The 57,485-nt window shown below is 59.5% G+C and carries 55 protein-coding genes (1 of these 55 running past the window's edge); 11 read left to right on the forward strand and 44 right to left on the reverse strand.

The genetic code is table 11. The features are described from left to right. Together PUT78_RS13080 and PUT78_RS13085 are read left to right on the forward strand one after the other, a co-directional pair. On the forward strand, positions 1–306 hold a 306-nt coding region (locus PUT78_RS13080), incomplete at its 5' end, for an FGGY-family carbohydrate kinase (RefSeq protein WP_274352716.1). Between the two features lie 75 nt (positions 307–381). Continuing rightward, the gene (locus PUT78_RS13085) at positions 382–969 is read left to right on the forward strand and encodes a VOC family protein (RefSeq protein ID WP_274352717.1); all 588 of its coding nucleotides are present in this window, start codon (positions 382–384) and stop codon (positions 967–969) included. A 316-nt stretch (positions 970–1,285) separates the two neighbouring features. Here PUT78_RS13085 and PUT78_RS13090 read toward each other — a convergent pair whose 3' ends face one another. The 16 genes from PUT78_RS13090 to PUT78_RS13165 all read right to left on the reverse strand — a co-directional run bounded on the left by PUT78_RS13090 (position 1,286) and on the right by PUT78_RS13165 (position 18,451). After that, positions 1,286–1,798 carry a GNAT family N-acetyltransferase gene (locus PUT78_RS13090; protein WP_274352718.1) on the reverse strand — a complete coding sequence of 171 codons (513 nt, stop codon included), beginning with the start codon at positions 1,796–1,798 and terminating at the stop codon, positions 1,286–1,288. A gap of 5 nt (positions 1,799–1,803) precedes the next feature. Next, a complete protein-coding gene (locus tag PUT78_RS13095) occupies positions 1,804–3,267 on the reverse strand; it encodes an aldehyde dehydrogenase (protein WP_274352719.1) in 1,464 nt (487 codons plus the stop codon). 46 nt (positions 3,268–3,313) lie between these two features. Next, entirely contained in the window at positions 3,314–4,210 is an 897-nt protein-coding gene (locus PUT78_RS13100) for a methylenetetrahydrofolate reductase (RefSeq protein WP_274352720.1), read from the reverse strand. A 107-nt stretch (positions 4,211–4,317) separates the two neighbouring features. Next, positions 4,318–5,070: a GntR family transcriptional regulator gene (locus PUT78_RS13105; RefSeq protein WP_274352721.1), complete on the reverse strand. Its 753-nt coding sequence runs from the start codon at positions 5,068–5,070 to the stop codon at positions 4,318–4,320. A gap of 26 nt (positions 5,071–5,096) precedes the next feature. Beyond that, entirely contained in the window at positions 5,097–6,641 is a 1,545-nt protein-coding gene (locus PUT78_RS13110) for a flotillin domain-containing protein (RefSeq protein ID WP_274352722.1), read from the reverse strand. 33 nt (positions 6,642–6,674) lie between these two features. Then, positions 6,675–7,466, reverse strand: coding sequence for a Rossmann-fold NAD(P)-binding domain-containing protein (locus tag PUT78_RS13115; protein WP_274352723.1), 792 nt, complete (start codon positions 7,464–7,466; stop codon positions 6,675–6,677). A 1-nt stretch (position 7,467) separates the two neighbouring features. Beyond that, the gene (locus tag PUT78_RS13120) at positions 7,468–8,940 is read right to left on the reverse strand and encodes an aldehyde dehydrogenase family protein (RefSeq protein WP_274352724.1); all 1,473 of its coding nucleotides are present in this window, start codon (positions 8,938–8,940) and stop codon (positions 7,468–7,470) included. Position 8,941: 1 nt separating this feature from the next. After that, positions 8,942–10,141 (reverse strand): ABC transporter ATP-binding protein, encoded by a 1,200-nt coding sequence (locus tag PUT78_RS13125; RefSeq protein ID WP_274352725.1) that lies wholly within the window; start codon positions 10,139–10,141, stop codon positions 8,942–8,944. After that, entirely contained in the window at positions 10,134–10,868 is a 735-nt protein-coding gene (locus tag PUT78_RS13130) for an ABC transporter ATP-binding protein (RefSeq protein ID WP_274352726.1), read from the reverse strand. Before PUT78_RS13130 ends, PUT78_RS13125 begins: the two co-directional genes overlap by 8 nt. Beyond that, positions 10,869–11,795: a branched-chain amino acid ABC transporter permease gene (locus PUT78_RS13135; RefSeq protein ID WP_274352727.1), complete on the reverse strand. Its 927-nt coding sequence runs from the start codon at positions 11,793–11,795 to the stop codon at positions 10,869–10,871. Next, positions 11,792–12,661: a branched-chain amino acid ABC transporter permease gene (locus PUT78_RS13140; RefSeq protein ID WP_274352728.1), complete on the reverse strand. Its 870-nt coding sequence runs from the start codon at positions 12,659–12,661 to the stop codon at positions 11,792–11,794. The genes PUT78_RS13135 and PUT78_RS13140 overlap by 4 nt, the downstream gene beginning before the upstream one ends. A gap of 80 nt (positions 12,662–12,741) precedes the next feature. After that, complete coding sequence (locus PUT78_RS13145; RefSeq protein ID WP_274352729.1) at positions 12,742–13,950, reverse strand: amino acid ABC transporter substrate-binding protein; 1,209 nt, start codon at positions 13,948–13,950, stop codon at positions 12,742–12,744. Positions 13,951–14,173: 223 nt separating this feature from the next. Next, positions 14,174–15,484, reverse strand: coding sequence for a TRAP transporter large permease (locus PUT78_RS13150; RefSeq protein ID WP_274352730.1), 1,311 nt, complete (start codon positions 15,482–15,484; stop codon positions 14,174–14,176). Beyond that, positions 15,481–15,987 carry a TRAP transporter small permease gene (locus PUT78_RS13155; RefSeq protein WP_274352731.1) on the reverse strand — a complete coding sequence of 169 codons (507 nt, stop codon included), beginning with the start codon at positions 15,985–15,987 and terminating at the stop codon, positions 15,481–15,483. Before PUT78_RS13155 ends, PUT78_RS13150 begins: the two co-directional genes overlap by 4 nt. Positions 15,988–15,998: 11 nt before the next feature. Continuing rightward, positions 15,999–17,039, reverse strand: a complete 1,041-nt coding sequence (locus PUT78_RS13160) for a TRAP transporter substrate-binding protein (protein ID WP_274352732.1) — start codon at positions 17,037–17,039, stop codon at positions 15,999–16,001. Between the two features lie 128 nt (positions 17,040–17,167). After that, entirely contained in the window at positions 17,168–18,451 is a 1,284-nt protein-coding gene (locus PUT78_RS13165) for a LysR family transcriptional regulator (protein ID WP_274352733.1), read from the reverse strand. A 186-nt stretch (positions 18,452–18,637) separates the two neighbouring features. Here PUT78_RS13165 and PUT78_RS13170 point away from each other — a divergent pair, with 186 nt between their 5' ends. From PUT78_RS13170 to PUT78_RS13180, 3 genes are all read left to right on the forward strand, one after another. Continuing rightward, complete coding sequence (locus PUT78_RS13170; RefSeq protein WP_274352734.1) at positions 18,638–19,414, forward strand: sulfite exporter TauE/SafE family protein; 777 nt, start codon at positions 18,638–18,640, stop codon at positions 19,412–19,414. Positions 19,415–19,440: 26 nt separating this feature from the next. Continuing rightward, the gene (locus tag PUT78_RS13175) at positions 19,441–20,370 is read left to right on the forward strand and encodes an AEC family transporter (protein WP_274352735.1); all 930 of its coding nucleotides are present in this window, start codon (positions 19,441–19,443) and stop codon (positions 20,368–20,370) included. Positions 20,371–20,438: 68 nt separating this feature from the next. Next, on the forward strand, positions 20,439–22,139 hold the full coding sequence (locus PUT78_RS13180; RefSeq protein WP_274352736.1) for a thiamine pyrophosphate-requiring protein: 1,701 nt from the start codon (positions 20,439–20,441) through the stop codon (positions 22,137–22,139). Positions 22,140–22,429: 290 nt separating this feature from the next. Here PUT78_RS13180 and PUT78_RS13185 read toward each other — a convergent pair whose 3' ends face one another. The 7 genes from PUT78_RS13185 to dapA form a co-directional block, all read right to left on the reverse strand. Beyond that, positions 22,430–22,750 carry a YciI family protein gene (locus PUT78_RS13185; RefSeq protein WP_274352737.1) on the reverse strand — a complete coding sequence of 107 codons (321 nt, stop codon included), beginning with the start codon at positions 22,748–22,750 and terminating at the stop codon, positions 22,430–22,432. Next, positions 22,750–23,592, reverse strand: a complete 843-nt coding sequence (locus PUT78_RS13190; protein ID WP_274352738.1) for a class III extradiol dioxygenase family protein — start codon at positions 23,590–23,592, stop codon at positions 22,750–22,752. The genes PUT78_RS13185 and PUT78_RS13190 overlap by 1 nt, the downstream gene beginning before the upstream one ends. Continuing rightward, the gene (locus PUT78_RS13195) at positions 23,585–23,935 is read right to left on the reverse strand and encodes an extradiol ring-cleavage dioxygenase (protein ID WP_274352739.1); all 351 of its coding nucleotides are present in this window, start codon (positions 23,933–23,935) and stop codon (positions 23,585–23,587) included. Before PUT78_RS13195 ends, PUT78_RS13190 begins: the two co-directional genes overlap by 8 nt. Before the next feature lie 12 nt (positions 23,936–23,947). After that, complete coding sequence (locus PUT78_RS13200) at positions 23,948–24,649, reverse strand: alpha/beta fold hydrolase (RefSeq protein ID WP_274352740.1); 702 nt, start codon at positions 24,647–24,649, stop codon at positions 23,948–23,950. 63 nt (positions 24,650–24,712) lie between these two features. After that, entirely contained in the window at positions 24,713–26,119 is a 1,407-nt protein-coding gene (gene ligM / locus PUT78_RS13205; RefSeq protein ID WP_274352741.1) for a vanillate/3-O-methylgallate O-demethylase, read from the reverse strand. Positions 26,120–26,234: 115 nt separating this feature from the next. Further along, positions 26,235–26,966, reverse strand: coding sequence for a GntR family transcriptional regulator (locus PUT78_RS13210; RefSeq protein ID WP_274352742.1), 732 nt, complete (start codon positions 26,964–26,966; stop codon positions 26,235–26,237). Positions 26,967–27,135: 169 nt separating this feature from the next. After that, complete coding sequence (gene dapA, locus PUT78_RS13215) at positions 27,136–28,014, reverse strand: 4-hydroxy-tetrahydrodipicolinate synthase (RefSeq protein WP_274352743.1); 879 nt, start codon at positions 28,012–28,014, stop codon at positions 27,136–27,138. Positions 28,015–28,144: 130 nt separating this feature from the next. Here dapA and PUT78_RS13220 point away from each other — a divergent pair, with 130 nt between their 5' ends. Further along, on the forward strand, positions 28,145–30,130 hold the full coding sequence (locus PUT78_RS13220) for a lytic transglycosylase domain-containing protein (protein ID WP_274352744.1): 1,986 nt from the start codon (positions 28,145–28,147) through the stop codon (positions 30,128–30,130). Between the two features lie 5 nt (positions 30,131–30,135). Here the strand turns inward: PUT78_RS13220 and PUT78_RS13225 are convergent, their stop codons facing one another. The 8 genes from PUT78_RS13225 to mutM all read right to left on the reverse strand — a co-directional run bounded on the left by PUT78_RS13225 (position 30,136) and on the right by mutM (position 37,570). After that, positions 30,136–30,756: a LysE family translocator gene (locus PUT78_RS13225; protein ID WP_274352745.1), complete on the reverse strand. Its 621-nt coding sequence runs from the start codon at positions 30,754–30,756 to the stop codon at positions 30,136–30,138. Continuing rightward, a complete protein-coding gene (locus PUT78_RS13230; RefSeq protein WP_274352820.1) occupies positions 30,753–31,184 on the reverse strand; it encodes a VOC family protein in 432 nt (143 codons plus the stop codon). The genes PUT78_RS13225 and PUT78_RS13230 overlap by 4 nt, the downstream gene beginning before the upstream one ends. 2 nt (positions 31,185–31,186) lie before the next feature. Further along, on the reverse strand, positions 31,187–32,278 hold the full coding sequence (gene recF, locus PUT78_RS13235; RefSeq protein WP_274352821.1) for a DNA replication/repair protein RecF: 1,092 nt from the start codon (positions 32,276–32,278) through the stop codon (positions 31,187–31,189). Positions 32,279–32,368: 90 nt separating this feature from the next. Next, entirely contained in the window at positions 32,369–33,487 is a 1,119-nt protein-coding gene (gene dnaN, locus PUT78_RS13240) for a DNA polymerase III subunit beta (protein ID WP_274352746.1), read from the reverse strand. Positions 33,488–33,590: 103 nt separating this feature from the next. Continuing rightward, a complete protein-coding gene (dnaA, locus tag PUT78_RS13245; protein ID WP_274352822.1) occupies positions 33,591–34,931 on the reverse strand; it encodes a chromosomal replication initiator protein DnaA in 1,341 nt (446 codons plus the stop codon). A 521-nt stretch (positions 34,932–35,452) separates the two neighbouring features. Next, positions 35,453–35,719, reverse strand: coding sequence for a 30S ribosomal protein S20 (gene rpsT, locus PUT78_RS13250; protein WP_274352747.1), 267 nt, complete (start codon positions 35,717–35,719; stop codon positions 35,453–35,455). 147 nt (positions 35,720–35,866) lie between these two features. Then, on the reverse strand, positions 35,867–36,643 hold the full coding sequence (locus tag PUT78_RS13255; protein ID WP_274352748.1) for an enoyl-CoA hydratase: 777 nt from the start codon (positions 36,641–36,643) through the stop codon (positions 35,867–35,869). Positions 36,644–36,706: 63 nt separating this feature from the next. Continuing rightward, positions 36,707–37,570, reverse strand: a complete 864-nt coding sequence (gene mutM, locus PUT78_RS13260; protein ID WP_274352823.1) for a bifunctional DNA-formamidopyrimidine glycosylase/DNA-(apurinic or apyrimidinic site) lyase — start codon at positions 37,568–37,570, stop codon at positions 36,707–36,709. A gap of 105 nt (positions 37,571–37,675) precedes the next feature. Between mutM and ubiE the strand changes: the two genes are divergently transcribed. Both ubiE and ubiB read left to right on the forward strand, forming a co-directional pair. Continuing rightward, on the forward strand, positions 37,676–38,428 hold the full coding sequence (gene ubiE, locus PUT78_RS13265; RefSeq protein WP_274352749.1) for a bifunctional demethylmenaquinone methyltransferase/2-methoxy-6-polyprenyl-1,4-benzoquinol methylase UbiE: 753 nt from the start codon (positions 37,676–37,678) through the stop codon (positions 38,426–38,428). A gap of 2 nt (positions 38,429–38,430) precedes the next feature. Further along, a complete protein-coding gene (gene ubiB / locus PUT78_RS13270; protein WP_274352750.1) occupies positions 38,431–39,960 on the forward strand; it encodes a 2-polyprenylphenol 6-hydroxylase in 1,530 nt (509 codons plus the stop codon). 14 nt (positions 39,961–39,974) lie between these two features. On the opposite strand, the gene PUT78_RS13275 is transcribed toward ubiB, so the two are convergent. Then, positions 39,975–40,652 (reverse strand): thiamine diphosphokinase, encoded by a 678-nt coding sequence (locus PUT78_RS13275; RefSeq protein WP_274352751.1) that lies wholly within the window; start codon positions 40,650–40,652, stop codon positions 39,975–39,977. 137 nt (positions 40,653–40,789) lie between these two features. Between PUT78_RS13275 and PUT78_RS13280 the strand changes: the two genes are divergently transcribed. Continuing rightward, entirely contained in the window at positions 40,790–43,003 is a 2,214-nt protein-coding gene (locus PUT78_RS13280; RefSeq protein ID WP_274352752.1) for a hypothetical protein, read from the forward strand. Between the two features lie 82 nt (positions 43,004–43,085). Here the strand turns inward: PUT78_RS13280 and PUT78_RS13285 are convergent, their stop codons facing one another. Both PUT78_RS13285 and PUT78_RS13290 read right to left on the reverse strand, forming a co-directional pair. Then, positions 43,086–43,310 (reverse strand): DUF2842 domain-containing protein, encoded by a 225-nt coding sequence (locus PUT78_RS13285; RefSeq protein WP_274352753.1) that lies wholly within the window; start codon positions 43,308–43,310, stop codon positions 43,086–43,088. Beyond that, positions 43,310–44,602, reverse strand: coding sequence for an adenylosuccinate synthase (locus tag PUT78_RS13290; protein ID WP_274352754.1), 1,293 nt, complete (start codon positions 44,600–44,602; stop codon positions 43,310–43,312). Before PUT78_RS13290 ends, PUT78_RS13285 begins: the two co-directional genes overlap by 1 nt. Positions 44,603–44,769: 167 nt before the next feature. Between PUT78_RS13290 and secG the strand changes: the two genes are divergently transcribed. Both secG and PUT78_RS13300 read left to right on the forward strand, forming a co-directional pair. After that, positions 44,770–45,129 carry a preprotein translocase subunit SecG gene (gene secG / locus PUT78_RS13295; protein ID WP_274352824.1) on the forward strand — a complete coding sequence of 120 codons (360 nt, stop codon included), beginning with the start codon at positions 44,770–44,772 and terminating at the stop codon, positions 45,127–45,129. Positions 45,130–45,294: 165 nt separating this feature from the next. Then, a complete protein-coding gene (locus PUT78_RS13300) occupies positions 45,295–46,938 on the forward strand; it encodes a CTP synthase (protein WP_274352755.1) in 1,644 nt (547 codons plus the stop codon). A gap of 78 nt (positions 46,939–47,016) precedes the next feature. On the opposite strand, the gene PUT78_RS13305 is transcribed toward PUT78_RS13300, so the two are convergent. The 10 genes from PUT78_RS13305 to PUT78_RS13350 form a co-directional block, all read right to left on the reverse strand. Next, a complete protein-coding gene (locus PUT78_RS13305) occupies positions 47,017–49,869 on the reverse strand; it encodes a histidine kinase N-terminal 7TM domain-containing protein (RefSeq protein WP_337994685.1) in 2,853 nt (950 codons plus the stop codon). 301 nt (positions 49,870–50,170) lie between these two features. Further along, complete coding sequence (locus tag PUT78_RS13310; RefSeq protein WP_274352757.1) at positions 50,171–50,599, reverse strand: hypothetical protein; 429 nt, start codon at positions 50,597–50,599, stop codon at positions 50,171–50,173. 194 nt (positions 50,600–50,793) lie between these two features. Next, entirely contained in the window at positions 50,794–52,068 is a 1,275-nt protein-coding gene (eno, locus tag PUT78_RS13315) for a phosphopyruvate hydratase (protein ID WP_274352758.1), read from the reverse strand. A 61-nt stretch (positions 52,069–52,129) separates the two neighbouring features. Then, positions 52,130–52,993 carry a DMT family transporter gene (locus PUT78_RS13320; RefSeq protein ID WP_274352759.1) on the reverse strand — a complete coding sequence of 288 codons (864 nt, stop codon included), beginning with the start codon at positions 52,991–52,993 and terminating at the stop codon, positions 52,130–52,132. Positions 52,994–53,120: 127 nt separating this feature from the next. Then, positions 53,121–53,909, reverse strand: a complete 789-nt coding sequence (locus PUT78_RS13325) for a cytochrome c1 (RefSeq protein WP_274352760.1) — start codon at positions 53,907–53,909, stop codon at positions 53,121–53,123. Between the two features lie 23 nt (positions 53,910–53,932). After that, positions 53,933–55,282 (reverse strand): cytochrome b, encoded by a 1,350-nt coding sequence (locus PUT78_RS13330; RefSeq protein WP_274352761.1) that lies wholly within the window; start codon positions 55,280–55,282, stop codon positions 53,933–53,935. 15 nt (positions 55,283–55,297) lie between these two features. Next, on the reverse strand, positions 55,298–55,861 hold the full coding sequence (gene petA / locus PUT78_RS13335) for a ubiquinol-cytochrome c reductase iron-sulfur subunit (protein ID WP_274352762.1): 564 nt from the start codon (positions 55,859–55,861) through the stop codon (positions 55,298–55,300). Positions 55,862–56,081: 220 nt separating this feature from the next. After that, positions 56,082–56,690, reverse strand: coding sequence for a glutathione S-transferase (locus tag PUT78_RS13340; protein ID WP_274352825.1), 609 nt, complete (start codon positions 56,688–56,690; stop codon positions 56,082–56,084). A gap of 5 nt (positions 56,691–56,695) precedes the next feature. Next, a complete protein-coding gene (locus PUT78_RS13345; RefSeq protein WP_274352763.1) occupies positions 56,696–56,980 on the reverse strand; it encodes a hypothetical protein in 285 nt (94 codons plus the stop codon). 281 nt (positions 56,981–57,261) lie between these two features. After that, positions 57,262–57,485, reverse strand: partial view of an NADPH-dependent 2,4-dienoyl-CoA reductase gene (locus PUT78_RS13350; protein ID WP_274352764.1) — the end only. The gene runs 1,795 nt beyond the window's last position; the window shows 224 of its 2,019 coding nt (coding positions 1,796–2,019); the start codon falls outside the window, past its right edge — the gene reads right to left on this strand; the stop codon is at positions 57,262–57,264.

Raw genomic sequence — 57,485 nt, forward strand, 5'->3', positions numbered from 1 at the left:
GACTGGTTGCGCGAGGGCGCGCAGCCGGTTCTGCGCGTGGATGGCGGCATGGCTGCGAATGACTATGCGATGCAGTTTCTGTCGGACATCATCGGCGCGCCTGTCGATCGCCCGGAGGTGCTGGAAACCACCGCACTTGGTGCAGCGTGGCTGGCAGGCATGCGCGCGGGTGTCTGGCCGGACATGGATGAATTCGCCAGAGGCTGGGCCGTGGAACGCCAGTTCACCCCCCAGATGGAAACCGCCCCGCGCAAGGCACGATACGACCGATGGAAACGCGCCGTCAGCGCAGTGCTGGGCGTCTAGCAGAACGCGAACGCGTGACAGCGCAACATATTCTGCTAGGTTTATGCTCTGGCAAGGAGGATGACAGTAAACCCCATGCGAAAATTGCAATCCCAGGGTGTTCACCACATTACCATCATCGGCGCTGACAGGCAGACATCGATTGATTTCTGGGAAGGTGTGCTGGGCATGCCTTTCGTGTTTGACCAGCCCAATCTTGATAACCAGGAAGAGGGGCATTTGTATTTTGATCCCGGTGACGGGCGTCTGATCACGATTTTTACCAATGAATCCCGCAAACCCGACCCGTCGCGCACGCCGGTGGATATCGGGTGTGTGCATCATCTGGCCTTTGCCGTGTCCAGAGCCACGTTCAGTCAGGCCGTTGCGCGGCTGGATGAGCGCGGCATAGCCCATAGTGGCGTCAAGGATCGCGGGTTCATGGATTCCATTTATTTCACGGATCCGCTGGGGCTGTTGATCGAACTGGCCAGCTACCGGTTTGAACCGCCTCATGGTTTTACCCATGCTCAGGTGTTGCTGGAAGCGCATAAGATCAGGGTGGCGCGTGACGAATATAATATTGCTGAAATCCATCTGGCGGATGCGATTGAAAATCTGACGATGCGGGCGCGGGAGTCGCTGTCGCAGGATCGCGAGCCGAAAGATCCCTATAGCCGTTAAACCGGCATCAGATCAGCGTGAACCAGCCTGCTGACGGTTGGTTCTGGCCTGAAGGGGAGATTCGTGCCCGGATATAGCCCGCGCTGTTGGCGGGCCGGGGTCTGCCGGTCCGGCGTCGGAGGAGTTCACTTTATGCAGGCTCCATATTCCGGCGTTCAAGGGCTGAATCACCACCAGCAAAACCGGCAGGCCGCGGGACGGCCCGCCGATAGCGCGGCGGCCTGCGGCCTTTGCTCCGCGCTTCTGGCACTCTCCAATGTCCCCTTCAGGCCAGAACCAATCGCAGGTTTCGCGCTTTGGCGACATTGATGTGAATTCAGCTTGCCGGATGCCGCCAGATGTCCAGCGGGCCGAAATGCGGGTGCGGATGCGCTCCTTCCAGCGTGCAGCCCAGCCGCTGCGCGAGCGCCGCAGAGCGCTGGTTTTCCGGCGCAATCAGGCTCACGGCGGTTTTCCAACCCAGATCTGCATAGACATGCGTGCGGGTGGCAAGGGCGGCCTCATAGGCGAAACCATTCCCTTCGGCGTGGCCATCCCATAGCTGCCACGCAATTTCGGGTTCGGGCCAGCCTTCGGGAAAGAACGGACCCGCCGCGCCAATGACTGCGCCAGTGTCCCGCCGGACAATGGCAAACACCCCATAGCCGCGCATTACCCAGTGGCCAAGTGTCACGCAAAAGCGGTTCCAGGCCAGAATTCTGTCGGGTTGACCGCCGGTGAACTGCGCGCGTTCTGACATGAAATAAGCGGCGAAGACGGGAAAATCCTGCGCACAGGGCGCGCGCAGGATCAGGCGTTCGGTTTGCAGTTGCGGGGTAGCTGTCAGCATTGGCGCTAGCCTGCCATATGCACTGTTTTAACTTCCAGGTAGTTTTCCAGCCCTTCTGGCCCGCCTTCGCGGCCCATGCCGGATTCGCGGTATCCGCCGAACGGGTGCTTGGGGTCCACGATCAGCCCGTTGATGGTCAGCCCGCCTGTGCGCATACGCTGAGCGAAGGCAAAGCCGCGTTCAGGGTCCGCCGAATAGACCGCGCCATTCAATCCATAGGGGGTGGCATTGGCCTTGCGGGCGGCGTCATCTTCGTCTGAATAGCCGATGACGGACACGACAGGGCCGAAGATTTCTTCCTGGGCGATGGCCATGTCGGGTGTCACATCGGTAAACACCGTAGGTTCCACGAAATACCCTTTGTCAAACCCGCGCGGACGGCCACCACCACAGGCAAGCTGCGCCCCGCCTGCGCGCCCGGCGGCAATATACCCTTCGACCCGTTCGCGTTGCCGAGCCATGGCCAGCGGTCCCATCTGGGTTGCAGGGTCGGCGGGGTCGCCCAGTTTCAGCGCCTGAACCGCGGGCAGGAACATGTCCAGAAATTCAGTTTTGCGGGCCTCTGGCACCAGAAGGCGGGTCAGGGAAAAGCAGACCTGCCCGGTGATCGGCATGGAATAGACCATCAGACTGGGTAGTGCTTTGGCGAAATCGGCATCGGGCAGCAGGACGGCCGCTGATTTGCCGCCAAGTTCCAGCGACACCCGCGCCAGCCGGTCTGAACAGACCCGCATGATATGCTTGCCCACAGCAGTTGACCCGGTGAAGGCGACCTTTTCGACATCGCGGTGGCGGATCAGGTGGTCGCCCGCTTCGCGCCCGGCGGGCACAAGGTTGAACACACCACGCGGCAAGCCTGCCTGCTCAATGCATTCGGCCAGAATATAGGCTTCGAGCGGGGTTTCGGGGGATGGTTTGGCCACCATTGTGCAGCCCGCCGCTAGCCCTGCCGCGATCTTGTAGGACAGCAGCACCATGGGTGCGTTCCAAGGCGAAATGGCGGCACATACGCCCACAGGTTCGCGCAGCACGCGCACTTCGCCGCCATCATCACGGCGGCGGTGGTCGATGAAAGGATAGGTTTCAATCAGCTCCGCGTAATGGTTGAACAGTGTGGCGTTCTGGGGCACCAGTTTGCGCGTCAGGCTGATGGGCGCACCAACCTGCGTTGTCCATGCCCATGCAATTTCATCCAGCCGCGCGGTAATCAGGCTGCCCACACGGCGCAGATATGCGGCGCGTTCCCGTGCCGGCATGCGCGGCCATGGCCCATCATCAAAGGCGCGACGCGCGGCGGCCACGGCGCGGTCCATATCTGCGGCAGCCCCTTCCGGGTAGCTGAACAGCTTTTCTTCTGTCATGGGCGAGATGACATCAAGCCTGCGGTCGCTTTGCGGGGCGGTCCATTCGCCATCAATGAAAAAGCTGTCGGGCGCTTTCAGAATCCGTCCCTTGTCGAGTTTCACCATCTGTCGCTCCCCTGATGCATCAACTGCCGGGCAATATGCGCGGTGGTTACCCCACGACGCGGCGCAACCGTCCGGCGTTTTGTTGCTGCGCCCATTCCGCGCAAGCCTTGATGCCCCCCAGCGGGAAGAAATGCACCTGATCGGGTGTATTTGCTGGCTGGCTGGCATGCGCGTCGCGCAATTCCTGCAGCATCTGGTCGGGGGTATAGGGCACCAGCAGCTTGCTCAGGTCGCGTGCGCGCTTTTTCAGCACGTTCAGCGACGGGCCGACACCGCAGGCAATGGCGAATTTGATCAGGGTCTGCAATTTCGCGGGTCCGGCAAGTCCCACATGAACGGGCAGGGTGATGTCTTGCGCACGCAGACGCGCAATCCAGTCAAAGACCGGCTGCCCTTCGAATGCGAACTGGGTGATTATGGCCATGTCCACGCCCGTATCACGCGCGTATTGTGTCTTCCAGCGCAGGGCCGCGTCAGTTTGTGTATTCCCACCATCGGCGTCAATGTCGCGGTTGCCTTCTGGGTGGCCCGCAACATGCAAGCGTGTGAAGCCCGCATCCTGAAATGCTCCGGTTTGCAGCAAATCGATTGAGGATTCGAACGCGCCCGCAGGTTTCGGTATGCCGCCTGCCAGAACCAGCGCCTGATCAACCCCCGCTTCCGAACGGTAACGGTCGATCCAGTCTTTCAGCGTTGCCAGATCCGGGATGCTGCGCGCGGGAAAATGCGGCATGACGGCAAAACCTTCGCCATGCAGGCGGCGGGCGGTGTCGACCATCTCTTCAATGGGGGTGCCGTCAATATGCGCGATATAGACGCGTGTTCCGGCGGGCAGAAGTGCGCGGAAATCGGGCACTTTGGCGGCTGTGCGCGGCATCACCTCGATCGACCAACCGTTCAGAAGATCGCCTGCCATATCCATCATGTGATCAGTATTCGCCATCGTTTCCTCCCCAGAATACGTCCGTCGTGAATACATACATGCACGATTAATAGCAATAAAAAATGTGTTTTCACTAAAATAATAGGCTTAATGTATACATGAAGCAACTATCCGACGACCAGCCCCAAGGCCGCAAGCGGGGGCGCCTGACCGATATCTGTAACGAATATCTGCTGAATATTGGCCCGTGCGGCGCCTGTATGTTCGCGCGCCAGCGCTTCGGCGCGTGCGCCCTGACGTGCGGCGATCGCGTCAATCATCGCATGGTGTTGCGCATGCGCGGGCGCAAGGGTGGATACAAGAGCCTCTATCTGCGTCTTGTAGGGCAGGAAGGCCGAAGGCGCGGCAAAGGGCAGACGAACCACACGCGCGATTTCTTCTTCCAGCACCTTGCTGCCCGCCAATCTGGCCAGCATGTAGTGAAATTCGTCATTCAACTGCGAATAGCGTTCAAGATCGGCATCTTCCGGATTGGCCCCGAAACAGGAATCCAGTTGCGCAAGAATGCACCGGATTCCGGCCATTTTTTCAGAGCAGACGCCCCGCTCTGCTGCCAGCCGTGCGGCAGTCCCTTCCAGAACGCCGCGCAATTCGATCATGTCCAGCACATCGGCGACCGCAAAACTGCGTACGACAAAACCACCCGCGCGGGTGCGAACCAGCAACCCTTCTTCCGCCAGCCGTGACAAGGCTTCGCGCACCGGCGTCCGCGAAATGTCAAGTTCTTCGGCAAGGGACACTTCATACAGCCGCGTTCCGCCCGGATACTCCCCGTTCAGGATACGCTGGCGCAGGGCGATCTGCGCGCGCAGGGCGTGGGTACGCGCACCTTGCCTGTTTGATTCTGTTCCATCCATCATGGCCCCCTTTCCGGCTGGTTGCGGAATTATTCCTTATGGTCATGCTGACGGCGGCGGGTGTTATCATAGCGGATGTCATCATGGACCCGTTCCAGCAGGCGGCTCAGGCCCGGTGCGTGGACCGTCTGTTCCAGAACCGATTCCAGCGCCTGCAGGATGGCCCCGCGCGATCCTTCGACCGTCCCTACCTGTGTGACATTGATATTGCCGATCTTCTCGGCGGGTTTGACCATTTCGGCGACGATCTTCGGCATGGCTTCCAGTCGCGCCATTTCGGCTTGATGCGCCAGTGATTCCGGTGATCTGCCGTTTTCCGCCTTGATATGCGCTTCCAGTGCAGTGGTTTCGGCCTGGCGCTGTTTCAGATGGGCCTGCGCGTGCAGGTCTGCGGTTTCCAGCTTATCCGCAGCCATCTTGCGAGTGCTGGCGGCAGCAATTTCGCTGCGGCGCGCTGCGGCTTCGGCATCGGCCTCTGCAGCGATCAGCGACAGCGCGCGGCGGCGCAGGGCTTCGGCCTCGGCGCGGGCGGTTTCCACGGATTCCTGTGCGCGCACCGCTTCGGCGCGGGCCAGGTCGGCTTCGGCCATGGCGCGGCTTTCTTCCTGACTTTTGTTGGCGACCATCACCGCGCGGTCCTGTTCGGCGATTTCAAGCGCGCGGGCACGGGTGATCTCAGCTTCCCGGATGGCTTGTTCGCGGGCAATGTCTGCGGCGCGAATGCCTTGTTCCATGTGAATGCGTGCTTCGGCCGCAGCGCGTTCGGCATCCGCCTTGGCGCGGGCGACTTCCGCGATCTGGGCCGACATCAGTGCTTCGACCTGCTGGGCCTGCGCAATCTCGGCGCGGCGTTCTTCCAGTTCGATGTCAAGTTGCAGACGCGCGGCTTCCATCGCGGCGCGGCGGACACTGACGCGCGTCTCCCCCTCAATCTCGGCGCGGTCGCGTTTGGACTGGGCAATCACCTGCGACAGCTTGCGCAGCCCTTCAGCGTTGAAGGCGTTGTTTTCATCCAGCGCGGCAAAGGGGGTCTGGTCCAGTGCGGTCAGGGCAACCGCGTCCAGTTGCAGCCCATAGCGGGTGACATGCGGGGCAATGGCATCGCGTATGGCGCTGGCAAATTCCGCACGCCCTTCATGCAGGTCATCCATGCTGGACCGCGCGGCCACCGCGCGCATGGCGTCAATGAACATCCCTTCGACAAGGGCGCGCAATTCTTCGGGCTGGAAACTGCGGCGACCAAGGGCCTGCGCGGCCCGGGCCACGGCGGCGTCTTCGGGGGGGACGGACAGATAGAATTCCGCGCCCACATCGATGCGCAGCCTGTCGCGTGTGATCAGGGCATGGTCACCGGCGCGCTGCACATCCAGCCGGATGGATTGCATGTTGACGCGCGCCACTTCGTGAAACCACGGCAGCGACAACACGCCCCCTTCGATTACAACGCGCCGCCCGCCGATGCCGGTACGCACCAGGCTGACGGCGTTGCTGGCGCGTTCATAGAAGGCAGCGGCCAGCGCGATCAGCGCGGCCAGTACCACGATCAGTACGATGATCCAGAAAATAGTTGTCATCCTCTTGGTCCTCTCTCGCCAGCGTTGCTTTTGTCAAAGCCCGTCCAGGCTGGTGATTATCCGGGCTGAAAGCCCCCCGTCTGCGGCCAGATTGGCCCCTGTCAGCCCCAGCGACAGGTCTGACAGTAAAAACAGCGCTGCGCGCGCGGCAGTATCGGTGCCGGATGCGGCATCCTGACCGCTGGCCGCCACAATATCCGGCGGCAGGCGCCCGTCATGGCTGGCCGGTGTCAGTGCATTGATGCGGATGCTGCGATCCGCCCGGTTGTGGCATTGTGCCATGACCCATGCCAGCATGGCCCAGCCCGCAGTGCGGGTGGCGCGGTCCGGTTCGGCCAGAAGCCCCCAGCGCGCAACAAACCCGCCCAGATCATCCCAGCGCAGCGCCGCTGCCGCGCGGGTTTCGCCAAGCCGGGCCTGCCATGTGCCATGCATGGGCGTGGCGCAGGCCAGAATTGCCGCGCCATGCGCAAGTTTCGGGGCCAAAGCCTGTGTCAGATGGCGCGGGGCCAGAAGACTGCGCGCCAGTGTCAGTTCCGGCCCGCCTGTTCCGGGGTCCGGCAGAAGCGCCAGCCCGTCAATACCATCAGGCAAGGCATGAGCTGCCGCATCAAGCGCTGCGGGATCGTTCAGATCCGTGTGGTAAAGCGCACTTACCCCGTCGAACAGTTTGCGGTCATCCACGCCCAGCACTTCGGCCCCTGCAGCTTCCGCATAGAGCGCCACAGCCCGTCCCAGCCCGCTGCCGGAGCCAAGCACCACCACCCGCTTGCCTGCAAGCAGCAGGGGTGGGACGCTGGCAAGGGGGAGTGATGCGGCGGTCATATCAGAAGACCGGCGGGAAGGGACGGCCGCCACGGTCCAGCGTGATCCAGCGCGTTTCGGTGAATGTTTCCACCGCCCAGCGCCCGCCATGCCGCCCAAGCCCCGATGCCTTGGACCCGCCAAAAGGCACATGCGGTTCGTCATTCACGGATGAACAGTTCACATGGCACATGCCGGTTTCCAGACGTTGCGCCATGGCCAGCGCGCGGGCTTCGTCGCTGGACATGATACCCGCCGACAGCCCGTATTCAGTGTCATTATTAAGGGCGATGGCGTCGTCATCGGTGCGGAACGGAATAACCGGCACAACCGGCCCGAAGGTTTCATCCTGATAGATCAGCATGTCGGGGGTCACGCCCGTCAGGATGGTCGGTTCGACAAAACGGCCATTGATCCCACCGCCGACAACCACCTGCGCGCCCTTGGCGATGGCATCGTCAAGCTGCGCCTTGACGCGCGCCACCTGCCGGTCGTTGATCAGCGGACCGATTACATTGGCCTTGTCGGCAGTATCGCCCACTTTCAGTTTCGCGGCACGTGCGGCGAATTTTTCCAGAAATTCCGGAAAAATGCTTTCCTGCACCAGCACTTTTTCAACGCTCATGCAGATCTGGCCCTGATGCATGAAACTGCCGAAATTCGCGGCCTGCGTGGCGCGTTCCATATCGGCATCTTCCAGAACGATCAGACTGTCCTTGCCACCCAGTTCGACGCAGCATTTCTTCAGATGCGCGCCGGATTTGGCGGCGATGGCGCGGCCCACTGGCGTTGATCCGGTGAAGGACACGCCTTTGACCAGTGGATTTTCAATCATCTCATCGCCCATGTCGGCGACTGTATCGCGCGAACAGGTGATGACATTGAAAACGCCTGCCGGAATGCCCGCTTCTTCCAACACCTCTGCGAAGAAGATGCCGCCAAGATAGGGCGTATCCTCTGATGGTTTCAGGACAATCGTGTTGCCGGAAGCCAGCGCAAAGGCAAAGCCGCGCGCGGTCAGGATGCCGGGGAAGTTCCATGGGCTGATAACCGAAATAACCCCCATCGGAAACCTGACGGCGGTGGACATCTTGCCATATTCGCTGGGCATGACATCGCCCTGCGCATTATAGCAGGTCGCAGCGGCGGACCGGAACACTTCGGGGATGTAATGTGCCTCAAACGCGCCCTTGCCATACCATCCACCGCCTTCGGCCTGAATGGCGGCGATGAAATCAGCGGTGCGGCGTTCAAATACATCGGCAATGCGGTTCATAAGTTTCGCGCGTTCGCTGAACTTGGCGGCAGCCCAATCAGGAAAGGCCTTATGCGCCGCCTCAATTGCGGCGCGGGCGTCGGCGCGGGTGCCGTCGGGCGCTTCCGCCCACAGGCTGCCGTCATTGGGGTTCAGGTCCGCGAAATTGCGCGCGGCCTTGACCCATTGTCCGCCAATATACATGCCGCGCAGGGTTTTGGGGTGTTTTGCATCAAGCATCTTATCTCTCCGTGCGGTCGAATTGGGTTGATCCGGGGCGGCGGCGGTAAATTTCCACCTTGCCGCCCGGTGTGGGGGCCACCTGTGCGGGTTGGTTTGCCGCAGGGCGCGCGTCCTCCGGGGTTGTGCGCGGCTTCATGGTGCTCAGGCGCGACGCGGGGCGCAGGGCGGGCATGGTTAACGGGGTGTCTGTGGCAGGCATGTGCGCGGCGCGCGCGGCGTCTTCCATTTCGGCCAGCAATTTGCGCAGCGGGTCGGGGGTGGCCCGGTCGTGTCTGGTCCGGGCCGGGGTGGTAGTGGTGTGCGCAGTCGTCGGGCGCATGTCACGCGCAGGCAGCGATTGCTGGGCGGCGCGCGATACCAGCGCGGTAATGTCCAGCCCCGACACCTGCGATGCAGATTGTGTGGTTGCCGTTTTTTGCCGGACGGTAACCGCAGGGGGTGTCACAGATGCGGCGGGTTTTGCCGTTTGCGCGGGTGTGGATTTTGCCCCGCCCCCGCCCAGATAGGCCGCCTGAACCGCAGGGTCGCTGCGCAGCACATCTGCGCGTTCCTCGCGCAGGATTTCACCGTTTTCCAGCAAATAGCCACGGTCGGCAATCCCAAGGCTAAGGCGGGCATTTTGTTCCACCAGCAAAATGCCAAGCCCCGCTTCGCGCACAGCCTTCAGGTTCTGGAACAATTCCCTGGACAACAGTGGCGACAACCCAAGCGAGGGTTCGTCCAGCATCAGGATTGTCGGGTTCGACATCATCGCGCGGCCGATGGCGACCATCTGCTGTTCACCCCCCGACATGGTGCGCACAGTTTGCCCCGCGCGCTCGGCCAGTTTGGGGAACAGCCCGATCAGACGGTCATAATTGGCTTGCGCATCTTCGCGGGCGCGTTCCGGGTTCGCGCCCAGCATCAGGTTTTCGCGCACGCTTAGGTCTGCGAACACGCCGCGCCCTTCGGGCACCAGCGCCACGCCGCGTTCCACCACTTTATGCGGCGGAAGGCCCAGAAGCCCCTCGCCATTCATGGACATGGCACCGGTGACGCGGCCTTCGCAAATTCCGGCGATGGATTTCAGAACCGTGGATTTTCCCGCGCCATTGGCGCCCAGAATGACAACAATTTCACCCGGTTTCGTATACAGGCTGACGCCGTCCAACGCGCGGTGTTTGCCATAGGTGACGCTTAGTCCATGGAGTTCAAGCATCTTCATCAGCCCCCAGATAGGCGCGGATGACTTCCGCATCTGACAAGACATCTGCGGGCGTGCCCTCGGCAATCTTGCAGCCAGATGACATGACCACGCAGCGGTCGCACAGGCTGCGGATGGCATCCATCACATGTTCGACCAGAATGACCGTGCGCCCGTCTTCGCGCAGCGACCGGATCAGGTCGATCCCGGTTTGCAATTCGGTCGGGTTCAGCCCTGCCAGCCATTCATCCAGCAACAGCACTTCCGGTTCACAAGCCAGCGCGCGCGCAAGCTCCACCCGTTTGGTGTTGATATAAGTCAGCGACGATACCGGCACATTCATGACGCCCCCAAGGCCCACACGGTCCAGCAGGGTTTGTGCGTAGCGTTCTGCCTCTCCTTTCCAGCGGCGGCGGTGGCCGAAGGCGGCGCCCGCCACGACATTTTCAATGACCGTCAGTTCCGGCAGCAGGCGCACCAGCTGAAATGTGCGCGCGACACCCATTTGTGCGATGCGGTGCGCGGGTTTTCCCGCCACATCCTGCCCGTTTAGCCGGATCACGCCTGCGCTGGGCGGAAATGTCCCCGAGATCATGTTGATCATGGTGGATTTGCCCGACCCGTTGGGGCCGATAATGCCCAGAACCTCATGCTGGGTCACGTCAAAGCTCATGTCATTGACGGCCACCAGACCGCCGAAGCGTTTGGTTACATTGCGCACTTCCAGAACAACACGTGCCATTCAGTGCCCCCCTTGCCCGAAGCGGTGTTTCAGCCGTGCCTGAAGGCCGACAACCCCGCCCGGCAGAACATAGACGATCAGCAGAAAGGCCAGCCCCAGCAGCAAAAGTGTCTGGTTGGGTGCGTGGCGGGAAATGAATTCCCACAGCAAGGTGAAGGGAATGACACCTGCCACTGGCCCCCATAACCGCCCCGTTCCCCCGAGAAGTGCCATGATCACCACCTGAAAGGACAGGATCGGCGCGAATGCGGTTGATGGTTCAATATAGATATACCGTGGTGCCAGCATGGCCCCGACTATGGCCGCCGCGGCACCTGACACCATGAACAGCAGCACCTTGGCCAGCGCGGTGTTGATGCCCGAATGCTTTGCCACGGTTTCGTCATTGCCGATGATGCGCAGCGCAAATCCCAGCCGTGACCGCCCGATCAGCCAGCCCACCAGAAACACCAGTGCGGCCATCCCCAGCAATTGCCAGTAAATGTCGCGTTCGGTGATGGAGGTCAGGACATACATGCCGCGCTGCCCGGTGCGGTTCTGCACCCATGTCACCAACTGGCGTACCAGTTCGGCAAGACCCAGCGTGAAGATGACGAAATATACCCCCGACAGCCGCAGCGTGACCATGCCGACCAGCCCCGCTAGCCCCGCACCCAATACACCCGCGATCAGAGGCAGCGACCAGTAGGGCATGGTCTGGAACCCGTACCCGGTAACAAAGGTGCCAAGTCCGAAGAAAGCCGCCGTCGCAAGCGAGATATAATGCGTCGGCCCCGAAAACAGCGCCCAACTGGTGGCCAGCACCGTGAACATGGCCATGGTAGTGGCAATCGACAGAATGTAGCCCGTGTCATAGAAGGGCAGCAATGCCACCACCCCAAAGGCCATCGCGGACAGGATCAGGTTCCGGATTTCACGCGCGCTCATGTTGGTTGCTTTCCGAACAGGCCCTGCGGGCGGAACAACAATACGCCCAGAAACAGCACATAGGCCGCCGCCAGCGTCAGGCCGGGGTCGATGATCCGCGCCACGAAGGTTTCCGCAATTCCAAGGATCAGCGCAGCTACGATTGTGCCGCGAATGTCACCGACACCGCCCATGATGACGATGATCAGCGCCTTCATGGTGAACAGCACTCCGACGGATGCATCCAGCGTGAAGAACATGGAAATCAGCGCCCCGCCGGTTGCCGTGACTGCCCCGCCAAGACCAAAGGCCAGCGCCGACACCGCTGTTACGTCAATCCCGACCAGACGCGCGGAATCAGGGCTGACAGCAACCGCCCGCATATTCAGACCTGCGCGCGTGTAGCTTAGCCATAACCACAGCCCCGCCGCGATAAGGGACGCGATGGCAAAGGCCACAACGCGGTTCTGCCCGTAGGATGACCCGAAAATATCTACCCGTTGGGCAAGGTAGGAATAGTTGAAATACCCGCCACCGAACATCCAGCTCATGATGCCGACCAGCGCGAAGGACAGTCCGAACGTGGCCAGAATGCTGTCCACTTCCAGCGCACCGCGCGATTTTGCACGCTTGACCAGCGGGCGCAGCATGATCCGATAGATCAGCCAGTTCACCACAAACGCCACCGGTGCCACCACGATAAGCGCCGCAATCGGACTAACCTGACCGGCGGTATAGACCCAGAATGCAGCGAATCCCCCGGCAACCAGCATTTCGCCATTGGCCAGATTCATGATGCGGGCAACGCCATATTGCAGGTTCAGTCCCATCGCGATCAACGCATAGGTCCCCCCCAGCAACAGGCCGGTAATCAGGATGAAAAACATTCTTGTTCCATTCGCGCAGTGTCAGGCATTGCGCGGCAGGGCGCGTGCGCCCCGCCGCAGACTGAGAAGCAGACCGTGAATCAGTCCCAGCCGTCTTTCAGGACCACATCGGAAACACCGTCACGCCCCCGCGCGGCAACGCCGCGGAACACGCCGTCCTGCCACTGGCCGACTGTCCAGTAGCGTTCATTGTCGTTCATGTCGTTGAACTGAACCGGGCCAAGGACGGTTTCATAGCTGTTGGAATTGTCCTGCAGGTATTCCATGACAACGGCGCGGTCCCTGGACCCTGTCGCCTCGATCGCTTGTCCAAGGATTTCCAGCGTCGCATAGGTTGATGCCGATGCCCAGAAATCCGGCCCTTGCCCTGCGAGTTCCTGATGCGCTTCGGCGAAAGCCTGGAATGCGGGATCGTCGGGGTTCACGCCGCCCATGCCCATGACCCCTTCGGCCTGTTGCCCGAAGCGTCCGTAATAGGATGGGAACGCCGTTGCCACGGCGGTAAAGAACACCGAGGGCGCGAAATCCTGCACGATCGCCTGATCGGTCAGTGCGAACGTGTCACCGGGATAGGACCAAGCGATAAACGCATCGGGATTTGCCGCCTTGGCCCCGTCAATGATGGGCGCAATGTCCTGCGTGCCCAGCGGATACGAGGTCTGATAGACGATCTCAAACCCGTTTTCTTCCAGCACTGCGCGGGAAATCCCCGACATTTCAATACCGAAAGCATCAGCGACATTTACCAGCGCAACGCGGTTGCCGATGTCACCGGATTCGCGCAGATCAACAAGCACCTGTGCGGTATCTTCGGCCATGACGCCCGTTCGGCCCAGCACGAAGAACATGCCCGGAAACTGTGCCGACAGTTCAGGTTGCTGGTTGGTGACATTGGTGCCGGTGATCTGCGGATAGCCAAGCTGGCTGAAGATCGGTGCCGCGGCAAGGTTCAGACCGGTCGAATAGGGCGCGACCATGAAATCCACACGGTCCTGTGTCGCCAAGCGTTGGGCGGCCTGAATGGCCTGTTGCGGGTTGGTCTGGTCGTCATACTCGATCAGTTCAATCAGCGCGGGACCATCGGCAAGCTGCAACCCGCCCGCTTCATTGGTCTGATGCACCCAAAGCCGCACAGCGGGCCAATGCGTGACATCTGCGCCACCGGCAAGCGGGCCGGTCTTGGGCGCAGCAGCCCCGAGTTTGATAGCATCCTGGGCCGATGCGGCACCAAGGCTTCCCATCATCACCGCCACTGCGGCAACTGTCGTCATCAGTGATCTGCGTTTCATGTTTTCTCCTCCCTGAAACACGGAAATTCATCCGAAATACCGTTACTGGCCCGTTTTGCCTGTGTCCCCTTGTTCTGTCTGGCGTGCCTGTTGCGACCGTGTATGTCTGGGCCTCCTCAAACCCAAAGATGTATACATGATGCACTAAAGGATAATGAAATCAACCCAAAGACGCGGGAACCCAACTAATATGTACACAACATCAAGGTAACGGGCCGACAGGTCAGCCACGCCCCATCATCGTATTCGGCAGATAAAGCGCGATATCCGGGAACAGGATCAGCAGGAACACGCAGACCGCCATCGCAATCCAGAACGGAATGATGCCGCGATAGATCTGGCCCAGCGGGACATGCTGCGCAACGCCCTTGACGACAAACACATTCATCCCGACGGGCGGGCTGATCAGCCCCATTTCCACGACCACAACCATGATGATGCCGAACCAGATCGGATCATAGCCCAGCGTGGTGATGATGGGCAGAACGATCGGAACTGTCAGCACCAGCATGGCAAACCCTTCCATGAAGGTGCCAAGCACAATGTAGACCGCAATGATGATCAGCAAGATTGCCAGCGCCGGAACAGCCAGTTCCCCGATGGATGTCGCAAGGTTCATTGGAATGCGCGTCAGTGCCAGAAACGGCGCGAAAAAATGCGCACCGATCAGGATGAAGAACACCATGGCGGTGGTGCGGATTGTGTCCAGAAGTGCTGCAAAGAACCGCTGCAGGGTCAGTTTACGTGACCAGAGAGCGTGCAGGAATGTCAGGAATGCACCAACAGATGCAGCCTCTGCCACGGTGAAGACGCCTGTGTAAATGCCACCGATCACAATGGTCACGATGAACACCAGCGCCCCCGAATTCACCAGCACTTTCAGCCGTTCCTTCAGGGGTGTTCTGGGGCCAGTGGGACCAGCGGCCGGGTTCAGGGTTGTTACAATGATCACCGTGCCCACGAATAGCAGCGTCAGCAACAGCCCCGGTAGGAACCCTGCCAGAAACAGCCGTCCCACAGATTGTTCGGTCAGCAGTGCATAGACGATCAGCACAGTTGATGGCGGGATCAGAATGCCCAATGTGCCGCCTGCGGCAATGGACCCGGTGGCAAGACCCGCATCATATTTATAGCGTTCCATTTCCGGCAGGGACACTTTGCCCATTGTCGCCGCCGCCGCAATGGATGACCCTGACAGCGCGGCAAAACCAGCACAGGACAGAATCGTGGCCGACGCCAGCCCGCCGCGCCTGTGTCCGACCCAGGAATATGCGGTTTTATAAAGGCCGGTGCCCATGCCGGACACTGTTGCAAATGCGCCCATCAGCACAAACAGCGGCACCACGCTAAGGCTGAACACCGCAGAATAGGAATAGGGGAACGCGCCAAGCACATTCATTGCCGCGCTGGGTGAATTCAGCACCGCAATGCCGCCTGCGCCCACAAGTATCATTGCAAGCCCGATCGGCATGCGCAGGGCAAGCAACGCGAACAGCGCTACAAAGCCGATCAACCCGGCCATCAAGGGTGTCATATGCTGTCCTGTCTGTCTTTGTCCGGACCGGCCAGTGCCTTTGCAGCTTCCAGCAGAAGCACCATAGAAAACAGGCCCGCTGATATTGCGACCGCAAACTGGAACGGGTGTTTGGGTATGCGCATCATATTGGTGATATCGCCCCAGCGCAGGCTGCCCGAGGCATAGATATAGGCCCGCCACGCAACGAACCCCAGCAGGGCCGCCCCCGTCAAATGCACCAGCACAGTCAGCCAGCGCATTGACGGGTGGTCCAGCCATCGCGCAAAAATATCAACCGATACATGTCCCCGCACAATTGCCGTATATGGCAACCCGAAGGCCACGATCAGCGACATTGCAAGTTCGGTCAGTTCATAGCCGCCCCGGAAGGGGCGACCAAAGAAGTAGCGCATGGTGATTTCATAAATCACCAGAAACATCAGCCCGACCAGCACCAGACCGCCCGCATACGCGATAAGCCGCAATAGCCGTTCGAACCAGCGTTCGATCTGTGCCAGCATTGTCCTTGGCCTCAGCGGACCGCGATGCCAGCCATGCGCAGCATGGCCTCGCCATCGATACCCTGTGCTGCCATCTCGGCAACCCATTGCTCATAGATCGGGGCAAGGGTTTCAAGGATGCGCGCCTGTTCTTCTGCAGACAGTTCGATCACTTCCTTGCCCGGGTCATTGCGCACGAATTCCACGCTTTCGTCGGCGCGGTCCAGATAGGCCTGCGTTGCCTTCCGGCTAAGTTCAATGCCGGTCAGGCGGTCAATCAGGGCCTGATGTTCTTCGCTCAGGCTGTTGTAACTGGCTTCGTTCATGACCACGGTGAATTGCGAACGCCCGAAGATCGGACCGGGGATGGTGTAGTAATTCGCTACTTCATGCATGCGGAAATCAAGGATCGTGGTGAAAGGGACCATCGCCCCGTCAATCACGCCGCGTTCCAGCTGAGGGTAAAGTTCCGTGATCGGCATGGCCACCGGGGTGCCGCCCATCTTTTCGATCTGACCTGCCTGCGCAGCAGAAGGCGAGCGCAGGATCATGCCCGCGATATCATCCATCGACCGGACCGGTTTGTCGCGGGTGTAGATGCCCGCGTCATCCGCCGCCCAAAGCGCCAGAACCTTCAGCCCGTCGAATTCGGGGTCCAGATACCCGTTATCCAGCAAGTCCCACATCAGCGTCGTGGATTCGATACCGTCGTTGGACAGTCCCGGCAGTTCGATCATCTGGGTGCGCGGAAACTGCGGTGAGGTGTAGCCGGGCAGGCTGAACACCATGTCCACAGTGCCTTCCTGCGCCTGACGGATCAGTTCGGGGGCGCCACCGCCCAGCTGCATTGACGGATACAGCGTCAGTGTCAGTTCCCCGTTCGATTCCGCTTCGATTTCGGCGGCCAGGGGTTCCAGGATCTTGGTATAGATAATGTGGCCCGGCCCCACAAATGTATGCAAACGCAGTTCCGTTTGCGCCAGTGCCGGAATGGCGGACAGAAGCCCGACACCAAGTGCCAGCCCCGCGGCCGTTGCGCGCAAAGCGCCCTGAAGACGGTAAGTGTTGTTCATGATTTCCTCCCTCTGTGGCGGCGTTGCCCGATAAGTTATCTGAACAAAGTCGCTAAGAAGATGTATGCATATGTCGGATTGAATATCAAATATAGCAAAGCAATTAGGTTATTGAATTCGCTATAGGGTCATAACCCCTGCGCAAGTTGTGGGGGTTTTCCTGAAACGATGGATGCAGAGGAATCCTCAAGAAATTCAAGAAATGTCCGTTGTAAGCTGTTTGGCAATGACGAATCCAGCAACGTGACGCCGATGACCCTTTGTGCGTCGTCCAACGGGAAATCCAGTGGGGCCAGTAACCCTTGTGTGTATTCATAGTCGATCTGACTAAGGGAAATCAGTGTCAATGCATCTGATTCCATAAGCAGGCCGCGCACCACAACAAGCGACCCGGTTTCAACATGGCCGCGCGCCGGGTCTTCAAGCCCGTGCAGTGATGATAGGCGTTCAAAGACATGGCGTGCGGGTGCGTCACGTCGCGGCAATATCCACGGGAAGCGCGCCAGTTCCGCACCCTGAACCCTGCGCCCCGCCAGCGGATGCCCCGCGCGCGCGACAATACACAGTAAATCCTTGAACAGCGCACGTTCCTGAAGGCCCTTCGCGCGGTCCCGTCCGCGCAACGCACCGATAATGAAGTCACATGCGCCAAGCCGCATTTGCTGGACCAGCGCATCATACGCACCATCCACAATTTCAATGCGCGCTGCCGGGTAGCGCGCCATCAGCTGCACGATGGCGCGTGGCACCAGTTGTGTGCGGGCCAGCGGCAAGGCCCCGATGACCAGATGACTGTCAAAGACGCCTGCGCGTTCGCGCAATTCTGCCCGTGCCAGCGTAACTTCATTCAGCGCAAGACTGGCCTGTTCCGCCAGCCGTTGCCCAGATGCGGTCAGGACACGCTTGCGCTGACCACCCTCCAACAATGGTTGGCCGATGATCCGCTCGATGTCGCGGCAGGCCCGCTGCACCGATGATTCGGCCTGCCCGAGTTTACGTGCCGCTGCGGCGAAGCTGCCAGTTGTGGCAAATGCAGACACCGCTCTGAGTTGCGATGTACTTGCATAGCGAACCAGCAAATCGCCAGCCTGCGCCCGGTCCGTCGGTTTCCGGCCTTTCAGGCCGGGGCCAGTTGCGCGCAGGTGATCAAGGGCGCGGCGGGCGCGTTTGACCACGATCTCGCCCTCCGGTGTCGGGGCGACATTGTTGCCCGACCGTTCGATCAGGCGCGCACCGAACACTTCCGCCAGCTTTGCGATGGCCTGTGACGCGGCTGGCTGCGAAATATGCACCTTGCGTGCTGCGGCGGTCAAAGAGCTTTCGCTGATGGCAACATCCAGAAGCCGCAAATGCCGCAGATTCGGGAACATCGCCATGGATGCATCGTCATGTGCAAGCTCGCGTCCAGTCATGCCCGACCTTTGATTCCGCTGAATTCAAACCTGCCCCAAGCTATAAGCATAATGCAATGATAACTTGTTATGTAAATTTGTACTGTCAGATAATATAATGAAATCCAATGTTTTAATAAGGCTGCAATTATAGATGAACAGTGCGCCCGCGGCGCTGATCCGGGCTTGCAATCACTGCGCAGGCATATGATCCTGCGCGTGCATTCATGCCGTTGGGGGAATAGCTTCGTGTTAAGCATCGTGCTGGCGATCCTGGCTGTCGCCTTGGGTGGAATAATGAAAGGTGCGATCGGGGCCGGCGTTCCCATCATTGCGGCGCCCGCGCTGACAATGATATTCGGGGTGCAGACTGCCGTGGCAATTCTGGTAGTGCCGAACCTGCTCAGTAATGTGTGGCAAGCATGGTTTTACCGCGACAGGGCCTTGTCCCGGCGGTTTCTGGTGCTGTTTGCGGGTGGTGGCATGCTGGGCGTGGTCTTTGGCACCTATTTGCTTGCATCGCTGCCGCAGGAAACGCTGTCGCTGCTGGTTGCCTTCGCGGTGCTGGGCTATATCCTGTTGCGCGTGGCTAGGCCGGGCTGGATTCTGGACCGCGCCCGCGCAGATAGACTCAGTGGTGTGGCGGGGGTTTTGGGTGGCATGCTGCAAGGGGCGACCGGAATATCGGCGCCCGCATCTGTTACCTTTCTGAATGCGATGCGCCTGCCGAGAGAGGCATTCATAGCGACCATTTCGATATTCTTTGTTGCCATGACAGCATTGCAGATACCCGCGCTCTGGTCGGTGGGCATCATGACAGGCGAAAGGCTGGTCATGGGGTTCATTGCGCTGGGTATTGTTTTTCTGTTCATGCCAATCGGCACATGGCTGGGGCGCAGAACCTCGCCCAAGGTATTTGATATCACGATGCTTGTTGTTCTGGGCGTGATTGCCGCCAAGATTCTGTTCGAAGCCGTGTTCTGACCCCATGCCCAGCGGATGAAACCAGAATGACGCTGATTCAAACATTCCTGCCCGTTTTTGCGGTTATCGGGATTGGCTTCATCGCCATACGCACCCGCTATCTTGACCCTGCCGCAGTGCAGCCAATGGGCATGGTGGTTATCCGCATTGCATTGCCTGCGCTTATTCTGCTGGCGCTGACCGGGTCATCTGCACATGGGACGCTGAACAAGGGGTTCCTGCTGGCCTATGCTGCAGGGTCGCTGACATCGATGCTGATCTGCATGGCCATCGCGCGCTATGTTCTGGGTTTGTCATGGACGGTGACCGCCGTTGTGGGGCTGGCCGTGTCCATGGCCAATAGCAGTTTCATGGGGTTGCCGATTGCACAGGTGTTGATGGGCGCGGATCTGGCAACGCTGATTCTGGCGCATTGCATGATCGTCGAGAATGTCCTGATTCTGCCGCTTGCGTTATTGCTTATGGCACTGGCCGGGCAGGGGGATGTGGGGCAGACCCGCCGCAAGATTATCGGGGATATGCTACGCAACCCGTTGCTGATTGCGCTTCTGCTCGGGTTGACGATTTCCTTTGCCGGTATTCAACTGCCGGACGTTGCGCGCGATACACTGGCGTTTCTGGCCCGGATTTCCGGCCCGATTGCGCTGCTGGTGATCGGGGGCATGCTGGCCAGCCTGCCGGCGCAGGGGCGCGTTTCTGTTGTGGGCCTGATGGTAGTGGGCAAGCTGGCGGTCCACCCGCTGGCGGTCTGGGGCGCGACAAGTGTGATCGGGGGCATAAGCGGCGTGATGGTGGTGGGGGCCGTGCTGTTTGCCGCCATGCCGATGATAACAATATTCCCGCTACTGGGCGCACGGGCGGGACAAGGACAATTAAGCGCATATGGCCTGCTGATAGCCACGCTATGCAGTTTCGTGACACTGCCAGTCGTCGTTTATTTGCTGGGTCTTGCCTGAACGAAGCATCAATAGCCAGCAGGGGCCACAGATATTCAGGCCCCGCGCAGCGGAAAAAGGAGAATGTCATGGACAAATCCCGGGTCGTCTCTGCGGGGGCCGCGCTGCTGGCGCGGTTGAAATCGGTGGGTGTCGATTACATCTTCGCCAATTCCGGCACGGATTTTCCGCCCATTATCGAAGGTCTGGCAGAAGCCAGCGCCAAGGATATGCCATTGCCGCATGCGCTGACCATTCCGCATGAACATGCGGCCATGGGCATGGCGCATGGGTATTATCTGGCCACCGGACGGGCGCAGGCGGTTATTGCGCATACGGATGTGGGGCTGGCAAACTGTGCGATCGGGGCGTTGAACGCGCATGTCGAACATGTGCCGATCCTGCTGTTTTCGGGGCGCACGCCGACTGTTGAAAAGGGTCGTTTCGGCGCGCGGACTGTGCCGATTGGCTGGGGGCAGGAAATGCGCGATCAGGCATCTCTGGTGCGTGAAGCCACCAAATGGGACTATGAATTGCGCTTCCCCGAACAGGTGCCCGATGTTGTGGACAGGGCGCATGCAATTGCGTCATCCACGCCGCGCGGGCCGGTCTATGTGTCACTGCCGCGCGAAGTGTTGTGCGAACCCTGTCCTGCGGACGGGTTGGGTGCGCCACCCCGGATGCGGGCGCATGGGGCGCATGCCGCCCCGGACGACATTGCCGAACTGGCCGGGTTGATCGCACGGGCAAAGTTTCCGGTGATCTTTGCGCAGCATGGCGCCGGGTCTGCGCTGGCCTTTGCGGCGCTGGACCGGATGGCGCGGGAATGGGCGATTCCGGTGTGTCAGTACTGGGCGGGCCAGCTGGCCCTTGCCACGGATCACCCGATGGCCACGCAATGGGAACCCGGCCCCCTGCTGGCGCGCGCTGATCTGGTGATCTGTCTGGACACGCTTGCCCCATGGATGCCCGCCGCCCATGAACCGTGCGCCGATGCAACAGTGGTACAGATCGGCCCGAACCCGTTGTCGCAGCGCACGCCGATCCGGAATTTTCGCGCGGATATGGCGCTGGCCAGCGACCTGTCGCCCGCAATTCTTGCGCTGGAACAGGCATTGGCATCATTTGCCCCGGATGCGGATGTGGCAGCGCGCTTTGATGAGGTTGCTGCCAGCAACGCCGCCGCGCGCAATACGGCCCTTGCAGCGGGGGAGCCCGATGATGCGCAGGGCATGACCAAGGCCCAGATCGCGCGCATGGTGTCTGATGCCTTGCAAGATGATGACGCCACGATCTTTTCGGAACTGGGGTGTCCAATGGCGCCCATGCGGCTGACGCATCCTCAGGCGTGGTATCAGGAACCCCATGCCGGTGGGCTTGGCTGGTCGTTGCCTGCGGCCATGGGGTTGCAACTGGCCGCGCCTGACAGGCTGGTTGTCGCCACGATGGGGGACGGGACATATATGTTCGCAAACCCAGTCGCCTGTCACCAGATTGCAGAAGCGCTGAATCTGTCCATCCTGATACTGGTGCTGAACAACAACGAATGGGGTGCAGTGCGGCAATCAGTGGTGGGGCTTTACCCCGATGGCTATGCGGCGCGCGCCAATCAGGTGCCGTTGACGGGCCTTGCCCCCAGCCCGGATTTTACGCTGGTCGCGCAGGCGTCGCGGGCGCTGGCCATGCGCGCAGATGACCATGTGCAATTTGCAGACGCATTGCAAAAGGCGCTGGACCATATTCGCGCGCGCAAGGGCGCTGCCTTGATTGATGTGCGCACCCGGCCTTGAGTTGCAGCTTGAGGTATAGGTCGATCAGATCAGGTGAAACGGCTGGTTCTGGCCTGAAGGGGACGTTCGCGCTTGGATCAAGCCCGCGCTATCGGTGGGCCGGGGTCTGCCGGTCCGACGTTACAGGGATGCAGTTTATGCAGGCGGCATACTCCTGAGTTCAAAGGACTTGACTGACATCAGGTCATCGGCAGGCCGCGGGACGGCCCGCCGATGGCGCGGCGGGCTTTGCCCTTGATTCCGCGCCTTTGGGTGACTGCTTCAGGCCAATAGCGGATGGATGCAGTATTCTATCCGCCAGTCAGCGGGGTAATCCGGTCGGCGCGGAATGTATCCGCCAGCCGCGTCAATGTGATGCTTTGCACCACACCACCGCTGAAAAACGGATCACCTTCGGCAAAGGCGCGGGCGCGCGCTTCGTTGTCAGCCTGCAGAATGCCGAAATTTCCGGTCCCTTGTCCCGCGTCATCCCAAATTGCGCTGCCGGTCAGCACCACGGCCAGACCACCCCCGCCGGATGCGACCCAGTCCCGGTGCTGCGGGCGCAATTCGTCGCGCAGCGCCGCCGTTTCTGGCCTATCATGATGCTTGCAGATCATCAGAAAGAACATCAGCGCATATTCTCCAGCAGGACCATGCCTGCACCTGTCATTGATGCAGGTGCGAAATAATGATCGAACAGGGTGTTGACCGTTTCATCCATGCAGCCGCGCATAACCAGCCACATGATAAGTTCTGCGCCCTCGGACCCGAATTCTTCGACATAATCTTCGCGGGACATGGTGCGATAGCGTTCGGGGTCGGACCCGATGCGCGCAATCCATTCGCGATCAGCGGTCGGGTTGATGAACCCGGCCCGCGCGCCCTGCAACTGATGTGACAGCCCGCCCGTGCCCATGACCAGCACCTTTTCATCTGTGGGATAGCTTTCGATGGCGCGGCGCAACAAGCGACCAAGATCCCACATGCGCTGTGGTGTCGGTATCGGATACTGAATTGTATTTATCAGGATCGGCACAACCTTGACCGGCCATGCCTCGGGCCTGCCAAAGACCAGTTCCATGGGAACCTGTAGCCCATGGTCCACGTCCAGTTCGCGGCAGATCAGCGGGTCGAAATGCCCCTCGACCATGCGATCGGCCAGATGCCATGCAAAATCATCCGCGCCCTGAAAATCCGGCACCGCGCGCGGCCCCCACCCTTCATCGGCGGGGCGATAGTTTTCTGCGACCCCAAGCGCGAGTGTCGGCACGCGGTCCAGAAAAAAGGAATTCCCGTGGTCATTATAAACCACCACGGCAATATCGGGTTTATGGTCCGCCACCCATTTCTGTGCCGGGATATAACCATCGAAAAACGGTTTCCATTCGGCGCTGTCGCGCAATCCCTTGTCCAGCGCCGCCGCGATGGAGGGAACGTGGCTGGTGCCCAGCCCTGCAAGCAATTTAGCCATTTGTCACTTTCCCCAACCGTGTGTCCAGAAATTCCTGCAGTTCCATTCCCGCCTGTGCTGCCCCGATTGCACGAATTGGGGTCGGGTCAACGGCTGAAATTTTCAGGATATAGAACAGGTTGCCCCCCAGTCGCACCATTTCCGCCCAATCGCGGGATTTCACAGCGTTCCGCTGTTCCGGTGTCAGGGCGAAACGGTCAAGATAGGCATCCTCATCTGCCAGGAATGCCGCGCGCCCGTCTGGTGTGCTCAGCCCCATTGCCATCTTGTTCAGCGCATAGCCCGCATTGCTGCGGGGGCGATCAAATAGCGGGGTGTCGGGAATACGGTCCGCATCGGTCATGGGGCGCCTCTTTCATTCGGGGTTCAGGCTGCGCACCCAATCTGACAGCAGCCCGGCCACAGCGGCGGGTTGTTCGACAGGGGCGAAATGGCCAGCATTTTCAACAATTTCCAGCCGTGCCTGCGGGCAAAGCTGCGCGATCGCTTCGTGTTGGGCAATGGGCGACCATTGGTCCTGCCGCCCGACGATCAACAGCATTGGCCCGGTATAGGCGCTGATTGTCGCGCTGGCATCGGGGCGGTCCAGAAGTGCGCGCATCTGGCGTTCGTGAATTTCCGGCGTCATGCGGCAGACCATGCGCGTCAGCCCGTCCAGCACCTCCGGATCGGGTGTCAGCCCTTCGGCCATCATACCGGGCAACCATGCACTGGCCAGCCCGTCCATGCCCTGCGCATAAGCCAGGTCAATCATGGACTGGCGCTTCGCCCCTTCACCATCCTTGCGCGGGTGCATGCCGGTGTTCAACAATGCCATGGCGCGAATGCGTTCGGGCGCAATATGCGCCATTTCCATTGCCACGCGCCCACCCATGGAATGGCCGGCAACCACCAGCGGGCCGTCATGGTGTGCCAGCAGGTCATTGGCCATGGCGGTTATGCTGGGCTGGGTCGTTACATCGGCCACAGATACGGGCAGGTCATTCAGCGCGGTCCGGGTGGCTTCCCAGACATGGCCATCGCAGACCAGCCCCGGTATCAGCAGGATACGGGTCATGGGGCGTTCCCTCATGTTCGAGGTCGAGGAAAAACCGGCGCCCGTGGGCGCCGGTCCAGTGATTTAGCTGCTTTTGGAGCGCCAGCTATCCGCATAGTTTTCGCGCGCTTCACTTGCGTAAGGCGTGGGCGAAACCCGCACACGGATTTCCGTCTGCTTGTGCTGCTCGGTAGAGGTTTTGCCGGTCGTTTCCGGCTCACCCCATTTCATGGTCAGCACATCGCCCACCTGCACCGACTGATCCACAACACCAAGGCTAAGGACACAGCGTTCATTGAAGCTGTAGCCGTTGAACATGGACATGCCGACCATCTTGTCGCCATGCATGACCATATCCGCGCTGGAAGATGCGTAGTTGGGCTGCGGGAAGTCGATCCACTTGTAGGGTGTGCCCTGCTCGAACGCGGAGGCGATGACTTTCAGCACATCTTCGCGGTTCCATTCAAACGTGACCTTCTTGCGGTTGGTGGCCGACCCTTTCATCGATTCCAGTGCGGATTTACCGATGAAATCGGGTTTCTTCCAGCCGATATAGAAATCATAGCCCAGTTCAAACGGGTTGACGTAGTAGTCTTCGATATTGTCGGAAACGAAGCTGCCGCCGATGGCGCCTGATGCTTCATAGCTGTCAGCGCCCAGCCAGTCGCGGTAATCCGCCAGCATGCCGTCACCGGTATAGATGCCCGGTAGGGGCGACGGAATCCAGCCCGATTCCAGCGTGTTGGTCGAATAGGCGCGGCTGCCGCATTGCACCAGATCAACGCCCGCATCGCGCGCAGCCTGCAGGATGGTGGAATGGATGTAATCCTTGTCCTTATACGGACCCCAGATTTCAAGACCCGGCGCGCCCGACATGCCGTGACGCAGTGCCTGCACTTTTTTCGATCCGACATTGATCCAGTCAACATGGAAGAACTTGATGTCCTGAACCGGACCACCATTCATTTTCTCGAAGATCTTCGGCGCGTCCGGCCCCTGAATCTGGAAACGGTAATGTTCGCGCAGAACACGTTCACCTTCGGGGCGCGACGGGCTGCGGGGGTCATAGCGCAGGCGCACATTCCAGTTGCCATAAGCGGCACAGAACATCAGCCAGTTCGATGTCGGCGCGCGGCCAACAAGGATGTATTTGTCTTCGCGCTCGCGGAAGATGATGTGGTCACCAATGACATGGCCATTGGGCGTGACCGGAACGTAGTGCTTTGCGCGGTTCAGGTCAAAATTGGCGAAGCTGTTGATGCCGTGATGGGACAGGAAGTCGGTTGCCTGCGGCCCTTCGACGATCAGTTCGTCCATATGGTGGCTTTGGTCAAACAGCACTGCGGATTTCCGCCATGCTTCCTGTTCTACCCGCCAGTTGGAAAATTCGGGTGCGACAACCGGGTAAACATACATCCCGACTTTGGAGTTGCGCAGCATTTGCACCGGATTGCCGGTCGCCGCCATTTTGGTGGCAAGGCTTTGTGTCATTTGAAATCCTCCCAGAAACATGATGTATACATTAAACTAAAAGAACTGCACGGTTTTGCAAGCAAAAATAACCGGTCCCCCGGTGATTTTCGGAATTTATGTATACAACAAGGGCCTAGCTGGACAGTAGCGCAAGGCTGGGAACGCCTTCGCGCAGCGCTGCTTCCTGTGAAAGCAGGTATTCAACATTGCGCCGCGCTGCGCGTGCATGTTCGCGCGCCAGTGATTCGGCGCGCCCGCTTTCGCGGTGCTCAATTGCATCGATGATGGCGCGGTGTTGTTCCTGCGCGGTGCCAAGCGTTTTCTGCAACGTGTCAATCCGGGTGTGGTCATCCAGAAATGCCGAAGGCGATGCGAAGGGTAGCGCCGTCACGCGCGCGATCTCGCGTTGCAGGATGTCACTTCCGCTCATCTTTGCAAGCAACTGATGGAATTCACTGTTCAGCGCAGAATATTCATCCATATCAATGCTTTGGCCTGATACAACATGATCGATTTCGCGCACGACACCCTGCGCACGGGTCAGTAGCGCGGCATCCGCACCGCGTTCCGCGGCATAGCGCGCTGCGGTCCCTTCCAGAACGCCGCGCAAATCGATTGTGTCCACGACATCTGCCAGCTTGAAGCTGCGCACAACGAACCCACCGCCCTTGGCACGTTCCAGCAGGGTTTCTTCCGCCAGTTGTGACAGCGCCGCGCGGATGGGTGTGCGGGAAATTTCCAGGTCTTCTGCCAAGGCCACTTCAAACAGGCGGGTACCGCCGGGGAACTGGCCGCTGAGGATGCGCTGGCGCAGGGTGATCAGGGCGCGCTGGGCATGCGTTGAACTGCCTGTCTGTGCGTTCATATCACCACCCCGCGTATACATGAACCGGTCCGTTGATCATACACTAGTGTATACATGCTGCACAGGCCCTCGTGCAAGCATTGATGCGATCACGCGATCTGCACCATAAACAATGGCCCCGGCGCGGGGTGTTGCCGGGGCCTTCTTGCTGTCGTGGGGGCGCGAGGTGCTAGTTGATTAAACCTGCGTGGCGCATGGCGGCGTCCATCAGCTTGCGCGTGCCATCGGTCAGTCCAAGAAGCGGCAGGCGCACCTCCTCCTGGCAGCGGCCCAGACGTGACAGCCCGTATTTCGCCCCCACCAGACCGGGTTCGGCAAAGATGGCGACATGCAGCGGCATCAGCAGGTCATGCAGTTCCAATGCGCGCGCATGATCACCCGCAAGGCTGGCTTCCTGAAACTGTGCGCATAGCCGGGGCGCGACATTGGCCGTCACCGAAATGCAGCCCACACCGCCCTGCGCGTTGAACCCCGGTGCCGTTGCATCTTCGCCCGAAAGCTGAATGAAATCCGGCCCGCAGGTCATGCGTTGCAGGCTGACACGTTCCAGCTTGCCGGTTGCATCCTTGACCCCGATGATGCGCGGCAATTCAGCAAGGCGGCCCATGGTTTCGGGGGTCATGTCGACGACCGAACGGCCGGGAATATTATAGATGATGATCGGCAATTCACAGCAATCATGCAGCGCCGTGAAATGGGCAATCAGCCCTTCCTGCGTAGGTTTGTTGTAATAGGGGGTCACAACCAGCGCCGCATCGGCCCCGACTTTTTCGGCATGGCGCATGAAACCCATCGCTTCGGTCGTGTTGTTGGACCCGGCACCGGCAATCACCGGCACGCGCCCGGCCGCCGCCCTGACCACTTCTTCAATGACGCGCTTGTGCTCGTCATGGCTAAGGGTCGGACTTTCGCCGGTGGTGCCCACAGGAACCAGCCCGTGCGACCCTTCGGAAATTTGCCAGTCAATCAGCGCATGCAGCGCGTCCAGGTCAAGCGCGCCGTCCTTCAGCGGTGTGACCAGTGCCGGAATGGAGCCTCTGATCTGCATGCGCGCCTTCCTTTCGTGGTGGTATCGGATCAAGCACTGACCCGAGCCTTTCGCAAATGTGTGTTGTGACTGTGTCACAGGCGGTTAGAACTAACAGCAGGTATTTTCAAGGTGAAAAGAGGGGTGCAGCATGGCGCAATCAGGAAGGATCTGTCGGGAATCCACTGTTTCGGCCTGGATTCTGGCTGGTTTTCTGGCTTTGGCAGCATCTGCCGCGTCAGCACAATCCACACCGCCCCCATCGCGCGAGGCGGGTATGCTGGCCCTTGCCTTGACAGAGGCCGCGTCGGGAAACTGGGATAGGGCGCAAACCATGGTTTCATCCAGCGGTGCGGTCGCGCAACGGCTGATAACATGGCAGGCATTGCGCGAGGGGCAGGGGGATTTTCCGGAACTTCTGGCGTTTCTGGACCAGCACGGGCATTGGCCGCTGATCAACACTGTGCAGCGCCGTGCAGAGGCCCTGCTGCCAGACCGAAGCCCGTCAGAAATTCTGTCATTTTTTGAGAATCGCACACCCCTGACCGAAGACGGGCACATCGCCCTTGCGCTTGCTCTGCGCAATCTGAACCGTGCGGATGATGCGACAGACATGGCACGAGAGATATGGGTGTCCATGCCCCTCAGCCCGCCCGCAGAAGCGCAGTTGAACAATGCCTTCGGCGCGTCTTTGCGGGCATTGGATGCCGCCCGCGTGGACATGTTGCTATGGGCGGGTGACAGGCAGGGCGCACAACGCCATCTGGCACGTCTGGATGATGGACAGCAGCGGCTGGCGCGCGCGCGCATCGCGCTGCAGGAGCGCGCGCCGGGTGTCGATGCGCTGGTTGCGGCTGTGCCTGATGCGTTGTCCCAAGATCCGGGGCTGATGCGCGACAGGTTTGAATTCCGCATGCGGGCGGGCAATTATCCGGGCGCGGGGGATCTGTTGCTGGCGCAATCGCGCCACCCTGCGGGCCTGGGCCTGCCGGATGCATGGGGCGGGCGACGTGTGTTTCTGGTACGCACCGCCATGTCCGACGGCGATTTCCAGCGCGCCTATGATCTGGCGACGCCGCACGGGTTGGAAGATGGGCTGCATTTCGTCGATCTGGAATTTCTGGCGGGCTTTATCGCGTTGGTCCATCTGGACCGCCCGGAAACCGCATTGGGCCATTTCCGGGCGTTGCGGGTTCGCGTGAACAGCCCCATCAGCCTGGGCCGTGCCGGGTATTGGGAAGGGCGCGCGCATGAAGCGCTGAATGACCCGATTTCCGCGCAAGCTGCCTATGAATTCGCGGCCGAACATCAGACCAGCTATTATGGCCAGCTTGCGGCGGACCGGTTGGGCCTGAGTCTGGACCCCGCTTTGGTGGCGACACCGGACTACCCCCATTGGCGCGATACTGATCTGGCGCAATCGGACTTGCTGGAAGCCGCGTTGTTGCTGCGCGAAGCAGGGCAATGGCATGAAGCGCGCCGTTTCGTGCTGTTTCTGGCGCGACAGTTGGAAACTGAAGCGCAGCTTGGTGCGTTGGCGGATCTGATGTTGGCGCTGGACGAGCCTAATTTTGCGCTGAACGTAGCAAAAATCGCGGTGCAATCGGAAATCGTGCTGACGCGCGCCTATTTTCCGGTGACAGCGCTTGCACAGGCACAGTTTGATGTGCCGATGGACCTGATCAAGGCGATTGCGCGGCGTGAAAGCGAATTTGACGCAGCCGTGGTCAGTCCTGCCGATGCGCGCGGTCTGATGCAGGTCTTGCCGGGTACAGGGCAGATGATGGCGCGCAAACTGGGCGTACCGTTTCAGCCTGCCGACCTGACGGGCAATCCTGAACTGAATGCGCGCCTTGGTGCGGCCTATCTGGATGAATTGCGTGCGGAATTCGGCCCCTCTCTGGCATTGGTTGCGGCAGGGTATAACGCTGGACCGGGCCGCCCGCGCCAATGGACCGACCGGCTTGGCGACCCTCGCGATCCATCGGTTGATTTCGTGACATGGGTTGAAAGCGTGCCTTTCGCGGAAACGCGCAACTACATCATGCGGGTGGCAGAATCACTGGTGGTTTATCGCAGTGTCCTGGCGGGTGAATCGCGCCCCATTGACATGGAAGCCCTGATCCGCGGGCGATAACGCGGTCACGTCACCGCGATCCCGATTGCGACGCAGACCATAAGCACGCCCGCAATCTTGTTGGTCAGTGCCAGCGCCCTGCCGGATTTCAGCAGGTTGCGCACCTTGCCTATGGCCAGTGCCAGCCCCAGATTACCCAGCATCGGAATCAGTGCGGACACCGCCAGAATTGCGGCAATGTCCGCAGGGGTGATGCGCGTCAGGTCAAAAAAACCGGGCAGCACACCCATATAGAACAGAATCGCCTTCGGGTTGGCCAGTATGACGGTCACGCCTGCCAGAAATCCCGACATATGGCCGGGACGTGTCAGGCGGCTGTCGGCGGAAATGCGGCCATGCGCATGGCGGATAAGCTGCACCCCCATGACAAGGAACATGGCCACCGCGACCCATTTCATCAGTTCCAGCAGGTCGCCATAAAGTGTCAGAATCCATGTCAGCCCGTAAATGGCGGCCAGCGGCCAGAACAGATCACCCAGTGCCACACCCACCGCCAGCGGTGCCGCTGATGCCGCACCACCGGACATGGCGCGCGCTGTCAGCGCCAGCCATACCGGGCCGGGCGTCAGAAACAGGATGATAATCGCGCCTGCGTAAAACAGCAGCTCCAGCAGGGTGATCGTCATGTTGTCCCCGGCAGGGTCAGGCTACCGTCATCTGCCAGCGGCCAGAACGGGTTATGCGCGAGTTCCCAGACATGGCCGTCAGGGTCTGCATAATAGCCGGAATACCCGCCCCAGAATACCGGTTCGGGGTGTTTCAGGGCGCTCGCCCCTGCGGCCAGTGCAGCTGCGAAGGCCGTATCAACATCGTTACGGCTGTTGAAATTCTGTGCCAGCGTCATGGCTCCGGTGCCCAGTGTGGCCCCCGCGCGCCCCTGATCTTCGGCCAGTTCCTTGCGCCCGAACAGGCCCAGCACCAGCCCGTTCATCTGGTAGAATGCAACGCCGTCCTGTGTTTCAGCGGGGTGCCAGCCCAGTGCCTGATAAAAGGCGCTGGCGCGCGGCAGGTCATCCACGCCAAGGGTAATCAGGGTGACACGCTGAACAGGCAAGGTCATAGGGTGCTTTCTGATAGCTGCGAACGCCCGTCAGCGTCCGTCACGGAAAAATGCTGCGCGCGTGCGCCCAGATCTAAAAACAGATCCCGGCCAGTGCCCGTCATGAAGGCCTGAACCCGCAAGCCGCAGATTGCATCATAAAGCGCGGCGCGGCGGTCCGCGTCAAGATGTGCCGCAACTTCGTCCAGCAACAACAGCGGCACAGTGCCGGTTTCTGCAAGTGCGCGCGCATTGCACAGGATCAGGGAAATCAGCATGGCTTTCTGCTCGCCGGTTGAACATTGCGCGGCATCCATTCCCTTGGCCGCCCAGACGGCACGCAAATCGGCGCGGTGGGGGCCGGTCAGGCTGCGCCCTGCTGCCATGTCCTGCCGCCGCCCGTCAGACAAGGCGCGCGCCAGTCTTGTTTCGTCATGGGGGGCGGCGCAATCAAGCGTCAGGTCCGCGACGGGAAAGGGGCTGTCATGGTCGGCATGGCTGGCCAGTGTGGTGATGACAGCGCGGCGGTTTGCGCTGATCTGCGCACCGGCCTGCGCCATTTGCATTTCTAGCGCGCCATACCATGCCCCGTCGCCCAGCCCGTCGCGCAACAGCTTGTTGCGTTCGCGCATGGCCTTTTCATAGGTCAGAACCTGCGCGGCGTGATCCGGGTGAAAACTCAGCACCATGCGGTCCAGAAACCGCCGCCGCCCTTCGGCCCCTTCCAGCCACAAGCGGTCCATTGCCGGTGTCAGCCAGACCATGCCTAGCAGGCTGGCCAGTGCAATCTGCGGGGTGGGTTTGTCATCTATCCGGACCTGCCGTGGCTGTCCGGGTTCCGCCCATGTCTGGATATTGCGCGCGCCATTCGGGGTGGCCAGTTCCGCGACGATCTTCCAGCCTAGGGATTCGGGTTTGCGCGACAGGTCATCGGATGCGGCGCGGCGCAGCCCGCGACCGGGCGACAGTAGCGACACGGCTTCAAGCACATTCGTCTTGCCCGCCCCGTTGGGGCCGGACAGCGCCACCGGTCTGCCATCAAACGCGAGTTGCGTGCGCCGGTGTGACCGGAAATGCGACAATGTCAGCGACTGGATGAAAACGGTCATGGCCAAGCGGTAAAAAGAAATGCCGGATAATGCCAGCAAGAAAAAGCCCCGCACGGGTGGCGGGGCCTTTGGTCTGGCGTGGCGATGGCGTTACACCCGCATTGGCATGACGACATAAACCGCGCTGGTGTCGTTGCCTTCGCGCATCAATGTCGGGTCGCCGGATGCGTTGAACAGGAACACGGCATTTTCGCGGTCCACCTGGCTGGCGATTTCCAGCAGGTATTTCGCGTTGAACCCGATTTCCAGCCGTTCATCGCCATAGGCCACGATCAGTTCTTCCTCTGCCGCACCGGAATCAGGGGCGTTGACCGACAGGGTCAGCTTGTCTTCTTCCAGCGACAGTTTTACGGCGCGGGAACGTTCAGACGACACGGTGGCCACGCGGTCTACCGCGCGCGCGAATTCGCTGGCATCCACTTCCAGCCGCTTGGTGTTCTGAGTGGGGATGACGCGCGTATAATCGGGGAATGTGCCGTCAATGACCTTGGATGTCAGGGAAATATCGGGGGTAGCAAAGCGCACCTTGGTTTCCGAAACGGAAACGGCGATCTGCATCTCATCATCTTCCAGCAGCTTTTTCAGCTCTCCCACGGTTTTGCGCGGGACAATCACACCGGGCATGTTTTCAGCGCCAGCAGGCAAGGGGGCATCAATGCGTGCAAGCCGGTGCCCGTCGGTTGCCACGCAGCGCAGCACGCGCCCGTTTTCGCCTTCCGCGACATGCATATAGACACCGTTCAGATAATAGCGCGTCTCTTCCGTTGAAATGGCGAATTTCGACTTGTCGAACAAGCGGCGCAGATCCTTGGCCAAGGCTGAAAAATTGGACGAATACTCGCTGGAGGCCATGACCGGGAAATCTTCTTTCGGCAATGTCGCCAGGGAAAAATTCGACCGGCCTGCAGAAACCTGCAGCCGCCCCGAACGCGGGTCATCCACCAGTTCAACCAGCGCGCCATCGGGCAGTTTGCGTATGATTTCATGTAACATGACCGCCGAAACCGTGGTTGCGCCCGCGCGTTCAACCATTGCGGGCGCGCGGTCCACGACTTCCACATCCAGATCGGTGGCGCGGAAACTGATCTGGGCATCCTCTGCCTCAATCAGGACATTGGCCAGAATCGGGATAGTGTTGCGCCGTTCCACCACCGATTGCGCCTGAGAGACGGCCTTGAGCAAGATGGCCCGTTCAATACTGATCTTCATACCCCTGTCCCTTCGCCTATCCAGTGCCCCTGACTTATCGCCTTGGGGAGGCGTAGCCTAGCCAAAAAACAAGTAGGGACAAGGGTTTTCTGGTGATTTATTGTCAGCTTTGCAGCAGTCTGTGCAACAGGTCTATATCTTCGGCGATCTGGCTGTCCGTATCGCGCATTTCTGCGACCTTGCGCACCCCGTGCAGAATGGTGGTATGGTCACGCCCCCCGAACCGCCGTCCGATTTCCGGCAGGCTGCGCGATGTCAGTTCTTTGGCCAGATACATGGCAATCTGACGTGGCCGCGCAATGGTGCGGGTGCGCTTGGGGCCAAGCATATCCGACAGGCGGATGTTGAAATGCTCTGCCACTTTGCGCTGAATTTCTTCTACAGTGACGCGCCGGTCAGATGTGCGCAGAATATCGGACAGGCAATCCTGCACCATATCCATGGTAACTTCCTGCCCGATCAGGCTGGAAAACGCGAAAAGCCGCTGAAGCGCGCCTTCCAGAACGCGCACATTGGTGGTGATGCGATGCGCCAGAAATTCGATGACCCCGTCCCCGATCTGCACCGGGCCATAGGTTTGCGTGAACAGGGCGGCTTTCTGCTGCAGAATGCCAAGGCGCAGTTCATAATCCGTCGGGTGCAGGTCCACGACCAGACCCCATTGCATGCGCGATGAAATCCTGTCTTCCAGTTCCTTGATCTCACCGGGCGCACGGTCTGCGGAAATGACGATCTGCTTGTTCTGGTCGACAAGCGCGTTGAAGGTGTGGAAGAACTCTTCCTGCGTGCTGTCCTTACCTGCGATGAACTGCACGTCATCCACCATGAGCACATCAACGGACCGGAACAGATTCTTGAAATCCATGATCTGCCGTTCGCGCAGGGCCTGCACAAAGCGGTACATGAACTGTTCGGCAGACAGATACAGCACTTGCAGATCAGGCCGCTTTCCCTGCAATTCCCAGGCGATGGCGTGCATCAGGTGGGTTTTGCCCAGACCGACGCCACCATACAGAAAAAGCGGGTTGAATGTGACATCGCCGCCATCGGCCACGCGCCGGGCTGCGGCATGGGCCAGCTCATTCGGTTTGCCGACAACGAAATTGTCGAAATTGAACTTACCGTCCAGCGGTGCGCCTTGCAGGTTGCTTTCGCGAGGTGTTGCGATTTCGGGCGCGCGTGCCGCGGACTTGCGTGGCGGCTGGGTGCCAACATTGAATTCAATACGGGCAATCGTCGGATTGTCGGAGCGCATACGCTGGAATATCTGGTCCTGATAATTGCGCTTTACCCAGTCGCCGACAAATCGCGAGGGGGCACGGAACTGCACAACACCCGCTTGCAGGCTGACGCATTCCAGAGGCTCTATCCAGCTTTTGTGATTATGCTCGCCAATCTCTGATCGCAGTTGTTCCGAAACCCGTGCCCATTGTTCTGATATCATTTTGTCCCAGCCCGCATTCTCGTCAATCATATTCATCAGTACGAACAGCAACTCCGCCCAAGCATGTCACAATCTGACAGCCGGTTACTTCTTTACCAAAGAACAGTTGTCCGGTCTGACGAACAAACTGCAGGTTTTGTCATGGTCAGGAGGGTCGAGAATCAAACCACGGCATGAAGCCAGGATGTTTCTGATAAATCATCAATAGTGATATAACCGGCATTTGCCGGGTCACCCGCTTGATGACGTCCCCCCCAGGACAGATTCCTTCACATGTTGGTATGCATAGCAATCGGGTGGCACAGGGCGCAACAGAACATCGTGCTTGACAGCATTTCATGTGACAAAGAATCGCCGCGCGGTTGTTTGCAGGCCGCAGTGCCGTTGTTGCGACTGCAGGTGCAGCCCCTCTGGCAAGCACATGTTGCTGTACGAAGAAGGCAGACGGGGAGGGCAACACAGGCGCAACAAAAAAGGCGCATGAACTGCGCCTTTCTTAAATCCGGTTGGCCGGGGTCGTTTCAGACGTTCAGCGCTTTCACGCGCGACGCCAGACGCGACATTTTGCGTGACGCGGTGTTCTTGTGCAGAACGCCTTTTGTCACGCCGCGCATCAGTTCGGGCTGTGCTGCCTGCAGCGCTGCCGCAGCGACAGCCTGATCGCCGGATGCAATCGCTTCTTCAACTTTGCGCAGATAGGAACGAATGCGCGAACGACGGGCCTTGTTCACTTCGGTGCGACGGTCGGCCTGACGGGCGCGTTTCTTGGACTGGGGTGTGTTTGCCATAACGGGTCTACTTTCGGGTCTGTTTCAATTGTTCGCATCAAAGACCCGACCTGTTCAGGGAACAGGTGACATTTCTTGCCTTAAGCGGGCCCACGCGCATGTGACGCGCCCTATAGTCCAGCGCGCGCCAAAAGAAAAGCTGAAAGTTCAGCGGTCGCGGAATTGCGCGGTGCGCTTTTCCTGAAAGGCGGACATGCCTTCCTTCTGGTCTTCGGTGCTGAACAGCATGTGAAAGACGCGGCGCTCGAACAAAAGCCCTTCGCGCAGCGTGGTTTCATAGCTGCGATTGACCGCTTCTTTGACAACTTTGACAGTGATCTGGCTTTTCTCGGCAATCCTGGCGGCGGCGGCCATGGTTTCTTCCATCAGCTTCTTGGCGGGCACAACCCGGCTGACAAGGCCGGAACGCTCGGCTTCTTCGGCATCCATGAAGCGCCCGGTCAGATGCATGTCCATTGCCTTTGACTTGCCGACGAAGCGTGTCAGGCGTTGTGTGCCGCCAATACCTGCAACCACACCAAGGTTGATTTCGGGCTGGCCGAATTTGGCCGTGTCCGACGCGATGATGAAATCGCACATCATCGCCAGTTCGCAGCCGCCGCCCAGCGCATAGCCGGACACTGCAGCGATGATGGGTTTGCGCACACGCAGCAGCGCTTCGGTTTCCGGCGCAAAGAAATCTTCCTGGAACATCTCCACGAAGCCCTTATCCGCCATTTCCTTGATATCGGCCCCGGCGGCAAAGGCCTTTTCCGACCCTGTCAGGACGATGCAGCGCACTTTGTCGTTGCGGTCAGCCTCTGTCAGGGCCTGAGCCAGTTCGCCCAGCAGCGTGGAATTCAGCGCATTCAGGGCTTCGGGGCGGTTCAGGCGGATCAGTGCGATATGGTCAGAAATATCGACGATCAGCGTTTCATAGGCCATGAGGCGGCACCTTGTTTGTTGCAATCAGCATCTTGGCATAACAGCTTGGCCTTGGGGTTCAAGTCATCTTTGGCACTGCGCGCAATAGAAGCTGGACCGCCCCGATTGCACGATCCGGCGGATATTTCCTTTGCAATCCGGTGTCATACAGGGCGCATTCTCGCGGCCATAGACCTGAAATGCATGTTGGAAATAGCCCAGTTCCCCATCCGCCTGCCGGTAGTCGCGCAGCGAAGACCCACCCGCAGCGATAGCATCCGTCAGGGTTTCGCGAATCGCTGTGGTCAGTGATTCGATGCGCGCCACGCTGATTTGCCCCGCAGGGCGCAGCGGGCTGATTCCCGCGCGGAACAGCGCTTCGCAGACATAGATATTGCCAAGCCCTGCGATGATGCGCTGGTCCAGAAGCGCGGCCTTGACGGGCATTTTGCGTCCCTTCAGCCGGGCTGCCAGATAGGGCGCGCTGAAATCATTGCCTAGGGGTTCAGGGCCAAGGCCGGACAGCAGTTTGTGTCCGTCCAGCGTGGCGGTAGCGCACAGGTCCATCGCCCCGAAGCGGCGGGGGTCATTGAATGTGACGCGCGCGCCATTATCCATGTGAAATATCACATGGTCATGCTTTTCCACTGGCGGGTGGTCGAAATGGAACTGCCCCGGAACATGTGCCGCGCGCAGGCCGGATACCACCATCCGCCCCGACATGCCCAGATGAATGATCAATGTGTCGCCATGGGCCAGATCCACTAGCAGGTATTTTGACCTGCGGCGCAGGCCCAGCACATGCGCGCCGTCCAGCCGCGCGCCCATATCCGGCGGGAATGGCCAGCGCAGCCCGTCGCGGCGTATTTCGGCACGGGAAATGTGCCTGCCTTCCATCGCGGGCAGCAGGCCGCGGCGCACGGTTTCCACTTCGGGCAGTTCGGGCATCATTCCCCCCGGGTGATGGTCGCAGGGTCGCATTGTCACGCACCCCCAAAACCCTATAAGGAGTGTAACGGTCCCCCGGCAAGGGGCAGGTAAAGGGCAGAACGCATGACGCAGGACGACAAGACCACGCATTTCGGGTTCCAGACAGTGGCGGAAGATCAGAAAGCGGGAATGGTGCATGGCGTCTTTACCCGTGTCGCGTCGAAATATGATGTGATGAATGACCTTATGTCGATGGGCATTCACCGCGTCTGGAAAGATGCGATGATGGACTGGCTTGCCCCGCGCCCCGGCCAGCGCCTGCTGGATGTGGCGGGCGGCACCGGCGATGTTGCGTTCCGGTTTCTGGGGCGTGCGGGCGACAGCGCGCATGCCACGGTTCTGGACCTGACAGAATCAATGCTGATTGAAGGGCAGAAACGTGCCGAGGCGGAAAACCTGTCCCATGCGCTGGACTGGACCGTGGGCGATGCAATGGCGCTGCCCTTCGCGGATAACAGCTTTGATGTCTACACAATCAGTTTTGGTATCCGCAATGTCACTCGCATTGATGACGCGCTGCGCGAGGCATATCGCGTGCTGCGCCCCGGCGGGCGGTTGATGGTGCTGGAATTCAGCCAATTGCCCAATGACGGGCTGCAGAAACTGTATGATCTGTATTCCTTCAATGTGATTCCCGTCATGGGCCAGATCGTGGCGAATGACCGCGACAGCTATCAGTATCTGGTCGAATCAATCCGCAAATTCCCTGATCAGGACCGCTTCAAGGCCATGATCGCCGATGCCGGGTTTGAACAGGTGAAATACCGCAACCTGTCCATGGGCATCGCCGCCCTGCATTCCGGCTGGAAGATTTAACCATGCGCGGTCCGCATAATTTCTGGCGCCTTGTGCGCACGGGTGCCACCTTTGAGCGCACAGGCGCCATGCATGTGGTGCTGGAAGCCATGAATGCGCCCCCGCGATTGCGATTCGCGGCCCGGATCATGGGTTGGCCGTTCCGGTTTCTGGGCCTGAAGGGCGACCCTGATCTGCCGCCACTGGTGCGTGCGCTGACAGCGCTTGGCCCGGCCTATATTAAGTTTGGCCAGACGCTGGCGACGCGCCCCGATGTTGTCGGCCCCGACCTTGCCGAACAGTTGCGCTATTTGCAGGACAAGCTGCCCCCCTTTCCGCGTGCGCAGGCGATGCAGGTCATTGCCGAGGATCTGGAAGCCCCGGTGGACAGTATTTTCACTGACTTGTCCGAACCAGTTGCCGCCGCGTCCATTGCGCAGGTGCATTCCGCGTGTCTAGTCAGTACGGGGGCGAAAGTCGCAGTCAAGGTGCTGCGCCCCGGCGTGGAACGCGCGTTTCGCACTGATATTGACGCCTTTTATTTTGCGGCGGGCATGATTGAACGGTTGCTGCCGTCCACCCGCCGCCTGCGCCCGCTGGACGTGATTGCGCATTTTGAAAGCGTGGTCGAAGGCGAACTTGATCTGCGACTTGAATCAGCATCGGCGGCGGAATTCGGAGCCAATACCAAAAATGATGCCGGATTCAGTGTGCCTCAACCCGTCTGGGCCTATTCGTCGCGCAGGGTCATGACGCTGGACTGGGCTGAAGGGGTGCCACTGGGCGACAATGCCGCACTGGATGCGCTGGGGCTGGACCGGCGTGAACTGGGCGTGCGTATCCTCAGCCTGTTCCTGCGCCATGCGTTGCGCGACGGGTTCTTCCATGGTGACATGCATCAGGGCAACCTGAAGGTGACCGCCACAGGTGAAATCATCGCGCTGGATTTCGGGATCATGGGCCGGATTGATGCCTATAGCCGACGTGCCTATGCCGAAATCCTGTTCGGGTTCATCCGCAAGGATTACCGCCGCGTTGCCGAAGTGCATTTTGAGGCGGGCTATGTCCCCGCTGACCGCGATATAGATGAATTCGCGCGTGCGCTGCGGTCCGTGGGTGAACCGATTTTCGGGATGGATGCGCAGCATATTTCCATGGCGCGGCTGCTGGCCTATCTGTTCGAGGTGACCGAGCGTTTCGGCATGGAAACCCGCACCGAACTGATTCTGTTGCAACGCACCATGGTTGTGGTCGAAGGGGTTGCGCGGTCGCTGCACCCTGAAATCAATATGTGGCATGTCGCAAAGCCGGTCGTCGAAGAATATATTCGTGACCATATCGGGCCTCAGGCGGTTGCACGTGACCTTATAATGACCGCGAAAATCATGTCACGTTTCGGCCCAAGGCTGCCGCGTCTGGTCGAAGATGCACTGATCGCGCAGGCCCATATTGATAAGCCCGCGCCCCCTGCGCGGCGGTATGGTCCGCTGGTCTGGGCGCTTTTCGGGGCGGGGTTCATGGGGCTGGGCGTGGCGCTGGGCGCGTTTCTGTAAGCAAGGCCTGCGCGTCAGGTCCGGGGCCAGTCCGGCGTTGCGGTCAATGCCGTTATTGTATCCTGTAACTGCGCGCGCGGTAGCAGAACCAGCATGTCAGGGCTGTCGAATTCCAGTGTCACTTGTGTTGACGATGCCTTGTTTGACGTGCCGATAACGCCCGATGGCGTGAAATCCAGCCCGTCTATCGGCCAGAACAACCCCTGTGACCGGCCCGCGCACCGGCCCATCGGGAACAGGGACACCCGCTGCCCGATGGTTGCGGGCAAGGTCAGGCGCGGGGGGGCAAGAAAGGTGATGTCTTTCTCCGCGACCACCAGCACACGCGCAGACCCGAACCGCACCAGTGACGACATTGCCGCCAGCGTATGATCCAGCCGCGCGCCCGTGAACCCCAATGCCAGAATGAAGGGCGCATTGACGAAAGCAAGGCATTTGTCGAAATCAGTGCTGTCCTGTTCCGCGATCCTGTGAACCTTGTCCGCCAGTTGATGGCGCAGATCATCACGCAGGGAATCAATGTCGCCGATAATCGCCTGCGGCAGGTGGCCTGCATCAACCAGTGAATTGGCCCCGCCATCTGCTGCCACAAGTTCGGGCGCCAATGTCAGTGCAAGATCCAGATCAGCCGTTGAAAAGCCTGCCCCGCCAACCAAGGTGACAGAATTCTGAGTGCTGAAAAGTACCGACATGTAACCAGCCTTCCTAAATATGGCGGTGAATGGGGTGATTGGCCATAATCCGATCACCAAATTACCCTACTCTGACCATGCAATCGCTCATGTGATACGCGAGTTTGCCAGAGTAAATGTAAAAAGCGAGCGTTGTTATGGTAGGCCCGAACAGAATATTAACCGTTTCCTATGGCACCTTCTCGTGCACGCTGGAAGGGTTTGACGAGCCATTTGGCACGATGAAGGCAATTGCGGAATATTTCCGCGATCTTGCTGCGGATGACCGTTATTTTGGGGCTGAACCGCCAACACCGGATGCGGAAATGCTGCACCGGATTGCCGAACGCGAAATTCAGCGCCGTGTCGAATCACGCGTGCAGGAAAACGGCATCGTCCTGCGGCCTGAAGCGCAGCAAACCGTTGCGACACCTGCGCCGGTAATGGGTTTTGCAACAGCGGCGGCGTCCGTGCCTGCCACTGTTGCGCTAAGTTCATTCACCGCGGATCTTTCCCCGACGCCGGAACGCGTCCAGCCCAGCGCGCCCGAAAAATCGGACAATGAAACGCGGGCCAATCCGGAAATCAGCGATAAGCTGGCGCGCATCCGCGCGGCAGTTGCCCTTGCCGAAGGGGCGGCGCAGGCGCAACCCGTCGCTGATATGCCAATGCACGGTGTCCAGCAGGAGCCGGCCAGCGGTGACGACGCGATTCGTCAGTTCCTGGCGCAACAACAAGATGATGATACCGCATCTGATGACGGGGGCGCGGACATTACCGAAATGACGCAGCCTGCGGAACGCGACCTGCCGGAGGTGCAGGAACATGCGCCTGAACCGGACATGGACAAGGATGCGCAGGATGCAGCGCGCCTTCTGTCATCGGAATTTGATTTCGATGATGACGAGTTGACCGATTTTGACGACAGGCGCCCGGCATTCACACCGCCGGAATCGCTGGAAACTGATGATGACCCCGGCATGTTCGATGAAGATGAATTGCCAGAGGAAACCGCCACGGACCCAAAACCGGCCGAGGATGCTTTTGAGGACTTCCTGGACGAAGACGAAGATGCAGATGAACCGGAAACCGACACGTTCGACGACCTCGCAGAGGACGATTTTGACGAAGACGATGCCCAGTCAGCCGGGGACGAGAATCTGTTTTCTGAACCTACAGAGGTGTCGGAACCACGTGCCGCAGCCGACACGGAATTCGATGATGATGACTTCGACACTGATCTGGAACAGGCATTGGAACAGCATGCCAGCGCCGCGGTCGGGCGTGTTTCAATAGAACAGCTGCGCACGCAAATTCGCAATGTGCTGGGCGACACTGGTCTGCCTGCCGCTGATGAACAAGGGCTGGTGCAGGAACTGGCCGAGATTGAACAGGATGTCGTGCTGAAGCATCCGAACTTCATGAAAGCGCGCCAGAACGCGCTTGCCGAAAGCACGGAGAACACGGCCGATCGCCTGATGGAGCAAGCCCAGAGCCAGTTAAATGAAACAGAATCCCGGCGTCGTCGCGAAGCGTTTGAACATCTTAGCCTCGCTGTGACAGCCACCCGCGCCGAAGAAGAAGCAACCGGCCCGCGCCGCCGCGATATTGCCGAAGCCCGTGAGATTGAGCGCTATCGTGAAGATATAGGCATGCCTGATCCGCGTGACCTTGCCCTGTCGCGTGCAGCGACAAAACGCCCCGCAGAAGATGACGATCAACCCGCGGATGATGTTGCTGAGGCTGCGCCTGCCGCAACGACCACCGCCAAAACGACCCCTGAACCTGAAGCTGAAGAACCGGTCGCCACAGCGGATGAACGCCGGGAGGCAAAACCTGCTGAATCCAAACCTGCCCCCGGCACCACCAGCGCACGTCCCCGTCCTCGCCGCCCCGCGTCCATCGGCAACCGCCGGGCCGAGCGTGGAAACCCCGAACGCGCCCCGTTGGTTCTGGTGTCGGAACAGCGTGTCGAGCCCCAACAGCCTGCCCAGCGCGTTCGCCCCCGCCGTGTCGAGGTGCCGCTGGACGCACAGGCGCTATCTGCCCCGTTGAAAACCGCGAAGCCAGAACCGGTTGCCGCCTTCAGGAAATTTGCCGACAAGGTTGATGCATGGCTTCTGGACGAACAGATTGAAGCGGCTGCAGCCTATATGACCCATATTCTGGGCCAGCGGGAATTTTCACGCACGGACCTGATCAAATACGTTCTGGCCTATAATGATGGCAAGACAGTCACGCGCGAAGACATGCTGCGCGGCTTTGGCACGATCCTTCGCGAAGAGCGGCTGGAGCGTCTGGAAACGGGAATGTTCCGCTTGTCGCCCAGTTCGGAATATGACGAACCTGCGCGCCAATACGCGACCAGCTGAACCAGTCAGAATGCTAGGTAAAAGGCCCCGGACATTGTTCCGGGGCCTTTTTATGTCTGATAACACTGCCTGCTTTCGCGGCTTAATCCTTGGGTGTGTCCGGGTCGGCCTGGCCAACCCCCTTGAAAATCCGTTTCAACGGCAATGCCCAGACAATGCCAAGGGCGATATAGATTGCCAGTTCCAACAGAAACGGCGGGCGGTCGAACAGGTCAATCACATTGACGGTCACGACAATATACAGTGGCAATGCCACCACCAGCGCGAACAGGGCCCAGCGTCGTCTTGCTTTCCAGGATAAGGCCATCAGTCTGCAAACGGGTCGGTTACAAGGATCGTGTCATCGCGTTCAGGCGAAGTTGACAGCAGCGCGACAGGGCAGTCAATCAACTCTTCCACGCGGCGGACATATTTGATGGCGTTCGCGGGCAGGTCTGCCCAGCGGCGTGCGCCTTCGGTCGATTCGCTCCAGCCCGGCATTTCCTCATAGACCGGTACGCAGCGGGCCTGCGCCTCTGCGGCGGTGGGCAGGTAATCCAGATACTGGCCGTCCAGTTCATAGCCGACACAGATTTTCAGCACTTCGAACCCGTCCAGCACATCCAGCTTGGTCAGGGCAATGCCGTTTACGCCGCTGGTCGCACAGGTCTGGCGCAGCAGGCAGGCATCAAACCAGCCGCAGCGCCGTTTCCGGCCCGTGGTGGTGCCGAATTCACGCCCGCGTTCGCCCAGCCGCTGGCCATCGTCGTCATGCAGTTCAGTCGGAAAGGGGCCTTCGCCGACGCGGGTGGTATAGGCTTTGACAATACCCAGCACAAAATCAATCGCGCCGGGGCCGACGCCAACACCTGTCGCCGCCTGTCCGGCGATAACATTTGATGAGGTCACGAAAGGATAGGTGCCGAAATCGACATCCAGCAGGGCCCCTTGCGCGCCTTCAAACAGGATGCGCTTGCCTGCCTTGCGTTTGTCGTTCAGCACTTTCCAGACGGGCGCTGCGAATTCAAGAATTCTGGGCGCGATTTCGCGTAGCTGTGCGACAAGCGCATCGCGGTCAATGGGCTCCAGCCCCAACCCGGCCCGCAGCGCATTATGGTGAACAAGGGCGCGGTCCACACGCATCTGCAATGTCGCGTCATCCGCCAGATCGGCTACGCGGATGACCCGCCGACCGACCTTGTCCTCATAGCAGGGGCCAATGCCGCGCCCCGTCGTGCCGATCTTGGCGACGGAGTTCTGCGTTTCGCGCGCGCGGTCCAGTTCACCGTGGAATGGCAGAATCAGCGGGGTGTTTTCGGCAATCATCAGCGTCTCGGGGCTGATATCCACGCCCTGGGCGCGGATTGTCTCTATCTCTTGCAGCAAGTGCCACGGGTCCAGCACCACACCATTGCCGATGACTGACAATTTGCCACCGCGCACCACACCCGAAGGCAGCGCATGCAGCTTATAGACCTTACCATCAACGACCAGCGTGTGCCCGGCATTGTGGCCGCCCTGAAACCGCGCCACCACATCGGCACGTTCCGACAGCCAGTCGACGATCTTGCCTTTACCTTCGTCACCCCATTGGGCGCCGACTACCACGACATTGGCCATGAATGGTCCCCTTTGACTTGCAAACCGCCGCCTGTCATAACGCCAAGCCGCGCGCTGTAAAACCCGAAATAACATGTGCGCACCCGCCCGCCGGACGGGAAACAGGGGTTGCGGGCAATGCCCCGAGCGCCTAAGTAGGCGGGAACGGAAAAAGCGGGTTGTTCCTGATGCAAAATGTCGTGCTGATTGTCCATCTTCTACTGGCGCTGACGCTGATCGGTGTCGTGTTGGTGCAGCGCTCCGAAGGGGGTGGTCTGGGTATCGGTGGTGGTGATGGCAGCCCGCAGGCGGGACGTCCGCCGCTGACAGCAATGGCAAAACTGACATGGGGGCTGGCGATCGCGTTTATCGCAACATCGCTGACGCTGACCGTGATTGCCGCGCAGCAATCGGCCAGCGTGTCCGTTCTGGACCGTCTGGGTGTTCCGGCGCCGTCCAGTTCCAGCGCGCCGACACTTCCGGCCACAGACAGTTTGCTGCCGCCGCCGGTAACCGACGACTCGCTGGCGCCGCCAGCCGCAGAGTAAGGCAAATCCACAATCTGTTGCGGGGCACATTTTTTCTGTGCCTTTATCTAGCGGTTGACTTGCAGCCGCGGGAAAATTGAGCTATTGCTTAAATCCCGTGATACTTGGGGTTTCTACGTGCCCCGCATCAGCCGAAATACATGATCACGGGGGGTCGTTCAGACCATGGCACGCTATATTTTCATAACTGGTGGTGTTGTATCCAGCCTTGGCAAGGGCTTGGCATCGGCTGCACTGGGTGCGTTGTTGCAGGCGCGCGGTTTTACCGTGCGGTTACGCAAGCTGGACCCCTATCTGAATGTCGATCCCGGCACCATGTCCCCCTTTGAGCATGGCGAGGTTTTCGTGACCGATGACGGGGCGGAAACCGATCTGGACCTTGGCCATTATGAACGCTTCACCGGTGTCGCCGCGCGGCGCACCGATTCGGTGTCATCCGGGCGCATCTATTCCAACGTGCTGGAGAAGGAACGCCGGGGCGATTATCTGGGCAAGACCATTCAGGTCATTCCCCATGTCACCAACGAGATTAAGGACTTTCTTGCCGTGGGCGAGGATGAGGTTGATTTCATGCTGTGCGAAATCGGCGGCACAGTGGGCGATATCGAAGGGCTGCCCTTTTTTGAAGCTATCCGCCAGTTCAGCCATGAACGCCCGCGCGGTCAGTGTATTTTCATGCATCTGACCTTGCTGCCTTATCTGGCCGCCAGTGGCGAACTGAAGACAAAGCCCACGCAGCATTCCGTCAAGGAACTGCAATCCATCGGGATTGCGCCTGATGTGCTGGTGTGCCGGTCCGAACAGCCGATCCCGGAAAAGGAACGCCAGAAGATCGCATTGTTCTGCAATGTCCGTCCTGAAGCTGTGATTCCCGCCTATGATCTGAAATCAATCTATGAAGCCCCGCTGGCCTATCATGGTGCGGGCCTTGATCAGGCGGTGCTGGATGCGTTCGGCATTACGCCCGCCCCGCGCCCCAATCTGGACCGTTGGGAAGATGTGCTGGACCGCCTGCAAAACCCCGAAGGCGAAGTGCGCATTGCGATTGTCGGAAAGTATGTCCAGCTTGAAGACGCCTATAAGTCGATCAAGGAAGCGCTGATTCATGGCGGCATTGCCAACCGTGTGAAGGTGCAGGTGGAATGGATCGACGCTGAAGTGTTCGACAGCAAGGATCCCGGCCCCGCACTGGAACGTTTTCATGCGATTCTGGTTCCCGGCGGGTTTGGGGAACGCGGCACAGAAGGCAAAATTCGCGCGGCCACCTATGCGCGCGAAAAGAAGATCCCCTATTTCGGCATCTGTCTGGGAATGCAGATGGCCTGTATCGAAGCTGCGCGTAATCTGGCGGGCATTCCGGATGCAGGATCCGAAGAATTTGACCATGAAGCCGGCAAGAAACGCTTCACCCCGGTTGTCTATCACCTGAAGGAATGGGTGCAGGGCAACCACAAGGTCGAACGCAAAGTCGGTGACGACAAGGGCGGCACCATGCGGCTGGGGGCCTATACCGCCCACCTGAAAGAGGGGTCGAACGTTGCCCGCATCTATGGGGCAACCCATATCGAGGAACGCCACCGTCACCGCTATGAAGTGGACACGCAGTTCCGCGCAGCACTGGAAGGTGTCGGTCTGACATTCTCCGGCCTGTCACCGGACGGAAAACTGCCCGAGATTGTCGAACATGAAGGCCACCCCTGGTTTATCGGCGTTCAGTTCCATCCTGAACTGAAATCCAAACCCTTTGATCCCCACCCGCTATTCGCCGATTTCGTGCGCGCCGCGGTAGAGGTGTCCCGACTGGTCTGACGGCGGCGCGAATATACGGGTGTGCCGTTCAGACTGCGACTCTCGTTATTGCGCAACATGCATCTTGCTGATGCAGGATTATTCCATCGCATGCGCGAGGATGAGTGCCAGGGAATCCTTTTTGATCGGCTTTGGCAGTATATCAATGAACCCGACAGCCAGATAAACGGCGATCTGTTCTTTCATGACATTTGCGGTGGCCGCAATCGCGCGTGGTTTGGGGCGGTCAGTTTCCTCGGCCTCGCGCAGCATGGTGGTAAAGGCTTCTATGCCGTCCATCACCGGCATGGAAATGTCCAGAATGATCAGATCGAAATCCTGTTCGCGCCACAGGTTACAGGCTTCCAGACCGTTTTCGGCAAAATATGCCACGATGCCGATCTGCTCCAGCATGATCTGCATGATCATGCGGTTTGTCGCTGTATCATCTGCGACCAGCATCCTTCGCCCGACCAGTGTGCTGCGGGCGTGTTCCTCGGTCTGGGAACTATCCGGCTGGTCCGCTGGCGGGGCAACAGTTTCACGCACAGCCGGAAGCGAGAGCCGGACAAACACATCTGTGCCCATGCCCCGCGTGCTTTTCACAGTGATTGTACCGTTCATCACCTCAACCAGCCTGCTGACGATCGCCATGCCAAGCCCCGTGCCGCCAAAACGACGCGCAGTCCCGGATTCCGCTTGTTCGAATTCCTCGAATATGCGGGCCAGTTGTTCCTGCGACATGCCGATACCGGTATCCGAGATATGAAAATCGACAAAATCGGGATCGGTCGCCTGAACCTGCAGTGAAACCTGACCGGTTTCCGTGAACTTCACAGCATTGCCGATCAGGTTTTGCAGGATTTGCAGCACGCGGGTTATGTCCCCAATGCGCTGCGTGGCGTCGGCGCCCTGCTGTGTGGTAACGAATTTCAGCCCCTTTGCGCGTGCCGACGCACTATGAAGGGCGACCAGTTGCTGCAAAAGCGAATTCAGCGTAAAGGGTGTCTGTTCAATGGGTAGTTTGCCTGCCTCCACGCGCGCAAGATCAAGAATGTTGTTGATCAGCGCCAGCAAACTCCAGCCTGAATCGCGAATTGTTTCAACCATGACTTGCTGTTCGGGCATTAGTTTTGTGTCGGCCAGAAGGTCTGCCATTCCCAGCACACCCGTCAGGGGGGTGCGTATTTCATGGCTCATATTTGCCAGGAACGTTGATTTTGCTGCGCTGGCGGCTTCGGCATGGGTGACAGAGTCGCGCAGCGCGGCTTCCGTTGCCAGCTGGTCGGTAATGTCCACGATGGAACACACAATCCGCGCCGGGCTTTCCGCAACCTGAAACCGGGTCAGGTTCATTGAAATCAAGCGCTTTTCGCCATTCGGGCGGCGGATAGACAGGCGGACATCCCGCAAAGGTTTACCATCCCGCAATATCCGCGCCACTGGCAGTTCGTCTGACGGTATTGAGCTGCCGTTCAGTGCGGTAATTCCCCAACTGTCTTCGTCATAGGGGCGGTTGATGCAGGTTCCCGGAGGCATGCCCAGAATGCGCTCTGCTTCGGAATTGGCAAAGACGATGCGCCCCTCCTTGTTGAAGGCAATCATGCCCGCTAGGTTCGTTTCAAGGACACTTGCAAGGAAATCGCGTTCGCGACGCAGTTCGTCCTGCAGCGCCAGAACATTGCTGACATCCGTTAAGGAAATCAGCCATCCCATGACCGGCGCTTTTCGCGCAAGGGGGCGTTCCACTGCCAGAACCCGGGTGGCATAGACCCGTCCCGAGATGGTCAGGCGGGTGGGCGCAGGAATGCTCTGGTTATTCATTACTTCGCGCAGAAGCGGGAAAATCTGTGCGTTCGGGTCCAATGCCGCGCCATGCTGAAGGTTTATGTCTGCATTTCCCAGAACATGCCGCGCTGCGGCGTTTGTTGTCATCACGCGGCCGCTTGTATCAATCATAACTGCCGGGTCATGCGCTGTGAAAAACAGCAAATCCCGCCCGATTGTGGCAAGATCGAAAGGGCGCGTTACGATCATCATCCAGGTAAACAGAAGCAGAACCAGCGCAAACATGAATGGTGTTGGATCAAAGCCCAGAATGGTCACACCGCCAAAAATATAGGCAAGATTGGCGACTATCGGAAAAACGGTTATTGCGACAAGGACAGCGAAATGCGCGCGATACGCGCGATTGGCAAGCCACATACCGGAAATGCCGACACCAATCGCGGCCATCAGGAACAGATACAGATAGCCAGCGGCCAGATAGAACAGCGGACCATGCGCATACCGCACGGAAAGCCGACCATTGATTTCCAGCATGGTTGTCTCTGCACCATAAAACAGCCAATGCCAGGGATTGCTTACTGCGATGGCAGTCACCACCAGCGGCCCGCCGATCAGCGTGGCCCATTCCCAGCGCGCCAGCTTCGCTTTACGTCCAAAGGCATAGGCATGCAGAAAAAACGCCCAGACCGTAGGCAGGGTCGCAATCGCGGGCCAGGCCGCAAGTGCGAACGCGATCTTGCAGTCCTTGGTGGTCGCCGACATTTCCAGAATTGCAGCGGCAAGCCAGCCCAGCATGGCCACATGCGACGCCACACAAAAACCCTTGCCGGAAAAATGGGGTTGGCGGGCGACCATATAGGTCATGACTGCCAGCCCTGTCCAAATTGACATGATAGTGGCAGTATAAACATCAACTGATGCGGACCAGAAGCAATGCATCACAGGCTCGTCCGGTGCCGCCAGGGGCATGTCGGCCAATAGAAGGAGAGCATGGTGAATTCCGTGCAATTCAAGGTGGAAAAACGATACGTTCCGTACAGGTGCATTGCAAGTTGCAAGGTTGGTGTCAACGCGCCACGCATGGAATGCATATGCGGTCTGATAGTTTGGGTTCCCCCCCGGACGCACCGCAATACCCGTGAAAACCGAAGTGTGAACTGTCATATTGAACCGCGCGGCCAGTCGGTTTCCGGGCCTGAATCGGACTGGTGGGGAATTTCCAGAAACGCGGGGCAACGGGCGGATGAGGGTGCAGGCCGCATGTCTGCTGTACCGCGGCCTGCCGATTACGTTGATGTCAGTTCATTTCTTTGAATTAAGGATCATGCAGCCTGCATAACGTGAATCCACCCGGCGTTGACTGACATACCCTGCCCACTATGGTGCGGATTCTATGCCTGCCCCAACATCCGTTTCGGGCGTGAACTACCCGCGAACATGTGCGTCAAGCGGATATCATGTTGCGTTATATACTGATGTCCATATGCGTTGCAGCTTCGCTATCTGCGTCGCTGCCTATTCCGGCAAGGGCACCATAGGCGCGATTCTGGTCTTGGCTGTCCAGTCGTGCGGCAGGTATGGAAACAGGGTTGGGGCCGTCATCGGTGACGGGCATTTCTGTCCGGGTTTCACGCAAATGCTGAATGACATTCACTTCAAACGACGGTGGCGGGCCGACAAGGCGGTGGCGTTTGTCCTGCGGGCTGGCAGGAGGTCTAGTGGCGGTCATGCCAGACTTGGTCAGTGACTGGGTTTGCTGAACTGCGCCTGCTGTGATGCTTTTGCCGACCGCTGCCACCCCGCGCGAGGGGTGGGGCTGCAATAGCTGCCCTAATGGTTCACGATGCCCGGGCGACACCGGCCCGGATGCGGGAATTGCAGTGAGAACTGACATTTGCCCCCTCCGACTGAATGAAAACGGAAACAATCCTGATGTCCCATCTTCGCAGAATAGGCTTTATAAATCGTAAAGCAGGCGGGGAATCTGTAGATATCGTTAATATCCATGCCTGACGGCTGGGGATGCAGCGCGCTGAATGCATTGCAGGCCGTGCCCGGTGCCCGGCCTGCAATGCAGATTTGCGTGGGTTATCGCAGGATGCTGCGACCTGCGAAGATGGCAGTTTCACCCAGCATTTCTTCAATACGGATCAACTGGTTGTATTTCGCCAACCGGTCTGAACGCGCCAGTGAACCCGTCTTGATCTGCCCGCAATTGGTGGCGACTGCCAGATCTGCGATCGTGGCGTCTTCTGTTTCGCCGGAACGGTGGGACATCACGCAGGTCATGCGCGCGCGATGCGCCATGTCCACGGCGGCCAGCGTTTCGGTCAGGGTGCCGATCTGGTTGACCTTGACCAGCAGCGAATTGCCGCAACCCTTTTCAATGCCTTCAGCCAGACGCGCGGGGTTGGTCACGAACAGATCGTCGCCCACCAACTGCACCGATGCGCCCAGTTTGTCTGTCAGCAGTTTCCAGCCTTCCCAGTCATCTTCGGAACAGCCGTCTTCGATGCTGATGATCGGGTAATCGGCGACAAGGGCTGCCAGATAGTCCACGTTTTCAGCAGGGGTCAGCGATTTTCCTTCGCCCACCATTTCATATTTGCCGCCCTTGAAATATTCGGTCGCCGCACAATCCAGCGCAAGATAAATATCCTCGCCCGGTTTGTAGCCTGCTTTTTCAATGGATTTCAGAATGAAATCCAGCGCTTCGCGCGTGGATGACAGGTTTGGCGCGAAGCCGCCCTCATCACCGATACCGGTGGACAGGCCAGCGGCGGAGAGTTCTTTCTTCAGGGTGTGGAACACTTCGGCACCCATGCGCACGGCTTCGCGGATATTCGCGGCGGCCACTGGCATGATCATGAATTCCTGAATGTCGATCGGGTTGTCGGCATGTTCGCCGCCATTGATGATATTCATCATCGGAACCGGCAATGTGCGCGCGGATGTGCCACCGACATAGCGAAACAGCGGCTGGCCGGTATAGTCCGCCGCCGCCTTGGCCACGGCCAGCGAAACGCCCAGAATGGCATTCGCGCCCAGACGGGCCTTGTTCGGGGTGCCGTCCAGTTCCAGCATTGCGGCATCAATCGCCACTTGTTCGGTCGCGTCGAAACCGACAAGCGCTTCGGCCAGTTCGCCGTTCACGGCGGCAACCGCGTCCAGAACACCCTTGCCCATGTAGCGGGATTTGTCACCGTCGCGGCGTTCCACAGCTTCATGCGCGCCGGTTGATGCGCCAGAAGGCACAGCAGCGCGGCCCATGGTGCCGTCTTCAAGAATGACGTCCACCTCTACCGTCGGGTTGCCCCGGCTGTCCAGTATCTCGCGGCCAATGATATCGATGATCGTGCTCATGCGGTGTCCCTATGCGCTGAAAACGGATTGCGCCCGGTATAGCGCCAGAACATGACAAGTGCTAGGGCACTTTCGTTTCGCGCCACAGCGTGAACATGCCCGCCGCAACGATCACGGCAGCCCCGATCAGTGTCAGCCCGTCCGGGCGTTCCCCGAAAATCAGAATGGCCACGACCAGCGCAAACAGCATGCGGGTATAGCGAAAGGGTGTGACAAAGGATAATTCGCCAACCCGCATCGCCGCCACAAGGGCATAATAGGCCAGCACACCAACCCCCAGCGCGGCGGTAAGCGCCAGCAATTGCACGGCGGATGGCATGACTGCGGGGTCGTCCATAAGCATCATCAGGAAAAAGCCGCCGGGCACCATCATCGCGAATGCCCAGGAAGAAATCTGATAGCTGGAAACCGCAGCCGGAATGACCCGCGTTGCAAGATCGCGCCCTGCAAGACCTAGCACCCCGATGACGGCAAACAGGGATGCGGGTTCAAACCCTGCCATGCCGGGCCGTACAATCAGCATGACACCGAAAAATCCAAGGCCAATGGCCGTCCAGCGCCGCCAGCCGACCTTTTCGCCCAGAAACAGCACGGCACCAAGCGTCACGAATAACGGCGCTGCCTGCAATATTGCCGATGCGGTGGCCAGACTGGCCAGCACGAACCCCAGCACGAACCCCACTGTCCCGACAAGTTCGGCCGCATTGCGCAACAGCAGCGCAGGCGTCAGCAAGGCAGGCGAAAGCAGTTGCTGGCCCTTGCTGCGGGCGATTGCGCCGAAAGCGATGGCACCGCCAGCCCCCAGAATCAGAAGGATTTGTCCGACAGGCAGCGCATCCGCCAGCAGCTTGATGAACATGTCCTCCAATGCGAAGCCCGCCATCGCAAGGGACATCAGAACTGCGCCGCGCAGATTGTCGGTCATCGGGATTTCTTTCACATGTGAACTTGGGGTAAAGGGCTACAAGCTGCGCGGTGAATTGAAAAGCACAAATGAAGAAGCGCGCCGGACGGGGCGCGCTTCTGATCGAACAACATATCAGGTGTTGAACTTAGTCCTGCTTCGCGGCCCGCTTGATAGGTGCCCAAAGCTGTTTGTTGGTCAGATACAGCAATGCGGCCAGAACCGACAGAAAGATGACACCGACAAAACCGGCACGTTTGCGTTCAACAAGTTTCGGTTCCGCAGTCCACATCAGGAAGGCAGCAACGTCCTGCGCCATCTGTTCTTCGGTGGCGGGGGTTCCGTCGGCATATTCGAGCATGTCCTCGAACAGCACAGGGTTCATGGACACCCAGCCATCATAGGCTTTGTTGTAATAGAACAGCGTGCCTGCCTGAAGGTCTTCTTCACCAGTGTAGCCTGTCAGGAAGGACGCAATATATTCCGCCCCGCCCAGACCCCGGAAAAGCTGGTTCAGGCCCAGACCATATGGCCCTTCAAAGCCAACGCGCGCTTTGGCCATCAGGCTAAGGTCTGGCGCGCCTTCGAATTGCGATTCCGGGAAGTGGTCTGGCCCGGCAGCTGTCCGCCAGTCGCGCAGTTCTTCGTCCCAGACTTCATACATTTCAGCATAGGCACGCATCTGGTCATCAGGCAGTTCCGGTCCGTTGCGGTCGCTGAGTGTGCGGAAGGCAACGAATTCAAGCCCGTGGCAGCTGGAACAGACTTCGGTATAAACCTGAAGCCCGCGTTGCAGCTGGTTGCGGTCATACACACCGAACGGCCCTTCAAATGAAAAGCTGTAATCGGTGATTTCGCCCAGTCCCCCGGCCGCAAGGGCCGGGGTTGCCATCAAAGTTGCTGCCGTGAGTGCGGAAGCAGCGAGTTTCCTGAACATCATATCTCTCCTGTTTCCTGATCTCACTCGGCCGGGATCTGTTCGGGCGAGGGGCCAGAACCGCCGGATTTCTTTTTCAGGCCTGCCTTGAAATCAGCCTCGATGGTTTCTGGTTGCGGCAAGGGTTTCTCGATCACGCCAAGGATGGGAAGGATGATCAGGAAATATCCGAACCAATACGCCGTGCCTATCAGCGCGATAGTGGTATAGATCCCTTCTGCGGGCATCGCCCCTGCCCACATCAGGACAAAGAAATCGATCACCAGCAGCCAGAACCACCATTTGAACATCGGGCGATACCGGCCGGAGCGCACCGAAGACGTGTCCAGCCACGGCACCAGCGCCATCACGAAGATCGAAGCAAACATGGCCAGAACCCCGAAGAAGGCCGCGTCAATGATGCCGAAGGACAACCAGTTTGCGGCAATCACCACCCATACATCCGATGTGAAGGCGCGCAGAATGGCGTAGAAGGGCAGGAAGTACCATTCCGGCACAATATGCGATGGCGTGACCAGCGGGTTCGCTTCGATATAGTTGTCGGCATGGCCAAGGAAGCCCGGCATGAAGCCAACCAGCGCCCAGAAGCCAGCCAGAATCAGCACCAGCGCAAACAAGTCCTTGATAACGAAATATGGCCAGAAGGGCAGGGTGTCTTTCTCTGCTTCCTCTTTCGAACCGCGGCGCACGTCAACACCGGACGGGTTGTTGTTGCCGGTGGTATGAAACGCCCAGATATGCAGGATCGTCAGACCCAGAATGACAAACGGCAGCAGGTAGTGCAGGCTGAAAAAGCGGTTCAGCGTCGCGTTACCCACAGCAGGCCCGCCCAGCAGCCACATTTGCAGCGGTTCACCGATGCCGGGAATCGCGCCAAACAGGCCGGTGATCACGGTTGCGCCCCAGAATGACATCTGGCCCCATGGCAGAACATAGCCCATGAAGGCGGTTGCCATCATCAGCAGATAGATCAGCATGCCGATGATCCAGGTGATTTCGCGCGGGGTCTTGTAGCTGCCGTAATACAGACCACGGAAAATGTGGATATAGACCGCAGCGAAGAACAGCATCGCGCCATTCTGGTGCAGATAGCGCAGCATGAAGCCGCCATTCACGTTACGCATGATATGCTCGACACTGGCAAAGGCCATGTCCGCATGCGGCGTGTAGTGCATTACCAGAACAATGCCGGTAACGATCTGCAGGATCAGACAGAACATCAGCACGATGCCCCAGATCCACATCCAGTTCAGGTTCTTGGGGGTCGGGATCATGATAGTGTCATAGATCAGTCCGACAATCGGAAGCCTGCGATGAAGCCACTTTTCAGCGTTCGTCTTCGGCTCGTAATGATCGTGTGGGATACCAGACATAGGTGTTTTCCTCCCTTAGCCGAGCTGGATTGTGGTTTCGTCAACAAACGTGGCTAACGGAATATGCAGATTTTCCGGTGCCGGGCCGCGGCGGATACGGCCAGCGGTGTCGTAATGCGACCCGTGGCAGGGGCAGAACCAGCCATTGAAGTCCCCGGCGCCATTGCCCAGCGGCACGCAGCCCAGATGGGTGCAGACGCCGGTCATCACCAGCCATTCGCCCGCCTCATCCATGGTGCGGTTTTCATCCAGGGCATCGGTGCCGGGTTTGTTGGGGTTTTGTGATGCGCGGTCAATGGACAACTGGTCCAGCGTGACTGCGCGACCCTCCTCGATCTCTGCTGCGGTGCGACGGCGGATGAAGACAGGCTTGCCAAGAAAGTTGACCGTAATCTGGCCGCCGGCTTCCAGACCTGCGACATCGACGAAAATCGATGAAAGCGCCTGAACATCAGCCGAGGGGTTCATCTGGTTGACCAGTGGCCAGACAGCTGCGCCAGCAGTCACAACGCCCGCACCTGCAGTGGCGTAATAGATGAAATCCCTGCGGGTGCTATCGTTGTCATCAGCGTGGGACACGAGCGTTCTCCCTTTTCAATGGGTACGAGGGCTGCAAATTATGATTGGGCCACGGAAAAAACCGCAGCCCCTCAGCGTGGGTATTTAGCGGGGAATCCATAGCCCGTCCAGCCGCGAAAGCGGGCAATGATGTCGCAGCCGGTCAGATTTTCAAGGGATTCTGGTTCAGAAGCCACACTGTTGGCGCAACCGCAAACCCCGCAACGCTGTCCGCGGGGCGTCAGGTGGGTGGTTGCGTGGCCAGCATACTGTCGCGCTGCGCGAAATTTTCATGCCATGCGGTCAGGGCCGGGTGCGCTTGTCGCCAGTTGCGCGCATTATGGCGCAGGTCCAGATAGGACAGCGCACAGGCCGTGGCTATCTGGCCGATGCAGAACGGCCCGGCCAGATAGCTGATCCAGCGGGTTTCCAGCATATCGACGCTGCGCGCAATCTTTTGCCACTGCCCTTCGACAAACGGGGCGAAATGCATGGCTTCCGGGCGCAGGCGGGATTCATAGACCATGGCAAGGGCGGCATCCAGAATGCCGTCGGCCATGGATTGCAGGGTCAGGGCATCCCACCGGCGCGCGCCACCGGGATAGAAGCCCGATTGCGCGATACTGTCCAGATATTCGCAAATCACGCGGCTGTCGTAAATCGCGGGGCCATCCGGGCGCGACAATGTCGGCACCTTGCCCAAAGGGTTCTGCGCAATGGGTGCTTGTCCGGAATCCAGCGGCGTTCCTGACCCGGTTATGATATCAAGTTTTCCGGCGATACCTGCTTCATGCGCCAGCACCAGAACCTTGCGCGCGTAGGGGGAGGTCGGGCTGTAATATAGTGTCAGGGCCATCAGACCCACCGCAGCTTGATGCGTGCCAGAAACGCAGCGTCCAGTTCAACGCCGCGGCCGTTGTGGCCCAGTCTTATGATTCTGCGCAAACGCGCTGTGCCGTTCATCTGTTCCGCGTCGCGGGGGCGGGTGATGCATATGCCTTCGGGCAGGGTATCCATGGCATCTTCGAGTGGTTGGGCAATATGGCCGGGCCGGACCTGCCGGGTCAGCGCATAGCCTGCGAGGGCAAGGGCACCATATTTCATGGCGACAGCGGCGATGGGGGCAAGGGGCAGTGCCAAGGCGGAACTCCTGATCAGTTTGCGGAAGAGTATCAGAAGGCGCGCATTTGTCCATTCACCTTGCTGACAATGGGCGCATATGCGGATGTTGCAAGCCGCGCCCATATGGCCCACCCGCCCGACCCCCGCCGCGCATGACTGCGCGGCTTGCCATATGGGCGCGGCGGCACCCCCCCCAAGCATGGGGGCTTCGCGCCGCAGGCTGGGATTGCAGTCCGGCCAGTCACGTCATGCGCTGGCCATGCGGAAGGCTGCGCAGGTGGGGCACACCGGGGGCGCTGTTACAGCATTGCAGCCAGCCGCGCGCCCTGATCAATCGCTCGCTTGGCATCCAGTTCGGCGGCGACATCAGCTCCGCCGATGACATGCACGGTCTTTCCATCTGCGATCAGTGCATCGGCCAGCATGCGCAGGGAATCCTGCCCTGTACACAGGATCACTGTATCTGCTGGCAGCGTTTCTTCCTGTCCGTCGCGCATGACGACCAGTCCTTCGGCGGTGATCC

The sequence above is a fragment of the Roseinatronobacter alkalisoli genome, assembly GCF_028745735.1.
GTDB lineage: Bacteria > Pseudomonadota > Alphaproteobacteria > Rhodobacterales > Rhodobacteraceae > Roseinatronobacter > Roseinatronobacter alkalisoli.

Excerpts from the sequence above, each read along its gene's own strand:
- PUT78_RS13165 (WP_274352733.1), bottom strand. The coding sequence starts at position 18,451 with ATGACTGGACGCGAGCTTGCACATGACGATGCATCCATGGCGATGTTC.
- PUT78_RS13275 (WP_274352751.1), bottom strand. The coding sequence starts at position 40,652 with ATGTCGGTACTTTTCAGCACTCAGAATTCTGTCACCTTGGTTGGCGGG.
- PUT78_RS13110 (WP_274352722.1), bottom strand. The coding sequence starts at position 6,641 with ATGACAACTATTTTCTGGATCATCGTACTGATCGTGGTACTGGCCGCG.
- PUT78_RS13145 (WP_274352729.1), bottom strand. The coding sequence starts at position 13,950 with ATGAAACGCAGATCACTGATGACGACAGTTGCCGCAGTGGCGGTGATG.
- PUT78_RS13150 (WP_274352730.1), bottom strand. The coding sequence starts at position 15,484 with ATGACACCCTTGATGGCCGGGTTGATCGGCTTTGTAGCGCTGTTCGCG.
- ubiB (WP_274352750.1), top strand. The coding sequence starts at position 38,431 with ATGCGCGGTCCGCATAATTTCTGGCGCCTTGTGCGCACGGGTGCCACC.
- PUT78_RS13325 (WP_274352760.1), bottom strand. The coding sequence starts at position 53,909 with ATGTTCAGGAAACTCGCTGCTTCCGCACTCACGGCAGCAACTTTGATG.
- PUT78_RS13120 (WP_274352724.1), bottom strand. The coding sequence starts at position 8,940 with ATGCTTGATGCAAAACACCCCAAAACCCTGCGCGGCATGTATATTGGC.
- PUT78_RS13155 (WP_274352731.1), bottom strand. The coding sequence starts at position 15,987 with ATGCTGGCACAGATCGAACGCTGGTTCGAACGGCTATTGCGGCTTATC.
- dnaN (WP_274352746.1), bottom strand. The coding sequence starts at position 33,487 with ATGAAGATCAGTATTGAACGGGCCATCTTGCTCAAGGCCGTCTCTCAG.
- PUT78_RS13090 (WP_274352718.1), bottom strand. The coding sequence starts at position 1,798 with ATGCTGACAGCTACCCCGCAACTGCAAACCGAACGCCTGATCCTGCGC.
- PUT78_RS13135 (WP_274352727.1), bottom strand. The coding sequence starts at position 11,795 with ATGAGCGCGCGTGAAATCCGGAACCTGATCCTGTCCGCGATGGCCTTT.
- mutM (WP_274352823.1), bottom strand. The coding sequence starts at position 37,570 with ATGCCCGAACTGCCCGAAGTGGAAACCGTGCGCCGCGGCCTGCTGCCC.
- PUT78_RS13140 (WP_274352728.1), bottom strand. The coding sequence starts at position 12,661 with ATGTTTTTCATCCTGATTACCGGCCTGTTGCTGGGGGGGACCTATGCG.
- rpsT (WP_274352747.1), bottom strand. The coding sequence starts at position 35,719 with ATGGCAAACACACCCCAGTCCAAGAAACGCGCCCGTCAGGCCGACCGT.
- PUT78_RS13330 (WP_274352761.1), bottom strand. The coding sequence starts at position 55,282 with ATGTCTGGTATCCCACACGATCATTACGAGCCGAAGACGAACGCTGAA.
- PUT78_RS13220 (WP_274352744.1), top strand. The coding sequence starts at position 28,145 with ATGGCGCAATCAGGAAGGATCTGTCGGGAATCCACTGTTTCGGCCTGG.
- ligM (WP_274352741.1), bottom strand. The coding sequence starts at position 26,119 with ATGACACAAAGCCTTGCCACCAAAATGGCGGCGACCGGCAATCCGGTG.
- PUT78_RS13310 (WP_274352757.1), bottom strand. The coding sequence starts at position 50,599 with ATGTCAGTTCTCACTGCAATTCCCGCATCCGGGCCGGTGTCGCCCGGG.
- PUT78_RS13085 (WP_274352717.1), top strand. The coding sequence starts at position 382 with ATGCGAAAATTGCAATCCCAGGGTGTTCACCACATTACCATCATCGGC.
- secG (WP_274352824.1), top strand. The coding sequence starts at position 44,770 with ATGCAAAATGTCGTGCTGATTGTCCATCTTCTACTGGCGCTGACGCTG.
- PUT78_RS13105 (WP_274352721.1), bottom strand. The coding sequence starts at position 5,070 with ATGATGGATGGAACAGAATCAAACAGGCAAGGTGCGCGTACCCACGCC.
- recF (WP_274352821.1), bottom strand. The coding sequence starts at position 32,278 with ATGACCGTTTTCATCCAGTCGCTGACATTGTCGCATTTCCGGTCACAC.
- PUT78_RS13100 (WP_274352720.1), bottom strand. The coding sequence starts at position 4,210 with ATGGCGAATACTGATCACATGATGGATATGGCAGGCGATCTTCTGAAC.
- PUT78_RS13290 (WP_274352754.1), bottom strand. The coding sequence starts at position 44,602 with ATGGCCAATGTCGTGGTAGTCGGCGCCCAATGGGGTGACGAAGGTAAA.
- PUT78_RS13305 (WP_337994685.1), bottom strand. The coding sequence starts at position 49,869 with ATGACAGTTCACACTTCGGTTTTCACGGGTATTGCGGTGCGTCCGGGG.
- PUT78_RS13285 (WP_274352753.1), bottom strand. The coding sequence starts at position 43,310 with ATGGCCTTATCCTGGAAAGCAAGACGACGCTGGGCCCTGTTCGCGCTG.
- PUT78_RS13115 (WP_274352723.1), bottom strand. The coding sequence starts at position 7,466 with ATGACCGCCGCATCACTCCCCCTTGCCAGCGTCCCACCCCTGCTGCTT.
- dnaA (WP_274352822.1), bottom strand. The coding sequence starts at position 34,931 with ATGATATCAGAACAATGGGCACGGGTTTCGGAACAACTGCGATCAGAG.
- PUT78_RS13300 (WP_274352755.1), top strand. The coding sequence starts at position 45,295 with ATGGCACGCTATATTTTCATAACTGGTGGTGTTGTATCCAGCCTTGGC.
- PUT78_RS13185 (WP_274352737.1), bottom strand. The coding sequence starts at position 22,750 with ATGTTCTTTCTGATGATCTGCAAGCATCATGATAGGCCAGAAACGGCG.
- PUT78_RS13210 (WP_274352742.1), bottom strand. The coding sequence starts at position 26,966 with ATGAACGCACAGACAGGCAGTTCAACGCATGCCCAGCGCGCCCTGATC.
- PUT78_RS13190 (WP_274352738.1), bottom strand. The coding sequence starts at position 23,592 with ATGGCTAAATTGCTTGCAGGGCTGGGCACCAGCCACGTTCCCTCCATC.
- PUT78_RS13255 (WP_274352748.1), bottom strand. The coding sequence starts at position 36,643 with ATGGCCTATGAAACGCTGATCGTCGATATTTCTGACCATATCGCACTG.
- PUT78_RS13170 (WP_274352734.1), top strand. The coding sequence starts at position 18,638 with ATGATCCTGCGCGTGCATTCATGCCGTTGGGGGAATAGCTTCGTGTTA.
- PUT78_RS13130 (WP_274352726.1), bottom strand. The coding sequence starts at position 10,868 with ATGGCACGTGTTGTTCTGGAAGTGCGCAATGTAACCAAACGCTTCGGC.
- PUT78_RS13125 (WP_274352725.1), bottom strand. The coding sequence starts at position 10,141 with ATGCTTGAACTCCATGGACTAAGCGTCACCTATGGCAAACACCGCGCG.
- PUT78_RS13280 (WP_274352752.1), top strand. The coding sequence starts at position 40,790 with ATGGTAGGCCCGAACAGAATATTAACCGTTTCCTATGGCACCTTCTCG.
- PUT78_RS13200 (WP_274352740.1), bottom strand. The coding sequence starts at position 24,649 with ATGACCCGTATCCTGCTGATACCGGGGCTGGTCTGCGATGGCCATGTC.
- dapA (WP_274352743.1), bottom strand. The coding sequence starts at position 28,014 with ATGCAGATCAGAGGCTCCATTCCGGCACTGGTCACACCGCTGAAGGAC.
- PUT78_RS13180 (WP_274352736.1), top strand. The coding sequence starts at position 20,439 with ATGGACAAATCCCGGGTCGTCTCTGCGGGGGCCGCGCTGCTGGCGCGG.
- eno (WP_274352758.1), bottom strand. The coding sequence starts at position 52,068 with ATGAGCACGATCATCGATATCATTGGCCGCGAGATACTGGACAGCCGG.
- PUT78_RS13320 (WP_274352759.1), bottom strand. The coding sequence starts at position 52,993 with ATGACCGACAATCTGCGCGGCGCAGTTCTGATGTCCCTTGCGATGGCG.
- PUT78_RS13160 (WP_274352732.1), bottom strand. The coding sequence starts at position 17,039 with ATGAACAACACTTACCGTCTTCAGGGCGCTTTGCGCGCAACGGCCGCG.
- PUT78_RS13175 (WP_274352735.1), top strand. The coding sequence starts at position 19,441 with ATGACGCTGATTCAAACATTCCTGCCCGTTTTTGCGGTTATCGGGATT.
- PUT78_RS13225 (WP_274352745.1), bottom strand. The coding sequence starts at position 30,756 with ATGACGATCACCCTGCTGGAGCTGCTGTTTTACGCAGGCGCGATTATC.
- ubiE (WP_274352749.1), top strand. The coding sequence starts at position 37,676 with ATGACGCAGGACGACAAGACCACGCATTTCGGGTTCCAGACAGTGGCG.
- PUT78_RS13095 (WP_274352719.1), bottom strand. The coding sequence starts at position 3,267 with ATGGTGAAACTCGACAAGGGACGGATTCTGAAAGCGCCCGACAGCTTT.
- PUT78_RS13195 (WP_274352739.1), bottom strand. The coding sequence starts at position 23,935 with ATGACCGATGCGGACCGTATTCCCGACACCCCGCTATTTGATCGCCCC.